This window comes from Halobacillus sp. 12SKB, from assembly GCF_052941655.1.
Genome location: NZ_JBRFWR010000001.1, coordinates 132,672 through 190,342 on the forward strand (window position 1 = coordinate 132,672; position 57,671 = coordinate 190,342).

Annotated in this window: 56 protein-coding genes, 1 tRNA gene and 1 pseudogene (2 of these 58 cut by a window edge); 23 read left to right on the forward strand and 35 right to left on the reverse strand. The window is 42.4% G+C overall.

What is annotated here, in order from left to right:
* A protein-coding gene (locus ACQ4XT_RS00685; protein ID WP_446852056.1) for an AMP-binding protein crosses the window boundary here: on the reverse strand, positions 1-586 show its start. The gene continues 1,298 nt to the left of window position 1, outside the view; the window shows 586 of its 1,884 coding nt (coding positions 1-586); its start codon is at positions 584-586; the stop codon falls past the left edge of the window.
* A gap of 15 nt (positions 587-601) precedes the next feature.
* Positions 602-1,375 carry an ABC transporter ATP-binding protein gene (locus ACQ4XT_RS00690; RefSeq protein ID WP_446852057.1) on the reverse strand — a complete coding sequence of 258 codons (774 nt, stop codon included), beginning with the start codon at positions 1,373-1,375 and terminating at the stop codon, positions 602-604.
* Positions 1,376-1,707: 332 nt separating this feature from the next.
* Here ACQ4XT_RS00690 and ACQ4XT_RS00695 point away from each other — a divergent pair.
* Together ACQ4XT_RS00695 and ACQ4XT_RS00700 are read left to right on the forward strand one after the other, a co-directional pair.
* Positions 1,708-1,780 (forward strand) — tRNA-Ala (locus ACQ4XT_RS00695).
* 191 nt (positions 1,781-1,971) lie between these two features.
* Positions 1,972-3,993, forward strand: a complete 2,022-nt coding sequence (locus ACQ4XT_RS00700) for a methyl-accepting chemotaxis protein (protein ID WP_446852058.1) — start codon at positions 1,972-1,974, stop codon at positions 3,991-3,993.
* A 38-nt stretch (positions 3,994-4,031) separates the two neighbouring features.
* On the opposite strand, the gene ACQ4XT_RS00705 is transcribed toward ACQ4XT_RS00700, so the two are convergent.
* From ACQ4XT_RS00705 to trpE, 8 genes are all read right to left on the reverse strand, one after another.
* Positions 4,032-5,444, reverse strand: coding sequence for a sodium:solute symporter family protein (locus ACQ4XT_RS00705; protein WP_446852059.1), 1,413 nt, complete (start codon positions 5,442-5,444; stop codon positions 4,032-4,034).
* A gap of 1,140 nt (positions 5,445-6,584) precedes the next feature.
* Positions 6,585-7,175 carry an anthranilate synthase component II gene (locus tag ACQ4XT_RS00710; protein WP_446852060.1) on the reverse strand — a complete coding sequence of 197 codons (591 nt, stop codon included), beginning with the start codon at positions 7,173-7,175 and terminating at the stop codon, positions 6,585-6,587.
* 31 nt (positions 7,176-7,206) lie between these two features.
* Positions 7,207-8,007: a tryptophan synthase subunit alpha gene (gene trpA, locus ACQ4XT_RS00715; protein WP_446852061.1), complete on the reverse strand. Its 801-nt coding sequence runs from the start codon at positions 8,005-8,007 to the stop codon at positions 7,207-7,209.
* Position 8,008: 1 nt separating this feature from the next.
* Positions 8,009-9,199, reverse strand: a complete 1,191-nt coding sequence (gene trpB, locus ACQ4XT_RS00720; protein WP_446855533.1) for a tryptophan synthase subunit beta — start codon at positions 9,197-9,199, stop codon at positions 8,009-8,011.
* Positions 9,183-9,839 (reverse strand): phosphoribosylanthranilate isomerase, encoded by a 657-nt coding sequence (locus ACQ4XT_RS00725; protein ID WP_446852062.1) that lies wholly within the window; start codon positions 9,837-9,839, stop codon positions 9,183-9,185. The genes trpB and ACQ4XT_RS00725 overlap by 17 nt, the downstream gene beginning before the upstream one ends.
* Positions 9,836-10,600 carry an indole-3-glycerol phosphate synthase TrpC gene (gene trpC, locus ACQ4XT_RS00730; RefSeq protein ID WP_446852063.1) on the reverse strand — a complete coding sequence of 255 codons (765 nt, stop codon included), beginning with the start codon at positions 10,598-10,600 and terminating at the stop codon, positions 9,836-9,838. The genes ACQ4XT_RS00725 and trpC overlap by 4 nt, the downstream gene beginning before the upstream one ends.
* Positions 10,593-11,615 carry an anthranilate phosphoribosyltransferase gene (gene trpD, locus ACQ4XT_RS00735; protein WP_446852064.1) on the reverse strand — a complete coding sequence of 341 codons (1,023 nt, stop codon included), beginning with the start codon at positions 11,613-11,615 and terminating at the stop codon, positions 10,593-10,595. Before trpD ends, trpC begins: the two co-directional genes overlap by 8 nt.
* The gene (gene trpE, locus ACQ4XT_RS00740) at positions 11,612-13,120 is read right to left on the reverse strand and encodes an anthranilate synthase component I (protein WP_446852065.1); all 1,509 of its coding nucleotides are present in this window, start codon (positions 13,118-13,120) and stop codon (positions 11,612-11,614) included. The genes trpD and trpE overlap by 4 nt, the downstream gene beginning before the upstream one ends.
* A gap of 813 nt (positions 13,121-13,933) precedes the next feature.
* Between trpE and sigY the strand changes: the two genes are divergently transcribed.
* The 8 genes from sigY (at position 13,934) to ACQ4XT_RS00780 (ending at position 18,436) form a co-directional block, all read left to right on the forward strand.
* Entirely contained in the window at positions 13,934-14,452 is a 519-nt protein-coding gene (gene sigY / locus ACQ4XT_RS00745; RefSeq protein ID WP_446852066.1) for an RNA polymerase sigma factor SigY, read from the forward strand.
* A complete protein-coding gene (locus tag ACQ4XT_RS00750; protein WP_446852067.1) occupies positions 14,442-14,762 on the forward strand; it encodes a YxlC family protein in 321 nt (106 codons plus the stop codon). The genes sigY and ACQ4XT_RS00750 overlap by 11 nt, the downstream gene beginning before the upstream one ends.
* The gene (locus ACQ4XT_RS00755; protein WP_446852068.1) at positions 14,759-14,983 is read left to right on the forward strand and encodes a sigma-Y antisigma factor component; all 225 of its coding nucleotides are present in this window, start codon (positions 14,759-14,761) and stop codon (positions 14,981-14,983) included. Before ACQ4XT_RS00750 ends, ACQ4XT_RS00755 begins: the two co-directional genes overlap by 4 nt.
* A gap of 44 nt (positions 14,984-15,027) precedes the next feature.
* Entirely contained in the window at positions 15,028-15,249 is a 222-nt protein-coding gene (locus ACQ4XT_RS00760) for a PLD nuclease N-terminal domain-containing protein (protein ID WP_446852069.1), read from the forward strand.
* A complete protein-coding gene (locus ACQ4XT_RS00765; RefSeq protein ID WP_446852070.1) occupies positions 15,246-16,166 on the forward strand; it encodes an ABC transporter ATP-binding protein in 921 nt (306 codons plus the stop codon). The genes ACQ4XT_RS00760 and ACQ4XT_RS00765 overlap by 4 nt, the downstream gene beginning before the upstream one ends.
* Entirely contained in the window at positions 16,144-16,917 is a 774-nt protein-coding gene (locus ACQ4XT_RS00770) for an ABC transporter permease (RefSeq protein ID WP_446852071.1), read from the forward strand. Before ACQ4XT_RS00765 ends, ACQ4XT_RS00770 begins: the two co-directional genes overlap by 23 nt.
* Positions 16,918-17,067: 150 nt before the next feature.
* Entirely contained in the window at positions 17,068-17,838 is a 771-nt protein-coding gene (locus ACQ4XT_RS00775; RefSeq protein ID WP_446852072.1) for an SDR family NAD(P)-dependent oxidoreductase, read from the forward strand.
* Positions 17,839-17,938: 100 nt separating this feature from the next.
* On the forward strand, positions 17,939-18,436 hold the full coding sequence (locus ACQ4XT_RS00780) for a DUF6241 domain-containing protein (protein WP_446852073.1): 498 nt from the start codon (positions 17,939-17,941) through the stop codon (positions 18,434-18,436).
* A 26-nt stretch (positions 18,437-18,462) separates the two neighbouring features.
* Here the strand turns inward: ACQ4XT_RS00780 and ACQ4XT_RS00785 are convergent, their stop codons facing one another.
* Positions 18,463-18,861 carry a GNAT family N-acetyltransferase gene (locus ACQ4XT_RS00785; RefSeq protein ID WP_446852074.1) on the reverse strand — a complete coding sequence of 133 codons (399 nt, stop codon included), beginning with the start codon at positions 18,859-18,861 and terminating at the stop codon, positions 18,463-18,465.
* Positions 18,862-19,154: 293 nt separating this feature from the next.
* On the opposite strand from ACQ4XT_RS00785, the gene ACQ4XT_RS00790 reads away from it, so the two are divergent.
* On the forward strand, positions 19,155-19,622 hold the full coding sequence (locus tag ACQ4XT_RS00790) for a hypothetical protein (protein WP_446852075.1): 468 nt from the start codon (positions 19,155-19,157) through the stop codon (positions 19,620-19,622).
* A gap of 75 nt (positions 19,623-19,697) precedes the next feature.
* Here the strand turns inward: ACQ4XT_RS00790 and ACQ4XT_RS00795 are convergent, their stop codons facing one another.
* From ACQ4XT_RS00795 to ACQ4XT_RS00805, 3 genes are all read right to left on the reverse strand, one after another.
* The gene (locus ACQ4XT_RS00795) at positions 19,698-21,851 is read right to left on the reverse strand and encodes an ATP-dependent helicase (protein WP_446852076.1); all 2,154 of its coding nucleotides are present in this window, start codon (positions 21,849-21,851) and stop codon (positions 19,698-19,700) included.
* A gap of 441 nt (positions 21,852-22,292) precedes the next feature.
* Positions 22,293-23,036, reverse strand: coding sequence for a PAS domain-containing protein (locus tag ACQ4XT_RS00800; RefSeq protein WP_446852077.1), 744 nt, complete (start codon positions 23,034-23,036; stop codon positions 22,293-22,295).
* Between the two features lie 338 nt (positions 23,037-23,374).
* Positions 23,375-23,578 carry a hypothetical protein gene (locus tag ACQ4XT_RS00805; RefSeq protein ID WP_089653914.1) on the reverse strand — a complete coding sequence of 68 codons (204 nt, stop codon included), beginning with the start codon at positions 23,576-23,578 and terminating at the stop codon, positions 23,375-23,377.
* 213 nt (positions 23,579-23,791) lie between these two features.
* On the opposite strand from ACQ4XT_RS00805, the gene ACQ4XT_RS00810 reads away from it, so the two are divergent.
* The 3 genes from ACQ4XT_RS00810 to ACQ4XT_RS00820 are packed head-to-tail and all read left to right on the forward strand — an operon-like array spanning position 23,792 to position 25,052.
* Positions 23,792-24,376 carry a TetR/AcrR family transcriptional regulator gene (locus tag ACQ4XT_RS00810; RefSeq protein ID WP_446852078.1) on the forward strand — a complete coding sequence of 195 codons (585 nt, stop codon included), beginning with the start codon at positions 23,792-23,794 and terminating at the stop codon, positions 24,374-24,376.
* Positions 24,377-24,390: 14 nt separating this feature from the next.
* Positions 24,391-24,735, forward strand: a complete 345-nt coding sequence (locus tag ACQ4XT_RS00815) for a DMT family transporter (RefSeq protein WP_446852079.1) — start codon at positions 24,391-24,393, stop codon at positions 24,733-24,735.
* 2 nt (positions 24,736-24,737) lie between these two features.
* A complete protein-coding gene (locus ACQ4XT_RS00820) occupies positions 24,738-25,052 on the forward strand; it encodes a DMT family transporter (protein WP_446852080.1) in 315 nt (104 codons plus the stop codon).
* Between the two features lie 316 nt (positions 25,053-25,368).
* On the opposite strand, the gene msrA is transcribed toward ACQ4XT_RS00820, so the two are convergent.
* From msrA to nadE, 4 genes and pseudogenes are all read right to left on the reverse strand, one after another.
* Complete coding sequence (gene msrA / locus ACQ4XT_RS00825) at positions 25,369-26,055, reverse strand: peptide-methionine (S)-S-oxide reductase MsrA (protein WP_446852081.1); 687 nt, start codon at positions 26,053-26,055, stop codon at positions 25,369-25,371.
* 86 nt (positions 26,056-26,141) lie between these two features.
* The gene (locus ACQ4XT_RS00830) at positions 26,142-28,049 is read right to left on the reverse strand and encodes an endonuclease MutS2 (RefSeq protein ID WP_446852082.1); all 1,908 of its coding nucleotides are present in this window, start codon (positions 28,047-28,049) and stop codon (positions 26,142-26,144) included.
* A gap of 382 nt (positions 28,050-28,431) precedes the next feature.
* Positions 28,432-28,989, reverse strand: a complete 558-nt coding sequence (locus tag ACQ4XT_RS00835; protein WP_446852083.1) for a cysteine hydrolase family protein — start codon at positions 28,987-28,989, stop codon at positions 28,432-28,434.
* Positions 28,990-28,998: 9 nt separating this feature from the next.
* Positions 28,999-29,747 (reverse strand): annotated as a pseudogene (nadE, locus tag ACQ4XT_RS00840) (NAD(+) synthase).
* Between the two features lie 950 nt (positions 29,748-30,697).
* Here nadE and bshB2 point away from each other — a divergent pair.
* Both bshB2 and ACQ4XT_RS00850 read left to right on the forward strand, forming a co-directional pair.
* Entirely contained in the window at positions 30,698-31,384 is a 687-nt protein-coding gene (bshB2, locus tag ACQ4XT_RS00845; RefSeq protein WP_446852084.1) for a bacillithiol biosynthesis deacetylase BshB2, read from the forward strand.
* A 158-nt stretch (positions 31,385-31,542) separates the two neighbouring features.
* Complete coding sequence (locus ACQ4XT_RS00850; protein WP_446852085.1) at positions 31,543-32,292, forward strand: FixH family protein; 750 nt, start codon at positions 31,543-31,545, stop codon at positions 32,290-32,292.
* A 51-nt stretch (positions 32,293-32,343) separates the two neighbouring features.
* Here ACQ4XT_RS00850 and typA read toward each other — a convergent pair whose 3' ends face one another.
* A complete protein-coding gene (gene typA, locus ACQ4XT_RS00855; RefSeq protein ID WP_146815258.1) occupies positions 32,344-34,185 on the reverse strand; it encodes a translational GTPase TypA in 1,842 nt (613 codons plus the stop codon).
* Positions 34,186-34,485: 300 nt separating this feature from the next.
* On the opposite strand from typA, the gene ACQ4XT_RS00860 reads away from it, so the two are divergent.
* Positions 34,486-35,427, forward strand: coding sequence for an RluA family pseudouridine synthase (locus tag ACQ4XT_RS00860; protein ID WP_446852086.1), 942 nt, complete (start codon positions 34,486-34,488; stop codon positions 35,425-35,427).
* A gap of 32 nt (positions 35,428-35,459) precedes the next feature.
* Here the strand turns inward: ACQ4XT_RS00860 and ACQ4XT_RS00865 are convergent, their stop codons facing one another.
* Together ACQ4XT_RS00865 and ACQ4XT_RS00870 are read right to left on the reverse strand one after the other, a co-directional pair.
* Positions 35,460-35,759 (reverse strand): 4a-hydroxytetrahydrobiopterin dehydratase, encoded by a 300-nt coding sequence (locus ACQ4XT_RS00865; protein ID WP_446852087.1) that lies wholly within the window; start codon positions 35,757-35,759, stop codon positions 35,460-35,462.
* Positions 35,760-35,784: 25 nt separating this feature from the next.
* Positions 35,785-37,542, reverse strand: coding sequence for a M3 family oligoendopeptidase (locus ACQ4XT_RS00870; RefSeq protein WP_446852088.1), 1,758 nt, complete (start codon positions 37,540-37,542; stop codon positions 35,785-35,787).
* A gap of 1,187 nt (positions 37,543-38,729) precedes the next feature.
* On the opposite strand from ACQ4XT_RS00870, the gene ACQ4XT_RS00875 reads away from it, so the two are divergent.
* Together ACQ4XT_RS00875 and ACQ4XT_RS00880 are read left to right on the forward strand one after the other, a co-directional pair.
* Positions 38,730-39,653 (forward strand): TIGR03571 family LLM class oxidoreductase, encoded by a 924-nt coding sequence (locus ACQ4XT_RS00875; RefSeq protein ID WP_446855535.1) that lies wholly within the window; start codon positions 38,730-38,732, stop codon positions 39,651-39,653.
* A gap of 22 nt (positions 39,654-39,675) precedes the next feature.
* The gene (locus tag ACQ4XT_RS00880) at positions 39,676-40,377 is read left to right on the forward strand and encodes a DUF5694 domain-containing protein (protein WP_446852089.1); all 702 of its coding nucleotides are present in this window, start codon (positions 39,676-39,678) and stop codon (positions 40,375-40,377) included.
* 69 nt (positions 40,378-40,446) lie between these two features.
* On the opposite strand, the gene ACQ4XT_RS00885 is transcribed toward ACQ4XT_RS00880, so the two are convergent.
* Positions 40,447-42,072, reverse strand: a complete 1,626-nt coding sequence (locus ACQ4XT_RS00885; protein WP_446852090.1) for a BCCT family transporter — start codon at positions 42,070-42,072, stop codon at positions 40,447-40,449.
* Positions 42,073-42,326: 254 nt separating this feature from the next.
* Here ACQ4XT_RS00885 and ACQ4XT_RS00890 point away from each other — a divergent pair, with 254 nt between their 5' ends.
* Positions 42,327-42,599, forward strand: coding sequence for a hypothetical protein (locus ACQ4XT_RS00890; RefSeq protein WP_446852091.1), 273 nt, complete (start codon positions 42,327-42,329; stop codon positions 42,597-42,599).
* Between the two features lie 3 nt (positions 42,600-42,602).
* On the opposite strand, the gene ACQ4XT_RS00895 is transcribed toward ACQ4XT_RS00890, so the two are convergent.
* The 3 genes from ACQ4XT_RS00895 to ACQ4XT_RS00905 all read right to left on the reverse strand — a co-directional run bounded on the left by ACQ4XT_RS00895 (position 42,603) and on the right by ACQ4XT_RS00905 (position 45,663).
* Positions 42,603-42,857 carry a hypothetical protein gene (locus ACQ4XT_RS00895; RefSeq protein WP_226587745.1) on the reverse strand — a complete coding sequence of 85 codons (255 nt, stop codon included), beginning with the start codon at positions 42,855-42,857 and terminating at the stop codon, positions 42,603-42,605.
* Positions 42,858-43,671: 814 nt separating this feature from the next.
* The gene (locus tag ACQ4XT_RS00900; protein WP_446852092.1) at positions 43,672-44,094 is read right to left on the reverse strand and encodes a hypothetical protein; all 423 of its coding nucleotides are present in this window, start codon (positions 44,092-44,094) and stop codon (positions 43,672-43,674) included.
* 141 nt (positions 44,095-44,235) lie between these two features.
* Positions 44,236-45,663: an aldehyde dehydrogenase family protein gene (locus tag ACQ4XT_RS00905; protein ID WP_446852093.1), complete on the reverse strand. Its 1,428-nt coding sequence runs from the start codon at positions 45,661-45,663 to the stop codon at positions 44,236-44,238.
* A gap of 152 nt (positions 45,664-45,815) precedes the next feature.
* Here ACQ4XT_RS00905 and purU point away from each other — a divergent pair, with 152 nt between their 5' ends.
* Together purU and ACQ4XT_RS00915 are read left to right on the forward strand one after the other, a co-directional pair.
* Positions 45,816-46,715 (forward strand): formyltetrahydrofolate deformylase, encoded by a 900-nt coding sequence (gene purU, locus ACQ4XT_RS00910; protein ID WP_446852094.1) that lies wholly within the window; start codon positions 45,816-45,818, stop codon positions 46,713-46,715.
* 110 nt (positions 46,716-46,825) lie between these two features.
* Positions 46,826-47,320: a L,D-transpeptidase family protein gene (locus ACQ4XT_RS00915; RefSeq protein WP_446852095.1), complete on the forward strand. Its 495-nt coding sequence runs from the start codon at positions 46,826-46,828 to the stop codon at positions 47,318-47,320.
* A 42-nt stretch (positions 47,321-47,362) separates the two neighbouring features.
* On the opposite strand, the gene ACQ4XT_RS00920 is transcribed toward ACQ4XT_RS00915, so the two are convergent.
* The 3 genes from ACQ4XT_RS00920 to mbcS all read right to left on the reverse strand — a co-directional run bounded on the left by ACQ4XT_RS00920 (position 47,363) and on the right by mbcS (position 50,174).
* Positions 47,363-48,019 (reverse strand): reverse transcriptase-like protein, encoded by a 657-nt coding sequence (locus ACQ4XT_RS00920; protein ID WP_446852096.1) that lies wholly within the window; start codon positions 48,017-48,019, stop codon positions 47,363-47,365.
* 65 nt (positions 48,020-48,084) lie between these two features.
* Complete coding sequence (locus ACQ4XT_RS00925) at positions 48,085-48,510, reverse strand: GNAT family N-acetyltransferase (protein ID WP_446852097.1); 426 nt, start codon at positions 48,508-48,510, stop codon at positions 48,085-48,087.
* Positions 48,511-48,599: 89 nt separating this feature from the next.
* Positions 48,600-50,174, reverse strand: a complete 1,575-nt coding sequence (gene mbcS, locus ACQ4XT_RS00930) for an acyl-CoA synthetase MbcS (protein ID WP_446852098.1) — start codon at positions 50,172-50,174, stop codon at positions 48,600-48,602.
* A 763-nt stretch (positions 50,175-50,937) separates the two neighbouring features.
* Here mbcS and ACQ4XT_RS00935 point away from each other — a divergent pair.
* Positions 50,938-51,156, forward strand: coding sequence for a hypothetical protein (locus ACQ4XT_RS00935; RefSeq protein WP_226587761.1), 219 nt, complete (start codon positions 50,938-50,940; stop codon positions 51,154-51,156).
* Between the two features lie 9 nt (positions 51,157-51,165).
* Here ACQ4XT_RS00935 and ACQ4XT_RS00940 read toward each other — a convergent pair whose 3' ends face one another.
* The 7 genes from ACQ4XT_RS00940 to ACQ4XT_RS00970 all read right to left on the reverse strand — a co-directional run.
* A complete protein-coding gene (locus tag ACQ4XT_RS00940) occupies positions 51,166-51,915 on the reverse strand; it encodes a GntR family transcriptional regulator (protein WP_446852099.1) in 750 nt (249 codons plus the stop codon).
* Positions 51,890-52,738: a YitT family protein gene (locus ACQ4XT_RS00945; protein WP_446852100.1), complete on the reverse strand. Its 849-nt coding sequence runs from the start codon at positions 52,736-52,738 to the stop codon at positions 51,890-51,892. Before ACQ4XT_RS00945 ends, ACQ4XT_RS00940 begins: the two co-directional genes overlap by 26 nt.
* Before the next feature lie 348 nt (positions 52,739-53,086).
* Positions 53,087-54,904 (reverse strand): ATP-binding protein, encoded by a 1,818-nt coding sequence (locus ACQ4XT_RS00950; RefSeq protein ID WP_446852101.1) that lies wholly within the window; start codon positions 54,902-54,904, stop codon positions 53,087-53,089.
* A gap of 216 nt (positions 54,905-55,120) precedes the next feature.
* Positions 55,121-55,990: a DNA-3-methyladenine glycosylase family protein gene (locus ACQ4XT_RS00955; protein WP_446852102.1), complete on the reverse strand. Its 870-nt coding sequence runs from the start codon at positions 55,988-55,990 to the stop codon at positions 55,121-55,123.
* A gap of 155 nt (positions 55,991-56,145) precedes the next feature.
* On the reverse strand, positions 56,146-56,304 hold the full coding sequence (locus ACQ4XT_RS00960; protein WP_446852103.1) for a hypothetical protein: 159 nt from the start codon (positions 56,302-56,304) through the stop codon (positions 56,146-56,148).
* A 55-nt stretch (positions 56,305-56,359) separates the two neighbouring features.
* Positions 56,360-57,139, reverse strand: coding sequence for a delta-lactam-biosynthetic de-N-acetylase (gene pdaA, locus ACQ4XT_RS00965; protein WP_446852104.1), 780 nt, complete (start codon positions 57,137-57,139; stop codon positions 56,360-56,362).
* 85 nt (positions 57,140-57,224) lie between these two features.
* Positions 57,225-57,671, reverse strand: partial view of a Na+/H+ antiporter family protein gene (locus tag ACQ4XT_RS00970; protein ID WP_446852105.1) — the final stretch only. Its footprint extends 861 nt past the window's final position; the window shows 447 of its 1,308 coding nt (coding positions 862-1,308); its start codon lies beyond the right edge, outside the window; it ends in the stop codon at positions 57,225-57,227.

A 57,671-nucleotide genomic window follows, 5' to 3' on the forward strand; every position in this document is an offset into this window, starting at 1 on the left:
GAAGACGTGTCACTCCGGAAGTAAACCCAATGAAAGCAATATCCATCGATTTCACTTTTTTTATTTGATGCTCAAAAATAGAAGGATCTTCACTGGCACGTGTTCTACCAACATCTTGTACACTTTTCAAATCCATAAGTTTGTCATGAGAATAAGATCGGAGACCTTTGTCATTATAGAAAAGGATGGCCTCAATGGTTGAAAAAGAATCGATGATTTCAAGAAGCTTGTCCACCTGTTCCTGATCCTCAACTACTAAAATTCTAGGTTCACATTCGTGTAAGTAATGGGCAAGGGCGTTAGACGAAGCATCCTGATATATTCCCACAGGGATGGCTCCAATCGACTGGGCTGCAAGTTCAGTAACAATCCAGTGTGGTCGATTGTCTCCGATAATTCCGATACGGTCGCCTGCTTGAATCGAAAGCTCTTCTTGAAATCCTAGAGCAAGTGATTCTACCTCTCTGCAATATTTACGCCAGGTCCATTCTTTCCAAATGCCCAAATTCTTCTGACGGAAGGCCACTTTCCTCCCTTCCTTCTCCGCTTTTTCAAATAAAAGCTGAGGCAGCGTTCGGTGAGTCATTTCACAATTCCCTCCTTATGTGATCACTTCTTGTTCACCCAAATATGCCTTGATAACATCCGGGTTCTTCTGTATTTCCTCTGGGGTTCCGAACCCGATTCTTTTTCCAAAGTCCAGGACAGCGATTTTGTCAGAAAGGTCCATGATGACCCCCATATCGTGTTCAATGAGGAAAACCGTAATTCCATTCAGTTCATGCATATCCAAAATGAATCGGGCCATGTCTTCTTTTTCCGCACTATTCATTCCGGCCATTGGCTCATCAAGCAAAATCAATTCAGGTTCCAGGGCAAGCGCCCGACCTACCTCCACTCTTTTTTTCAATCCATAAGGAAGTGTACCAACGGGCGTATGACGGATGTCCTGCATTTCGAGGAATTCAATCACTTCCTCGACCGAATGCCGATGCGCGACCTCTTCCTTCTCCGCACCACCCCAATAAAGTCCACCCGTGAAAATTCCCGCTTTCATTTTGACATGACGTCCCAGCTTCAAATTGTCCAGGACAGACATATGTTCAAATAGAGCGATATTTTGAAACGCACGGGCAATACCTAGCGAAGTTCTTTTGTACGGTTTCATCCCAAGAATTTCTTTTCCGTTAAAACGGATGGAGCCTGCTGTCGGTTTGTACAGTCCGCTTATACAGTTCAACATACTCGTCTTCCCTGCTCCATTCGGTCCGATTAAAGAAAAGATCTCACCCTTTTCAAGGTGATAAGACACGTCGTCCAAAGCTTTTACACCACCAAACTGCAACGATACATTTTCGATTTCTAAGATAGGCAAAAGTGAGGGTCCCCCTTTATGTAAGCGTTACCATCGTTATAAAAGTATTATATAACCTTAATAAGAGAAGTCAATATAGTTTTTGCAATTTTATGAATATTAAGTATTTTGTTAGAATATGTAAAAATTCTATACTTTTGATTTGCCAAGTGTGGAATCGGTTCCTCATTCACCTCCCCCCTCACTCAAATTATTTCAACTGATTCTACACCCCTGCTCCGTTTTATTCGATACTTCCCTCGTTTTACGAACTACCAATGGAAGAAGAATACAAAAAACTCTTGATTTTTCCCATTTGTCTATATAAAATAATAATTGTCGAAAAAATATATGGGGCATTAGCTCAGCTGGGAGAGCGCTTCGCTGGCAGCGAAGAGGTCAGCGGTTCGAGCCCGCTATGCTCCACTACTTTGAGCCACCATTTCTACTGTTGGAAATGGTGGCTTTTTCTATCTTCACTTTTCATAAACAAGAGAATGCTTCTCTTATAAAATATGTCACTGTCTATTGAAATTCACATTTACCGTCCGATAAATGTATAGGAACGATGCTGTTAAGGAACAGCATCGATTTTACATAAGAATCGGAGGTACACCATGCTAAGAAAAAGAAAAAAGAGTAAACAAGGTTCCTTTTGGAATCGAACCTTGCAGAGGCAGATTTTGATTCCATTCCTCGCTATAATTACCGCCGCTGGCATCATCATTGGTTATGCGAGCTATACATTCGGCGTTTCCATTACGACCGATGAACTGACCGACAATGTGGAGAAACAAATGAACTCCTTAAATGATTCGTTCGAATTGTTTTTCCAATCTCAAGAAGATATCGTCAATCATTACTCTCAGGAACAAGCATTCATCAATTATACTGCTGAAGAAGACCGCGTCATTCGACGTATGGATGACATCCGATCTTCCAACGAAATCATTAAAAATGCCTATATGGGCGTCGAAGAATCTGGAGAGACAATTACTGATTCTACATTGACTTTACCATCTGAGTTCGATCCTAGAGAGCGCCCTTGGTATAAAGATGCCGTCGAAAACGGAGACCTTATTTGGACAGCTCCCTATATGGATACCAATACCAACGAAACAATTATGAGTGTAGCCCGGGCTGTGGTGGATGACAATGAAGTGATGGGAGTTTTCTCCATAGACCTTAATATGAACTCACTTCTTAATCTTGTGGAAGGTGTGAAAATCGCCGATTCCGGTTACGCAGCGATTTTTGATGATAAGGGAACATTCCTTTCCCATCCAGATCCAGAACTTGTAGGTACAGATGTATCTGAGGAAAGTTATTATGTGAAGATTATGGAACAAGATCAACCTTCAGGTGTCATCACGTACGAATACGATGGAAAAGAAAAAGCCTTAGGTTACTCGATTAATGAAACGACTGGCTGGATCATCGTCGGAACAGTAGATAAAGCAGAACTCGAAGAAAAAGGAGCCGCAGTTCTATTACCGATTACCATCACCGTTTTAGTCATTTTGATCTTATCTGTAATCGTTTCAGTGATGATAGCGCGTCGGATTCGTCAGCCAATTACTGACTTACAAAAAAATATGAAACGTGTCGAAGAAGGGGACTTGACAGTTGACCTCATCCAACACAGAGACGATGAAATCGGACAATTGTCAGCTTCCACGCATGAAATGAAAGAAAGCATCAAAAGAATTATCGAACAATTGCAAGAAGCAACAGCAGCTGTATCTGAACAAAGCAGGGGATTGAAACAATCTGCTGATGAAGTTCGCGAAGGAAGTGAACAAATTGCTTCCACAATGGAAGAACTTTCGGCTGGTTCTGAATCACAAGCGCATAGTTCCTCTCGTTTGTCTGAAATGATGGATTCGTTCGCAAATGAAATCAAGCTGGCACGACATAATGGAGAGAACGTTGCGGACTCTTCTCAACAAGTTTTATCCATGACAAATGATGGAAGTGAGATGATGTTGCACTCGTTAAATCAGATGCAGAACATCGACCAGATTGTCAAAGATGCTGTTGAAAAAGTACTTGGTCTAGATCAACAATCCCAAGAAATCTCTAAACTTGTACAAGTGATCCAAGATATCGCAGAGCAAACCAATCTATTATCTTTGAACGCTGCTATTGAAGCTGCTCGCGCTGGAGAACACGGAAAAGGCTTTGCTGTTGTCGCGGATGAAGTACGTAAATTAGCCGAGCAGGTAACCAATTCGGTAGAAGATATCACTGGAATTGTCACAGGCATTCAAAATGAGTCTACGAATGTCGTCACAACCTTGCAACATGGATATGAAAAAGTCGAACAAGGCACAAAACAAATGAAGATAACTGGAGAAACATTTGATAGGATTGAAGAATCTGTGACAGATATGGTAGCCAAGAATCGGGAAATTTCCGACAAGCTTAAGAAGATTTCTGATGACAGCTATGAAATGAGCGCTTCTATTGAAGAGGTGGCCTCTGTTTCACAAGAATCTGCAGCAGGTGTTGAGCAAGTGACAGCAGCTGCCCAACAATCAAACAGCTCCGTGGAAGAGGTTTCTCATAGTGCAGACGAATTGTCTTCTCTTTCTAAACAATTAAATGAACAAATTCGCCAGTTTAAAGTAAAAGAGTAAACAAAAAATCCTCCCGTATAACGGGAGGATTTCTTAAATTATGAAGCTTTTGCAGCCTTTCCGGCCTGAGATCCAGATGTAGTCATTAGCGTTGCGACAATCAAGACGATAACCGCAACAGGCACAGCTACTACTACACTGTTCACTTCAAATGGCTGACCTAGCACAATTTCCCATGTTAATGTTGCCAGCACACCAGCAATCATGGAAGATACACCACCGATTGCATTGACGCGTTTCCAGAAGAATACGGCAAGTACAGCCGGAGTCAATCCTGCTCCATAAACCGTGTAAGCATACATTTGGACACTTAATACGGTTGGGAAATAACTGATGATTACAAAGGCGAAGACACCAAGGGCCACGATGAAGATTCTTGTCATAGCCAGAAGCTTCTTGTCAGAAGCATCTTTATTTACATATTTACCATAAAGGTCATACGTCAAGTTCGTAGCTGCAGACAGCAAGTATGAGTTTCCTGTCGTAATGATAAAGGAAGCCGCTGCAGCAAGCAAAATACCACCGATAGCAACAGGCATTGCTACTGTAGTAGCCATCAATGCCATTCCTGGGTCGATATCCGGGAATAAGGAACGGGAAGCGAAGGCGATCAATGAAATGGATGGTGAAATGACGATCATCGCAATCAGCCAACCCATTTGCGCACGCTTTGCAGATTTATCTCCTTTGGAAGATGCAAGACGCTGATACATGTTTTGGTCACCAAGTAATAAGAACAAAGAAGGCAGCAAATAACCAATCATTTGAATCGTTGTTAAACCACCCGTAGCACTCATGTGGGACTCGGGAACATTAGCCACAATTTCACTCCATCCACCTGCAACCATAATGATTGTAGGGACAGTAATGATCAAACCTCCGACCATCAAAAATCCACTGATGGCATCCGTTTGAGAGACAGAACGAAGTCCCCCGATCATTGCAAGGAAAATAATCATGGCAGCACCAATTATTGTACCTGTCTGCACAGTCATACCTGTAGTCAAGTTAAGAATGAATCCGAAACCTTTCATCTGATAAGAAACGATACCGACATAAGCAAGAATGATAATAACACTCGCAAGGTTACGGGATGTACGCCCATATTTTGACTCTAAAATCCCGGCAACGGTGAATTTCCCGTGTTCTCGGATTTTAGGTGCGACGACATAAAGAATGATAATACCGACTAACGTTGGGAGCATCATCATCAAAGAAGGAAGAATACCATAAGAGAAGGCCATTGACGTTTCTCCACCTGAAATACTTCCGCTTCCTGTCCATGTAGCCAGAAGCGTTCCCATCAATACAAAAGGTCCTAGACTTTTACCGGCTAATACGAAGTCCTCACTGCCGGCTACTTTTTTCGACATGAATACACCGATGCCGACCATTAATATTCCATAGATTGCTATAAACCATAACAAAGTTGGATCTTGTTGCAGTTCCATAACTACTGAATCATCTCCTGATGTTTTTAGTTGGCTGGTTCTAGTTGAGCTGTTCTATTAAAAACATCGGCCGATGTGATATCGCTCTTTGAACACAACGATAATAAAACTAACATAGATTTTAATTTTGTGAAAATGGCAAATACACAAGTGAAAAAGGGCTATTCTCCGCGTTTTTTTGTGATTCCATTTTTTCACATACTCTTATGAAAGCGATAACCACAACCTTTCCAAGAATTGCTTTATTCTTACGAAATTTCTGTTAAATTAGCAAATAACCGCCAGAATTTTGTAGTAAAATTAGTTCTAAATACCCATTAATATTAAGGATTTAAAGTTGCAAAAAAAGAAAAACCATCCCCTCTCCCCTCTTATTTAACTATATGGCAGGATTGTGGAGACTCAGTTTCGAGACTTTTATTAAGTGGGTGGGGCTGCGGGGAATAGCTCGCTTTCCGCGGAGCCCCACACGAAGTGGGGTCGTTCGATGTTGGCACAGGACGTGCCGAACTTAATCGAACTTCCTCTATTCTTTTTAGCCTCCTCGGACTGCGTCCTGTGGGGTCTCACCAAGGATGATTCTCGAAACCACTATTGGAAAAATAAACTTGTATGGTTGAGGAAAGTGAATGATATCAACTCTTCTCAGTAGGCATTTAGAACGTAAATGCTTGATACAGAGGCTTTATGCCTGCTTAGGCTGGACGAGTGGGAGCTCTGCTTCTGGGTACGGGGATTCGTTTTCCTTACATGAGATGGGGTGGTTGGGAAGCTGCGAGACTCCCGTGGGAGAAGGAGATAGGCGAGATCCCGCAGGAAGCAGTCCGAGGAAGCTCGGCGCTCCCTCCCAGGAAAGTGTTCAAATGCTCCATCGCCCTGGTAGACACGACTGGCATAAGCAGGACGGCAACGGAATGTGTTTTTCAATCCTTTGCTGTTCTGCTTATGACGCGAGTGTCTACCAGGGCGATGGAGCTAGACAAGTAGCTTCCCAGCCACCCCTGACTCCCATTATGGTATACGAAAACCGAAAGCATCTCGAAACTGATTCTTCAAGTAAAGGGAGCTTTATTGTTGGAGAGTATAAAAAAGCTGGCACCTTTTTTAGGGATACCAGCTTTATAATGTATTATATAGATACTAGACTCGAGGTATAAAGGCTTTCACACGGTTTTGAATGACATTTTTCAATAATTGCTTCCCTTCACCTGTACCAATAGATTCCGGGTGGAATTGAACCCCCTCAATAGGAAATGTGAGGTGACGTATCCCCATCAATTCCCCTTCGACGGTTGAAGCCGTTACTTCAAAACACTCCGGCAAATCAGAAAGCTCTACAATCAATGAATGATAGCGCATTGCCTCCATCGGGTTGCTTAATCCTTCATAAATCCCTTTTCCATCATGGAAAATACGAGAGCTTTTGCCGTGCATCAATTTCTCGGAGCGCACGACACTTCCTCCGAACACTTGAGCTATTGCCTGATGACCAAGACAAACACCAAAGATAGGAATGTCTCCTTTGAATCGGTCGATGACATCCAGGGTCATCGGAGTTTCACCAGGGGAACACGGACCTGGTGAAAGAAAAATTAAATCCGGGCTCAGCTCTTCTATTTCCTCTATTACTACCTCATCATTTCTCTTCACAATGACTTCTTCCCCAAGCTCTCCAAGATACTGGACGAGATTGTAGGTGAAAGAGTCATAGTGGTCGATCATATAGATCACTCTGCTCCACTCCTCTCAGCTCTATCAAAACTTACTGAACGAGTGCTCTGATTTCATTGGTGAAATGTTTGAGAGCTTCGTCCATTTTACCTTTTTCAATATTTTCAAGCTCTGCTTCGATCAATCGAATGATTTTACTTCCAATGATGACGCCATCTGCATGATCTCTCACAAGTCGAACATGATCATTCGTTGATATCCCGAATCCGACAGCTACTGGAACTTGGCTGTGCTGTCTTACTTTTTCAATGAAGGCCAAAGCTTCGGCAGACATTTCTTTTCTCTCTCCTGTTACTCCCAGAGAAGAAACACAATATAGAAACCCTTTCGCATGTTCCGCAATCTGCTTGATCCTTTGATCAGAGTTAGGGGCAACAAGGGAGATAAATTCAATGCCTTTTTCTTCTGACTGGTTACGAATTTCCTCACTTTCTTCAAATGGGAGATCAGGTATAAGAAGCCCTTCGACTCCATTATGTTCTAAAAGCTTAAAGAATTCCTCATGCCCGATTTGAAGGACAGGGTTGTAATAAGTGAAAATCACAACTGGAATTTCGAGTCCATGTTCTCGTAACTTCGGAACAAGCTCAATGGCTTTACGTAAAGACATTCCTGACTTCAATGCACGTTGAGCTGCTCTTTGTATCGTTGGTCCGTCTGCAAGTGGATCTGAATAAGGGACACCCAACTCTAAAACATCCGCCCCTTCTTCCTGCAAACGCAAAGCGTATTGAATCGTCAATTCCGGACTAGGATCCCCGGCTACAATAAACGGGATGAACAAATTTTCCGTTTTCGTTAGTTTACCCTGAAATGATGTCTTCGTCAGCATGTCAAACCTCCTCCTGGAAATGTTCCATCAATGTGGCCATATCTTTATCTCCACGGCCGGAAAGGTTGATCAAAATCGTTTCATTGTGACTCATTTGAGGTGCTTCTTTAAATGCCTGAGCAAGGGCGTGGGCACTCTCAATCGCAGGGATAATTCCCTCTGTTTGTGTCAGAAGCTTCAATGCTTCCAGCGCTTCTTTATCTGTTATCGCTTCATAACGTACTTGTTTGGTCTGGAATAAATGAGCATGCTCCGGACCAATTCCAGGGTAGTCGAGACCTGCAGAAATGGAATAAGGCTCGGTAATTTGTCCATTCTCATCTTGCATGAGATAGGTCATCGATCCGTGAATGACACCGGGGGTTCCTTTTGAAAGCGTCGCTGCATGTTCAGGTGTATCCGTTCCTTTCCCAGCAGCCTCTACCCCTATCAATTCACTTGTGTCTTCAAGGAATGGGTAAAACATTCCCATAGCGTTGCTTCCACCACCAACACAGGCAAAAATACGATCTGGAAGCTCTTTCTCTACCTCTAAAAACTGACGTTTAGATTCGTCTCCAATAATCCTCTGGAAATCCCGAACCATCCGAGGATAGGGGTGGGGGCCGACGACAGAGCCGATTAAATAGAAGTGGTCTTCACAGTTGGCAACCCAATAGCGAATGGCTTCATTAGTCGCATCCTTGAGGGTACCGTTCCCACTGGAAACCGAAACGACCTCCGCTCCGAGCAGCTTCATTCGGAAAACGTTCAGCTCCTGTCTACGGATATCTTCTTCTCCCATAAACACAATACACTGAAGTCCAAATTTAGCGGCGACCGTAGCTGATGCGACCCCATGCTGTCCTGCTCCTGTTTCTGCAATGATTTTCTCTTTCCCCATTCTTTTAGCCAGTAAAGCTTGACCAATGGCATTGTTAAGCTTGTGTGCGCCTGTATGGTTCAAGTCTTCACGTTTCAAGTATATTTTTGCTCCTCCAAGGTGGCCGGTCAACTTGTCTGCGTAAGACAAAGAAGTGGGGCGTCCTGCATACTCTTTTAACACATGATGGTACTCTTCTAAAAAGGCCGGATCCGCCATCGCTTGATCAAGTGCTTCTTCTAGCTCTTGCAACGGACCCATTAGGGTTTCCGGTACATATTTTCCGCCAAAATCACCGTAGCGTCCTTTTATATCAGGAAATACTTGCAACATTTTGCTCCACCTCTTTCATGATTGCTTGAATTTTACCTATGTCTTTGCCATCCCCAATTTCAATTCCACTGGAAAGGTCGATACCGTCCGGACGATAGTGCAACAGCTCTGTGACGTTCTCTGGTTTGATTCCTCCTGCAATCAAACATGCAACTCCCTGGTCATACGCTTCTTTCTGATAGGTGGGCACAGCATCCCAGTCAAAGCGTACTCCTGTCCCACCTGAAGCACCGTCGACTTTACTGTCCACAATGTATCCATCAGCAACACCACGGAAGACCTCCATTTGTTTAATCCCATTGGATTGATGATGAACCACTTTCCAAACCGGCAGCCCGAAGGCTTCTTTGATTCTCAACAACTGAGATACCGTCTCATTCCCATGCAGTTGAATGACATCTAATGGTACAAAATGAAGAATCTCTTCAATTTCCTCAATCGTAGGCTCGATGAAAACCCCGACGATTTTTTGTCTTGGTCGGATTTTTTTCACCCAGCGCCCGACATATTCAGGTCGGACATATCGTTTTGTTCTCCTGACAAAGATGAAACCCAGGTGAGATGCTTGGGAAGAAGAAGTTTTGGCTACGTCTGATAAGGATCTGTTCCCACATAATTTTACAATCGGTTCTTTCATCGAACATTCACTCCTTCCAACAACTGACGGACCGCTTCCTTGATGTCTTTCTTTCGCATGAGAGATTCTCCGACCAGCACACCTTCAGCCCCATATCCCGCTACTTTCTGTAAATCATCATGGGAGGTGATACCACTTTCTGAAACCAACAAACACTCCTTCGGTGCAAGCTTTGCCATACGCTCAGTTTGAGAAAGTTTCGTTTCAAACGTATGAAGGTTTCGATTGTTGATCCCGAGGATTTTCGGTGTAAACTCATTCAGTACTTTAGTTAATGTTTCTTCACTGTGGACTTCCACAAGCACTTCCAATCCAAGCTCGTAGGCTTGAAGATACAGTTCATGCAACTTATCGGCTTCCAATGCTTCCCCAATCAACAGAATTGCATCAGCTCCGATATACGCACTCTCAGCTACTTGCAGAGAATCAATAATAAAGTCTTTACGTAATACAGGAACATCCACTACTTTCTTTATGTTCGTCAAGTAATCCCGGTGGCCTTGGAAAAAATGTTGATCAGTAAGAACCGAAATAGCCTGCACACCTGCCGCAGCATAGTCATGGGCGATACGGACAGGATTGAAGTCCTCCCGTATAATCCCCTTTGATGGAGAAGCTTTTTTCACCTCTGCAATTAATCCTGCTGCAAATGGTGCGCTCTTCAGAGATTCATAGAGAGAATGATGAGCGAATGATTGCTCTTCTGGTAAATATAGTCTTTCGATTTCCTGTTGTTTTACGGCTAGGATGGTTTCAAGCATATTGACGATTCTCCTTTTCATTCACAATCATTTCATAGTACTTACTTGTAATGCCTTCACTGAGCGCTTTTTGAACAAGATGAACACCTTCTTGAAGATCTGCTGCTTTCCCTGCCACATAAAGCCCCGCCGCTGCGTTCAATGTCACAATGGAAGTTGCACTTTCATTTGAACGGCCATACAAGACATCTTTAATGATCTGAGCACTTTCTTCCGTTTCAGAAATACGAATGTCTTTCAAATTACCTAATGGAAGACCAAAATCTTCAGGTGAAACCGTGAAGCGAGTGATTTCCCCATTCTTCAGTTCAACGAGATCACTTTTCCCTGTGACTGTGATTTCATCCAAACCATCTCTGCCTGTTGCTAAGAGCACATGAGTTGAGCCCAGGTTTTTTAGTGTCTTCGCCATTTTCTCTGCATAATTCGTATCATAAATGCCAATCAGCTGTCTTTTAGCATTTGCAGGGTTGGACATGGGCCCGAGCAAGTTGAAAATGGTACGAAAACCCAACTCTTTCCGTGCGGGTCCTGCATGCTTCATTGCTTTATGGTAAAGAGGTGCGTACATGAACGTCATCCCTTTTTGAGAAAGCGCCTTTGCCCCCTGCTCTGGACTCGTATCAATTGGAACGCCCAACTTTTCCAAAACATCGGCACTTCCACTTTTGGAAGAAACTTTCCGATTCCCGTGCTTAGCAACTTTCACGCCCATGCTCGCAAGGACAATGGAAACAGCTGTGGAAATATTAAATGTCGAAGCGCCATCGCCGCCGGTTCCACATGTATCTACTATGGCAGGATCATTGGTACCCATCTTTGTCATGTTCTCACGCATGGCCCGGACGAAACCGGTCATTTCTTCAACTGTTTCCCCCCGGTAACGCATTACGCTTAGCATACTCATCAACTGTCCGGTCGTAGCTTCTCCATTCATGATGCGATCCATCGTCTCAAAGGCTTCCTGTTCTGTCATTACCTCACCTGCGACAACTTTACTCAATGTATCTCTCATCTCGTCTCCACTCCTTCTCCACTCTTCTCAAATACCTTCTCTGCTAGTTGAATCGTCTTCTTCAATGCACTCGCTTTGCTCAAGGTTTCCTGATACTCTGCTTCAGGGTCAGAATCAGCAACAATTCCAGCCCCTGCCTGTATATAGAGGTCTTTTCCTGTTCTTGTCATCGTTCGGATAGTGATGCAGGAATCAATGTTTCCATCAAAGCCTAAATAAAGAATGCCACCCCCGTAAAGGTTACGAGGCGTAGGTTCAAGCTCTCTCAAAATCTGCATAGCCCGTACTTTTGGTGCTCCTGATAATGTTCCAGCCGGAAAGGAGGAAATCAGGGCGTCGATTGGAGAAACACTCTCCTTCAATCGACCGGTCACTTTACTGATGATATGCATGACTTTCGAAAAGCGTCCGATTGTCATATATTCACTTACCTGTACCGTTCCATATTCAGCTACGCGGCCGATATCGTTCCGTGCTAAATCTACGAGCATCCGATGTTCCGCTAACTCTTTCTCGTCCTGAAGAAGTTCTTCGGCAAGTGCGTCATCTTCTTCTTTGGTTCGTCCCCTTTTTCTCGTTCCAGCTATGGGATGGATTTCAAGGTTTCGATCACGGACCTCAAGGAGTCGTTCAGGTGAACTTCCGATGACTTCCACCTCATCCATTTTCAAATAAAACATATACGGGGAAGGGTTCACTCTCCGTAACACCCGGTAAAGTTCAAATCCACTTCGGTCCGTTACTGTATGAAAACGTTGAGATAAAACCGCTTGAAAGATATCTCCCGCGCGGATATACTCTTTGATTTTTTCCACATCAGCTTTGAATTTTTCTGGTTGATAATTGCTGTCTAACTGGAAGGATTCGTCATCTGTTTCATTTCCAATAAGCATTAAATCAGGAAGTGTGTCTGCCTTCTGCAGCTTATTAATAATGGATTCAATACGCTTTTTCGTTTCAGAATAAACTTCTTCTAATGGTCGATCCATTTCCTTTCTGGCGAAGGATAAGATCGTCGTTTCTTTTGTCTTATGATCGTAAGCAATTAATGTTTTGCAAAAAAGCAGATGATAATTAGCCAGATTCAACTCATCCACCATGGCTCTCTCTACAGGTTCATAATCCGAAATTGCATCATAGCTTATATAACCGACTCCTCCCCCTTTAAAGGGAAGATCGATTGGTGGCTGTTTCACATCAAGCTTTGCCAGTACTTTCTCATAAGCAGACTTGAAGTCTTCAGAATGCGTGACATCGTTCTGGTCAAAGTCTTTGATTTGGAACTGCTGCTTCTCCTCTTTGATTTGCACCATTGGGTCAAGGCCAAGGAAGGAATAATTCGACCATGGCGATTCAGGATCCTGGCTCTCAAGCATATACACGGCTTCATGATTCAGTGCATGAAACATATGAATCGGTGTTAACGTATCCGTATAAAACGATTGTGTAATCGGGATGGTCTGATGCTCTTCAGCATCGCTTTGAAATGTGTTAAAAGTGGTCATAAAGGCTCACCTCTCCATTAAAATCATGGAGAATGAGACGTTGAGGGATGAAAACGAGTGGATAGAAAAGGGGTGAAAATCGGCCAGGCAATCCGTCGGCTCCTTACGTCCGAAGATTCCTCGCTCACTCAGCTCAGCTCATCCTATACCTCAACTCAACTCATTCTCTACTCAACTTGCTTATTTCGACTTTGTAACAAAGCCACTTTTTAAAAATATCTTTCCAATAGTCTATAAAATTCAGATAATAAAGTCAACCAGTCTGTTCCAATAATTCTTAAGCATAAACATCAATGGTCATTCCATATAAGCTCTCGTTTGTTGAAGACTCTCGAGATTTTTTCGTGTTTCGTTTGCCATAATGGGAGTCAGGGGTGGCTGGGAAGCTGCTCGTCTAGCTCCGTCGCCCAACCACCCCATTCGATGTATGTAAAAAACGAACCCCTTAACCGAGTTGGATTGTCTTCCGCTAACCGGATTGTTAAAAGCATAAAACGCTCTGTATCAAGCTTTCAGAATTAAAATACCTGGGTATGGGAGTATTATCCTTATAACCCCATCAAACTGAATAGATGGTTATTCGGGAAGTGGTTTCGAGACACTGTTGCAGCCCCCATCCACTCAACAAAAGTATTGAAAACAAGTCTTCCACAATCCTGCCAGGTTGTCCAATAATTTTTTTCTGCTCATTTTCAGGGACTTTTATTAACAATTATGATGGGAGAAAGGAAAATAGAAATTTTTTATCTTGCGTTTGAACGAATCAACAAAAGCTAACGTCTTATAGTCAGGGAACGAAATGAGGGATGTTTTATGGATTCTGATCTCATCAGGAGAGCACAGGATGGAGATGAACAAGCGCTTGCTGAACTATTGAAAAAATACTATAGCTTCATCGTTAAATATGTATGGAAAATGAGCGGGGATGAGCAGTTAGCTTATGATGTGACACAGGACACTTTAATCAAGACCATCCAGAAGATCAACCAGTTTAATCATCGCTCCAAGTTCTCTACATGGCTGATCCAGATTGCTACACACACATATTTGGATTACAAACGAAAGCAAAAAAGAAAATATGAACTGGATGAGAAGCTGAGAAAAGAATTCACTTCCTCCCCTGTTTCTCTTCCGAGTGACTGGCATGAAGTTCAGGAGGCTTTATGGAAACTCGAGGACGACCATCGGATCCCGCTCGTTCTAAGGCATTATTACGGATATGATTATAAAGATATTGCGAAAATGACCAAGGCAAAAGTAGGGACAGTGAAATCCAGGGTTCATTATGGACTTGAGTATTTGCGAAAGGAGCTGAAAACGGATGACAGATAAAAAGACATTGAAAAGTTTAGAAGAACGGCTGATGGAATCGGCTCGTCAAACGGATGAACAAATGGAAGTAACAGAACCCTCCCTCTCCTACTTTGAGAATCTCGTCAAAGAACAGACTGCCCGTTGGTACCAACGGCTATGGTTTGAATTGACATGTTTATGGGGAATGGCGTTCGTTTTCATTTCTTTCCTCATTTTCAGCTTATTCTATGTCCCTCTTTTGTTTGTGTTCGCACAAATCATTTCCATTATTGTTTTAATCCGATACTTTTATAAAGAACGCTATGAAATGGTGGAGATGCGGCAATGAAACATTACGGTCCTGAAGAAATGCCTTTATGGGGATGGATTCTCGTCGCCCTCATCCTGATGACACAAAGTTCAATTCTTTTTATTAAAGCTAGAAGAATTGGAAAAGCTCCCTGGTTGTGGGGAATCGTAGGGCTCATTCAATTCCCTGTCCCAAGCATCATCTTTTTCATCTTATGGAAGACGGTTTGGCAAAGGAAAGATACAAAAATAAAACCATAATATTTTAAAGGGATGAACTAAAAAACGTATAAGGAGGTGATCACATGTTATTCACTCAAAACGTCATTGAATTCATGAACGAAAATCTAGCGATCATTGCTCCCCTGATTATCATCCAGATGGTCTTGATGATTACAGCTCTTGTAAGCTTAATACGGGCGGAGTCTACCAAAGGACCGAAATGGATGTGGGCGCTCATTATATTTTTCATCAACACAATCGGTCCCATCGCTTACTTTATCTTTGGAAGGAGTCATGAGTCGTGATCCACTTAAAAAACCTGACAAAAAAATTTGATAAAGAATATGCTGTAAAAAACATCACATTCGATTTGTCACAAGGGAAATGTGTCGCTTTGCTTGGCCCAAATGGTGCAGGAAAGACGACAACCTTAAAAATGATTGCAGGGCTCATGCACCCCACCTCAGGTCAAGTGGAGCTTTCAAACGGAGTAAGAGGTGATATTCGCAATTACATCGGCTATTTACCCCAACATCCGCAGTTTCACAATTGGATGACAGGTAAGGAATTTCTTCAATTCGTCGCCCGTCTCTCCCATATCCCTAAGCAGGAATCTCAAAAACGAGCGGAACAGTTGCTGGACCGTGTTGGTATTGCTGATGCCAAAAATCGAAGAATATCCAATTACTCAGGTGGTATGAAACAAAGACTCGGAATTGCCCAAGCCATGATCCACAAGCCAAACGTTCTCCTGCTTGATGAACCGGTATCCGCTTTGGACCCAATCGGGCGGCGTGATGTATTAAATTTGATGGAAGAGTTAAAACAAGAAGCTACGCTGCTCTACTCCACACATATCCTGAATGATGCGGAGGAGGCAAGTGATGAAATACTTCTCATGCATAAAGGATCTATTGTAGAATCCGGCTCTCTCCAAGATGTCAAAGAACGACATCAGGTAGATAAGATCACGCTTCGTTTTGAAGGAAACACGGAATTATACAAAGAAAAAGTGGAGGCGTTCCCGTTCGTCACCCATACAGATATTCAAAAGCAAAAGATGCATGTATATGTACAAAATGTCGCTGAGGCTCGTGATGTTCTCTTAGACCTTGTAAACAAGGAACAATGGCCGCTTCTTTTCTTTGAAGTAGGACAGACGACACTTGAGGACCTATTCATGAAGGTGGTGAATGAGCATGCAATGGCTGATCATTTATAATAAGGAATGCCTGGAGTCCGCCAGAAATTACAGGTGGATTTGGGTTCCTCTTGTCTTCATTCTTTTCTGTATCATTGATCCTTTAACAACTTATTACCTCCCTCAAATCCTGGAATCTACTGGAGGACTTCCTGAAGGTGCGACCTTTGATATTCCGACTCCACCGCCAGCGAATGTATTCATGATGAGTATCTCACAAATAAATACGCTTGGAGTGCTCGTCATCACTTTGATTACAATGGGAACGATTGCTGGAGAACGGAAATCAGGGGTCGCGGAGTTGATTCTTGTAAAGCCGGTGTCCTATACCGCCTATGTGACTGCTAAATGGGCAGCCCATGTTACAATCATTCTTCTTTCTATTTTTATCGGCTTGCTTGCAAGCTGGTATTATGTGCAACTTCTCTTCGGTGATATCTCTTTCATTCACGTAATGAGCACCGCTGCCTTTTATGCCCTGTATATAATCTTTGTCATCAGCCTAAGCCTCTTCATGAACACATGGACGAAAATTCCCGGCCTTGTCTTGTTTTTAACGATTAGTATGATCATTGTCTTAAATTTGATTACCAGTGTTTTTTCTCACCTTTTGGAATGGAGTCCAACACAAATAACCGCCCACCTCCCTTTCTTACTAAGAAGCGGGGAAGTTGAGCAAGACCTCTGGATGGCTGGTTTGATCACAATATTGTTGATCATTTTCCTGCTTTTCGGAGCGATACAGACACTGAAGCGAAGAGAGATTGTATAACCAAAGTGTACTAGACCAGGTCATCCAACTACCAGATGACCTGGTCTAGTTTTTCATGGTGAACAGACAGTGTGATTTGTTCTTATTGGTAATTGGGTATAGACTATTATCATCAAACGCATACGAAGTTGTTAAAAGGAGAGATTTTTCATGAAGCCAACTGCATTGATTACAGGAGCCTCGAGTGGTATTGGATACGAGCTTGCCCGTCTATTCGCAAAGTCAGGATATAACTTGATTGTCGTTGCACGATCTGAAGACAAGCTTCATCAGTTGAAAGAGGAACTTGATGGTCACCCAATCACTATCATTCCCCAGGATTTATCAGAACCGGGCGCAGCTGAAGTTGTGTATAGCAAGGTAAAAGAACTTGGCTTAAATGTTACTGTTCTTGTGAATAATGCTGGTTTTGGTTTAAATGGGCTTTTCGAAGACCTTCCTCTGCTGGACCAACAGAAAATGCTGCAGGTGAACATCAATGCACTTACTGAACTGACCCACCTGTTCTTACCTGAAATCAAAGCGGCCCGCTTTCGCTCCATTCCTAAAGGGGTGTTGAATGTAGCGAGCACCGCTGCCTTCCAGCCTGGTCCAAAAATGGCCGTATATTATGCTTCTAAAGCCTACGTCCTTTCCCTTTCAGAAGCTCTTGTAGAGGAACTGAAAGATACGAGTGTGACGGTTACCACCTTATGCCCGGGCGCAACAGATACCAACTTCTTCAAAACGGCAAAAGCCGAACATACGAAACTTGTAAACAGTACGATGTCCCCTGAATCGGTAGCCAAATCCGGGTTTCTCGGCTTTGTGAAAGGCAAACGTGTGGTTGTTCCCGGTGTAATGAACCAAGGAATGGCCTTTGCATCCAAGTTCATCCCACGCTCATTTGCAGCAAAATTAGCTCATTATGTCGATAGCTAAGGAGAGGTCATACAAGTTTATTTGTATCCATTCTCTTTTTCTCCCCCTCCCCTTCCTATATAATAGAAATTACTGGTAAACACTTTTAAGGGGGCTGCACATGAAGAGATTAATCCTATGGTTTTCGTTCTGTCTATGTATCGGTGCCGTCACAGGAGCCTATGTGTATGTACAAACCGAGGGGTCATCCATCGCTCATGGTGTCACAGGAACAGTCAATGCGGAAGAACTGAGAGCCTATGAGAGAGATGGGAAAAATCCTTTTGGAGGAGAAATTTCAGGACCGGAATTGACAGACAGGGAATACCAGGAATACATTCATGGCATGGCACATCAGAAAGTGAAAGCAGATGAAAAATGGACGTTTTTCGAAATCCACCCCCTTCGCATTTCTTGGCTGCTCGAACACTTGGAAACGAATGATTTGACTCATAAACATGTCTATAAACAAATTTTAATGAGATGGGCCGATGAGGATTTTTCAAATGCTGTAGCTGACCATAATACGATTTGGGAAATGCAGCGTGGTACAATCGGGAAGGCTAAGCGCCTCCTTAGTCCTGAGGAAGAAGCCGAATATATAAAAGAAAACAACTGACCCGATGTCATAGGGTCAGTTGTTTTTTACATCTCTTCAGCTGATTTCCTGAATCCATAAAAGGATCGATATCCTTGATTTGCATAGTACCCCTCAGACTTTGTTGAAGCCAACATTTCCACACGTGTACTTGGATAGCATTCATGAGCGGTTTGAATCAATTTCTCCGCAATCCCCTGATTTCTAAAACTTTCTTTCACAAGCAAATCACACACGTACAATGTGATGGACCCATCTGTGAGCCCTCGGAGGAAGCCGGCGAGTTCACCATTTACAATGGCAACTAGAGCTGGTTCTGAATTCAACCAGGAGCATAACGTTTCCTCTCCACGTTCTACAAGGCCGCTCCATCCTTCTTTTTCATTTAATTGCTGGACAGCGTCAAAATCTTTTTCAAGAAACGTACGAATTTGAATAGATTCCATGTCATCCTACCTTTCGCTGTGATTAAGATTTTCCCCTTTGAGCCGTCACCCAGTCTGTTCATTCTATTTATCTACTCTTTATTACGTTTGATTCCCTTAAACGTTTCAAGTTATATAAGAAAATCCTACTATTTTTATATAACTTTAAAATTATTATACACCCGTTCTGATGTTTCCTACACTAGAAAAAGCGATCGACTGGGAACAGATCAGAATTCTTAAGAATCCGATAGAGGAAAGTATGATAAAATGTGAACGGAAGTTTTTCTTTTACTGTTCAAGGAGTGGAAAACATGTGGAAAAGAATACTACTGTTCGCGACATTGATTTTTCTCGCCGCCTGTTCTTCTCAAAATTTATCACTGGAGGATTTGAAAACGGCTTATCCTGAGACGTTCGCTCAGCCTGTAGAGGATCTATCAGATGAGAAAAAGGAAAAGCTCGGTCTTCCTGAAGAAGTGCCATTCGAAGTCACCCAGGTTGAGTCAAAGATGGAAGACAAGAAAGTCGAGATTCTTTACCAATCGGATGGTTCAGAGAAAGTCAGGGTGAGCACCTTGTATGAGCCAGGAAATATTCTCCAAGAATCAGAACTACAGGTCCCTTTGAACTCTGGCGCTGTAGCTGGTGTCCAGGAAAAGGAGGATCATATCTTTGTAGAATGGTATGATGGAGATCTCGATGTCATCTATCAGCTGGAATACTATGGTCCTGAAGAGGAACGGGCAGAAAAAGCAATGAATATTGCGAACGCTATATAAAATGCTCTGTCCCTATATGATGGGATTCCTAAAGAAGACCCGTCACATATGAATGTGACGGGTCTTCTGATTTCTTTATAGTTTTTCTAGTTTTTTAAAGTTCCGACTGATTGGCCTAGGAGCTTTAAGCCGGTCAAAAAAGACCATGTAATTATTCTTCTTCTCATCAACTTCTTCGATGGAACCTTCACCGAAAACAGGATGCTTGACCCGGGTCCCTTTTTCAAAGAAATCACCAGAAGACTCTCTCTCAAGACGATGGGAGGCCCGAATATATTCTTTCGCTTCTTCCATGAGTGATTCATCCAACTCTCCGATACGGTCATAAAAACGATCTTCGACTTCAAATATAAAACGGGAAGGGTATTTTTTTTGCCCTCCATTTTGAAAACCTTCAGATTCGGTCAAATAGAGTTCCTTTTCCGCTCTCGTCACGGCTACATAGGCAAGCCTGCGCTCCTCTTCCAATCCCCTCTCTTTCCGCTGCCTGATGGCCCGGACATTGGGGAGAACACTTTCCGACATACCAATAACGAATACATAAGGATACTCCAACCCTTTGGCTGTATGAATGGTCATGAGTTTAATGGAATCGATCTGGTCTGCCCTTTCGTTATCTGTATAGAGAGAAACCATTTGCAAGTATTCATCCAAATCAATATCTTCACCAAGGGTCTGCTCATACTGGACAATCGAATGAAGGAGCTCAGTCATATTATCCAGTCTTTCTTGATCCCCGTCCTCCCTCCGGTAAGCTTCGTACCCCGTCACTTGCATCGCTTCTTGAAGCAGTTCCGAAACTTTTCTTTTGCTTCTGATTTGCTTTAAATATTCGATGGCGTCAATAAAAGATTGAGCACCTGTTCTCCTCAGCCGATCATGGTCCGCATATTTTTTCAGGGTTTCATAGAGAGACCGCCCCTCCTCTTCTGCTTTTTCCCTGAGGAAACTCATCCGCTTCTTCCCAATTTGGCGCTTCGGTACATTAATGATTCGACTGAAAGACAAATCATCCTGAAAAGCAATCATCCTTAAGTGGGCCAGGGCATCCTTAATTTCCAGGCGGTCAAAAAATTTAAATCCACCGAAAATCGTATATTCGATATTTTCAGCTATAAGTTCCTGTTCTACGAAACGAGATAAATAATTCGCTCGATACAAAATGGCGATCTCACTCAAATTCGCTTTCTTTTTTTCCACGAGTTGTTTAATCCTATTCACGATCCATTTCGCTTCCTGTATCTCGTCTTTCCCATGATAATGAACCACTTTCACTCCTGAAGGATTGACAGGAAGCATGTCCTTATCCACCCTGAAATAGTTATTGCGGATCAAGGCATTTCCCAAAGAGAGAATTTCCGGTGTGGAACGGTAATTCTCCTTTAAAAAGATGGTCTGAGCATCAGGAAAGTACTTTTCAAAGTCAACCATGTATTTAGGGTCAGCTCCCCGCCATTCATAAATGGTTTGATCGGGATCACCGACGACAAATAGATTCCCCTGTTTCTCAGCAAGCATTTTCACAAGTTCGAATTGTTTTAAGCTGCTGTCCTGAAATTCATCGACTTGTATGTAGAAAAGTCGATCCTGCCACTTTTCCAGCACTTCTTGATTCTGCTCGAAAAGAGTAAAGACAAAATTAAGCAAATCATCAAAATCCAGCCCGTACACACGCTTTTGCTTCTTCAGATACTGTTGAATAATCTGACTGTCCAAATCGCCAGAGTTCTCTACGGAGGGCATGGCTCCACGTAGAATCATTTGTTGTACATAATGTGTGTTTCCTTTCAGAATTCCAATCTTATCGAGAATTCTTTTGAATGTCTTATCATTCAGTTTTAACCCCATATCTTCAAAGATTTCTCTTAGTAAAATTTTCTGATCTTCCACGTCCAGGATGACAAAATTCTTCGGGTAAAAGAGCCGGTGGATATCTTCCCTTAGGACACGGACACAAAATCCATGATACGTGGTTATAAAACCTGTGTCCTGCTCTCCCCCGATTAATTTTTTCACCCGTCGTCTCATTTCATGGGCCGCTTTATTTGTAAAAGTTACAGATAGCATATTAGCAGGGTCGATCCCGAGCTCATTAACGATAAAGGCATACCGATGAGTGAGGGCCCGTGTCTTTCCAGATCCAGCACCTGCAATGACGCGGACATATCCTTCTGTAGATACAACCGCTTCTTGTTGTGATGGGTTAAGTCCGTCCAGTAGTTCTTCCATATTGATCACCTTTCAAGAACATTTGTTTGTATTATAGCACATTAGACAGCATAGAGTCTGTGTTCTTATGTTGAAATGGAAGGACTTACTGAAACAATTTAAGAGTAGATAGATATAGAGGCAGCAATAAAAACGTCATGGTTTTATGCAGAAGTTATGAAGGAGTAAGAAAAGGAGTTGAGAAAGATCATCTTCTCTAAATTCAAATTCCTCAAGGATCAGCAACAAGTGGGAATGATGGCTGGGTGTATAAAGATCAGGTGCATGACCATCTTTAGAAAAACCAGGTTGCTCCCTTAATCTATTCGTGTCATAAATGCAGACAGACCACGTGCTTGATTTGAGAAGACTCTTTTAAAATTTCCTACTTCATCTCCTTCATGCTTATGATTGTTCCATGAAACCTTGTCGCCCTCATGGTAGGTGATACTATTTTCAATGCTATTCGAATCTCGGCTTTAACCCCGTCTCCAGAAAATACTTGGTTGCTTGCTGCACGTTCATAAATGTCCGTACTCCATCCAATTGGATATGATTCTCTGTAAACTGCATCACTACCTGGGGCCGCATGCCGGCAAGAACAACTTCAATGCCCAACATCTTAAGACTCATCATAAGATTTTTCAAAAGGATTGCCCATTCTTCATCAATCGAAGTAATACCCGAGAACTGAATCGCCAGTCGACTCACATTCTGTTCCTGACATAAAACAGGTACTCTTTCCAATAAGATATGGCGTTGTTCCTCTCTTAAAATTGGCTGTAATGGTAAAAGGGCATAACCTTTAGCTATCGTTACAATGTTAGCAGTCATTTCTCCAATCATATGAATTAACTCTTTCTCTCTTTTTGATTGTTCCGTCCTATTGAAGATACGGATGAGAATAAAATTCTCTCCTTCATGGGTAAAGCGTTTAGTGTAAATGTGCAGCACCATGTCCACACCCTGCCATTGAAACTCCAATCCTTCAAAATCTATGTCTTTTTTTTCTTCAATGGACTTGGATAAGACTCTTTTTTCTGGTGCTAAGTCCGGATACAAATGATTGAGATTTTCTCCAACAATGCGCTCTTCCTCTAATTGGAACATCCTTACATAGGCAGGGTTGACGTATGTGATGGTGTATTCTTCATCACTAATCAATACACCCTCATCCAAAAGGTCCATCGCATTACGTAATAGCATGAGTATCCCCCCAGTACAAATCTCTTACTTTTATTATGATGATATACAATAGAAATGCAAGGTAATTCGACATTGTTGTCAAAATATTTTGAATAAATAACAATACCCTTCCATATCTTCAACTTAATGGAAGGATTCTTTAAGAATCCGTTTTGAGATGTTTTTTTAGTGGATGGGGCTAAGGGCAACCGTTCGCTTTCCGGGGTCTGACACTTAAAATAATCAATAAACCCCTGGAAACATCTTGAAACTGAGTTCTCCACAACCGGGAGCTTTTGCGGCATAAAAAAAAGAAGTGCGTCAACGGGTCAAGAACTGAGCCGCTGACGCACTTCTTCTTAAGCTTTTTCCATTTTGTCGCATTTAGACAAAATCGCTACATGTTTTAAATTACCAATGGAATCGAATTCTATTTCAACATAATCTCCTGGTTTTACAAAGCTAAGCCTCTCTCTGAGTACAGAAAGTTCATTCTTAAATTCGGATTCTTCGACCAAAATCGCATATGCCCCTTCGTATCGATCCAGTTTATATTGGTTCACCGATTCAATCCCCTTCTGTTTTAGTATCAGGCACTTGCCATTATTATGTGCCTCATTCTTCCTATTTCCTTTTATGATATAAGTCCTCTTATTACAAAGCATTCCCTACATTATTCGTGACTAAACATGTCGAAAATAGAGATCTGGACAACATACAACTGTCGTGATAAAATGAAACTAACAAACGTTAGTTAGCTGAAAGGAGAGAGCTGAATGACAAAAGAAACGATTATTGAAGAGAGTCTTAAGCTCTTTGCCAATCATGGATACGAAAATACGACTCTTGCCAATATTGCCAAAGCAGTTGGAATAAAAAAACCTTCTCTTTATAACCATTTCGATAATAAGGAAGATATTTTTCTTCATGTTCTTTATGACGTTGGAGAAAGAGAGAAGAGTCATCTGATGAATCAAGCAGGATCCATTCACCGGGACTCCGTAGCTGATCATCTTCATGAGATCTATCGCGTTTACCTGGAACATATGGCTCATTCAACAGAAGGCATGTTTTTCAAACGTGTAACCTTTTTTCCACCCGAAGAATTCGCAGATGAAATTAAGAAAGTTTTCTTGATGGTGGAAGACTGTATGACAGAGATTATCCGTCCAGTATTTGAGCGTGGGATAGAGAAGGAAATCATCCGCCCTCTTTCTACAAATACGCTAACTTCTGCTTTTTATACGTTGATTGACGGTTTGTTTCTGGAAGAAAACTTTTATGACCGGGATGTTTTTGAAGAAAGACAGGAAGCAAGTTGGCAAATTTTCTGGCTTGGCATTAAAAACCCGGAACATTAGGGAGGTATGAAACGATGGCATGGATTTATTTATTTTTTGGTGCTTTTTTTGAGATCGGTTGGGCTGTTGGGTTGAAATTGTCAGAGGGATTCACGGACCCCCTCATTTCAACTGTAACCGTCATATGTATCATTATCAGCTTCACTTTTTTCACAAAAGCATTAAAAGTTATTGATATCGGCACAGGTTATGCGATATTTACAGGGATTGGCGCAGCAGGCACAGCTTTAATCGGGATGATCTTTCTTGGCGACGGAGGCGGAGCTGGGAAAGTCTTTTTTATTGCACTTTTAATTACAGGGATTATTGGCTTAAAAATGTCTGAGACAAACGCAGAACAAGTACAACAGGAGGGATAAGCATGGCGTGGGTATTTCTAATGATGGCAGGAGTAGGAGAGATGACAGCCATGTTCTTCTTGAAGCTGTCTGATGGGTTCCAAAAACGGAAACCGGCATTCATGGCTATATTTGCAGGTGCAGCAAGTTTCTATTTTCTATCTTTATCTTTGAAAGATCTTCCAATCGGAACAGCCTATGGAATATGGACGGGAATCGGGTCGGCAGGTACTGTATTGCTTGGAATCTTTTTCTTTAAAGAAAAAGCGAACCGAAAACGTCTGTTGTTCATTACTTGTATCGTTGCCGGAGTCATCGGTTTAAAAATGGTTTCTTAGACGAATGATAGGCTTGTAATCTTATTTCTGAACACTTACAATAGAATAAGCAACAATCTACAATATTCGACAAAGTCTGCTTTTTTCTGTCGTATTGTAGTGATGGAGGAAACATAATGAGAAGAATTTTGCTGGCCATTCTTATGATCATTGTCATCGGTTTTAGTTATGTAGGCTATACAAGTATGGATACGGATGCGAATCCTTCCATTCCTAAAGAAACAGAAAGTTATTGAATTCCATTGATTTAAACCCCTTCGCTTCCGCGAAGGGGTTTTTTTGTTTTATTATAAAAGATGGCGTTCAGTCAAAAAGGTTATTTCTTAGGAAGATCCACTTCTAAGTCCTCGCCCCACTTTTCTTCCAAATATTGATCACGACCTGAATTGCCACGGTAAAAATCGTATCTCACCTTATTTTTCTTGTAGTAATCCTGATGGTATTCCTCCGCTTTGTAAAACTCTTCCGCTTTTCGAATCGGAGTGACTATTTCATTCTTAAAGCGACTGGAGTTTTGGAGACTTTGTTTGGATCGCTCAGCCGTTTTCCGCTGTTCGGGGGTATGATAGAAAATGGCGGTCGTATATTGGTATCCTCGATCCACAAACTGACCTTCGTCATCGGTGGGATTGACTTGGCGCCAGAAGACATCGAGAATCTGCTCATAGGAAATGACGTCTGGATCATAATAGACTTGAACAGACTCAATATGGCCCGTTCCTCCGGAAGATACTTCATCATAAGAAGGATTTTCTGTTTTCCCTCCCGTATAACCGGATATGACACTATGGACGCCCTTCAATTCCTCAAAGGGAGGCTCCATACACCAAAAGCATCCCCCCGCCAGAGTAGCCACCTCATATCCTTCAGGTATTTCATTGGCTGTCACAGCTTCACTATCATAATTCCGCTTCGTTAAATAAGCATAAGCTTCCGGGATGGCAAGAACAGCTACTAATGAAAGTACGGCTATAATCATGATCCATTTCGTCCGCTTCTTCACATGCTTCACCCCTCTTGGCTGTTTACTTCAGAATAACACGTGGATCAATGCCAATTGAAATTTCAGCACTCTCCCAATGTGTACATTTAGTCTTCGTCATCCAAAGTTAATCCATCGACATGTTTCCGATCCATCACTTTTTTTATCTTCCTATATTCTTTCGATTTGAAAATAATATCAAAATCATAATCCTCAGGATATAGTTCATCAGCTGAGATATGGAGTTTCAAGCGCTTGTGATTGTATTCTTTCTTTTCCCCTTTAACTTGGACCACATAATTCCCTAAAGCATTCGGGCCTTTATAAACAATGCCCATTTCTTCTTCTGCAGGAATCCAAACATTATCCCCCATTTGAAAACCTGGCTCCTCTTTCTTTTGAGCTTTTCGTTTTTGCCTGTACCTATTGATCGCCACTTGCTTGGCATAGGATGGATTCTTCAAGAGTTCATCTTCTTTCGTGAAACCCCCTTCCTTCTTATATGTGATGGTATAAGCATGATTGAGAATTTCCGGATGCAGCCCTAATTTATAAGCGATATCAAACGCCTGACTTTTCCCGGTTGTCCCTATTTGCAACTGGTACGTAGGCTTGAGGGTTTCCAAGTCGAAAGCCATCGCACCATTAATGAACCCTTCTTTCTCCAGGGCATAGGTTTTCATTTCACTATAGTGAGTGGTCGCTAAAATCGTCGAACCTTTCTGAGCAAGTTGATCCAGAATCGCAGTGGCTAATCCCATCCCTTCACCTGGGTCTGTACCAGAACCGATTTCATCCAGTAGTAGCAAAGAATGATCATTGGCTTGCTGCAAAACATGAATCAAGTTGGTCAGCCTTGAACTGAAGGTGCTTAGATTCTCTTCAATGCTTTGACCGTCACCAATATCTACAAATACATGCTGAAAAAGAGGTAACTTACTCCCGGGTTGTGCGGAAATCGGCAGTCCACATTGCGCCATTAAACAAAACAATCCGACCGTTTTTAACGTGACCGTCTTCCCTCCTGTATTTGGACCAGTAATAAGCAGAGCTTGATCATCTTCACCCATATGGAGATTCAGCGGAACGGCTTTTTCCCCTAATAGTGGATGACGACCTTCTTTGATCTCCATTTCCCCTTGTGAAAAGACCGGGGCATTCCCATCAATCAATTTACTGTATTTCGCTTTTGCAAAAAGAACATCATACTGGTGCATCGTTTCCATAGCGATATTCAATTCATATTCCTTTTCCAGAACAGAGGCAGTCAACGCATAGAGAATCCGTTCCATCTCCTGCTCTTCCTGCATTTTCAAAAGTCCGTATTCCTCTTGAAGGGACGTCACTTCTTTAGGTTCTATGAATAACGTCGCACCAGAAGAAGATTGGTCAAGGATGACACCTTTCACTTTGGACCGGTTCTCTCGTTTGACAGGAAGGGTCAATCGGCCTCCTTTATCCACCGGCCTATTCTCTTGAAGGAAAGAGCTATATTTTTTAGCTGAACTTTCCATCCTCGTTTTCATATCGCTGAGAGTTTTATCCATTTTTCTTCGCAGCTTCCCTAACTCTTTCGATGCAGACTCATCGATTTGTCCATGGCGTATTTTCCCGTAAATCTCCTCTTCCAATTGGGTTAGATCCGCAATGGAATCAACATAAAGAGAGATGGTCGGGGCCAGGATGTGCTTATCTTTCATAAAACGTTTCAATTTTGTACAATGCTCCAGAAAAGAGACGAGGGAACCAAATTGCTGTGGACGGATATAGAGACCTTTGTTCCCTTGATCAATCATGACCTGAATGTCACCCAGGGTATGAATGGGTACATGACTGTGACTATCAATAATGGCTCTTGCCTCTTTAACTTCCTCGTGCATCCTCTCCAATCTCTTTTGATCATTGGATGGTTGCAGTTGTAGTATCGTTTCTTTGCCACGATCGGTATGAGCGAAACCACTGACTCTTGTCAATATATTGTTCAAACCTAAACTTTCAAATGTTTGTTGATTCAATGTTCTTCCTCCTCATTTTCACAGGTGATCATGAAAATAAAAAAGTCCGCAACAAGCTGAAGATAGCTCGCTGCGGACTCCGTAGGACACATATAGAATGTAGGCTCCACGAATGTACGAAAAAAGCTATGACTGAATAAGCCAGTCATAGCTTCTAGGATCGTTTTATCCGGCTATGCTTATGCTTGTTCTTAACTGTTCCTGAAAAAGGGTATAACAAACCAAGCATGCTTCCGCACACTTTTTTTCAGGACATATCCAGTTCATGGATTAGTTAAGAACAACCACACTCATAAATCATTTCTCCTTCACGGGTTAAAAGTTACATTCGTGAAACCATCACCTGTGTTCCCTTATAATATATGACAGGTACTCCATACTGTCAACTACTGAAAATGTTCTCCAGAAGAGAGCTATCCAAAGAATCAGTCCGTGCAGCCAACGATCGTTTAATGATTCTCAAGGCATTTTCATTATCTTCTTTATACTCAGAAGCTGTGCCGTCTTCCGGCACCCATAGATTGTACTCCCTCATATAAGCGTCGTTCGCTGTAAAAATAACGCAGATATCACCTGCTACTCCGGTCAAAATAAGGTTTTCCACCTCTAAATGGTCCAAGAGGATACTTAACTGTGTACCAAAAAAGCCAGAATGCTTCGGTTTAATAATAAAATAATCATCCTCATCAGGCTCCATTTGTTCAACTACAGGTTCTCCAGTCCCCTTTTTGCATTCTTCCAACAACTCAGATGCGTTGTCCTGCCAAAGCCCAAAGTTGTCATTCACATAAATGACCGGGACCCCTTGCTGTTTGACCTCTTTTTTGAAATCTTTTAAACGTTTGGCAACAGGAAGACTGTTTTCAAGCAGGTTTTCTCCACCATCGAAGTCCATTTTATTAATCATATCAATGATGATGAGTGCGGTATTCTGCTTCATAAAACATACTCACGCTCCTTCGAACCGGTCGGGCCCAGCCGGAATCTGACGCTTATGTTCGGTTTTCATGTGACGCTCCTTCAAATCCTTTTCGTGGTCAGGATCAATTTTCTCCCCTCTTAGAAAAGCATCGATTGTATCATAAGACATTCCGAGTTCTTCTTCATCTGTCTGTCCTTCCCACAGCTCAGCACTCGGTTTTTTATGAATGATGGAATCCGGCACATTCAGTGCTTTAGCCATTTCCTTCACTTCTTCTTTTCTGAGGTTGATCAGAGGAACAGATCCACGCCACCATCTCCGTATTTCGTAAAATAGCCGGTATAATCTTCTGCTGCATTATCTGTACCCACAACAAGGTAATTGTAGTTGTTCCCTACAGCATAAAGCGTACTCATGCGGAGTCTTGCCTGGAGATTCGCTCCTCCAAGCTGTGATTTATCATCATTCCAGTCGCCTTTTTCATTCAACTGTGTTTTTACGGTGTCGTAAGTCGTTTGATATGCATCCGTCAATTCAATGCCCACATAATCAAGGTCCGCCCCTTCCACGACAGCCAGAGCATCGCTTTGGTCTTCCACGCCTTGATTAATCGGCAGAATTACCCCTAAAGAATTTTCAGGGAAGGCACGTTTGATCAAATATGATACTACAGCAGAATCAATCCCTCCGCTGATTCCGACTAAAAGCCCGTCAGCTCCTGCTTCTTCTGTCTTCGTGCGCAGCCAATTAGTCAAATACTCAATTCTCTCTTCCATGATTAGAAACTCCCTTCATTTTACAATCTAGAGATTGCTTTCCTTTAAAAGGGAGAACATAAACCTAAAGCTCACGTATAGAATAATTCTTCTACAAAGGAGTTATTAAAGCATATGGCAGGTTTCTTGAAGACTCGATTTTTCGAGATGTTTTCGGGGTTCGTTGCCCTGGTTGAGCGTCAGGGGTGGCTGGGAAGCTACTCGCTTTTCTGTGGGGGAGTGCCGAGCTTCCTCAGGCTACCGTCCTGCGGGATCTCGCCTACCTCCTTTCTCCCACGGGAGTCTCGCAGCTTCCCAACCACCCCATTCGATGTAGGAGAGAAACGAACCCCTTTACTTTGAGATTGCGCCTTCCCACTATCCTGGTTTTATAAGCATAGAGCGCTCTACAACAAGCTTTCCAATGCAAATTATTCCGAAAGTGGTTTCGAGAAACTTATATGGCAAAGGGGCGGAGGGGAATGGCGAGACTCCTATCTTAAGTGTGCAGGCGCCTTGATCAGCGGCGTATGGACTGGACTAAGCTGGAGGAGATAAAGGAAACACGAAGAACGGAGTGATTCGATGTTGACTTATCGTACAGAAGCCAGGGAAGTCTCACTAGCCGCTAGGCGCCGGAACCGGATATCGAAGAGGAAAAAAGGGCATGGTGAGACCCCACAGGACGCAGTCCGAGGAGGCTAAAAAGAATAGAGGAAGTTCGATTAAGTTCGGCACGTCCTGTGCCAACATCGAACGACCCCACTTCGTGTGGTGCCCCACGGAAAGCGAGCTATTCCCCTCCGCCCCATCCACTCAACAAAAGTCTCGAAACTGAGTCTTCAAGTATAGGAAGCGATAGTGAAATATTAAGTGATGGATAGAGGTAAGCTTATAAACAAATGACTTTTCATTTTTTCTGATTTAAGCAATAATGTAGGATAGTGATCCTCTTGAAGGAGTGAAAGAAAATGATCGAACAAGAAAAACATGTACTTGTTATTTTCCCGCATCCCGATGACGAAGCTTTTGGAGTTTCCGGGACAATTACATCTTATATAAAACAAGGAACCCCTCTTACCTATGCATGCCTTACGCTAGGAGAAATGGGTCGTAATCTCGGTAAGCCAACCTTTGCAACGAGAGAGTCCCTGCCTGAAATCAGAAGAAAAGAATTGATGAAAGCGGCGGAAGCCATGGGCATTGAAGACCTTCGCATGATGGGTTTGAGAGATAAGACGCTTGAATTTGAAGATGATCGTGAAATGAAGGATATGGTCCACCAATTGGTTGATGAACTCCAACCATCTTTGGTAATCAGTTTCTATCCTGGCTTTGCCGTCCACCCCGATCATGAAGCGACTGCACGCGCGGTCGTGCGGGCTTTGAGAGAAATAGATGAAAAAGATCGACCAAAGTTTCACGCGGTGGCTTTTGCGAATGATACCGAAGAGAAGTTGGGACAGCCTGATATCATCAATGACATCCGATCTGTTCAAAAAGAAAAATTATCAGCGATGCGCGCCCATATCTCACAAACCGCTCGAATGCTCGAAATGCTCGAAGAAGGCATCAAGGTCAATGACCCAGAAGCATTGAAATGGGTGACAGACGAACGCTTTTACACCTATGATTGGAATAACGACAACGTCGAGTAGAGGGCAGCTTTAAAAAGCTCCCCTCTTTTTTTTTGAAATTATCAAGGATTGTCACAAGATAGTCTAAAATCATTCAAGAATGTCAAAGCTTTAGATGATATCCTGATTGTAGGTGTTATCTACCTACGACTCCAATACACAGATAAAGGAGATGCCTCATGAAAAAAGTATTCTTATTTATTATTTTATTACTTGTGGTGAGTGCTTGTTCTGCAAACAATAACGAGCAGGATTCCTCATCAGAGGAGGAAAGTAACGATGCTGCTGAAGTTCCTGAAGTACAAGTGGAATTTGAGCATGAACCTCTGCCTGTAAACAAAAAAACGACCATTCAAGCATCTGTCACCCAAGGTGGAGAACCTGTGCCGGATGCAGAATATGTGAAATTTGAAATTTGGCAAAGTGAAGATGGACAGGATTCATCTGAAACGATTAAAGCAAAGCATAAAGAAGGCGGCATTTATACCATCACCTATAGCTTTGCAAAAGAAGGTACGTATCAGGTGATTGCGCATACCCAGGTCGATGACCTTCATACGATGCCTCAAAACGAGGTGGCCGTTGGGCAGCAAGCAGAGGCCAGTGGACACGAGCATGGTGATAGCAGTGGAAAGTTCATGGTCCACTTGATGACAGAACAAACCTTTCAAGCTGGAGAAGCATCGACACTGACTACCCATATCAACCACATGGAAGAACCTTTTTCTGAAGCACTTGTGCGCTACGAAATCAGTTCGGATCAAATGGAGAAACACATGTATATCGATGCTGAAGAAAAGGAACCTGGGGAGTACACAGCGAATTATACATTCCCACAATCTGGTTCGTACACCATCAACGTTCATTATGAGAAACCAGCAGAGGAAATTCACGGACACCAAAAAGAAAACATCAAAGTTGTCCAATAAAACAAAAAGCCCGGAGCATAGCGATATGCCCCGGGCTTTATTATTGTGTCATTATACTTCTGTGTTTTGAAGTTTTTTCTTCTTCGCCATTTTCTCACGTTCGTTCTTGTTCAAGTATTTCTTACGAAGACGAACATTTTCAGGTGTTACCTCGCAATATTCATCATCATCAAGATACTCGATCGCTTCTTCAAGCGTCATTTGGCGAGTTTTCTTAATTGTATTTGTCGTATCTTTGTTCGCCGAACGGATGTTGGTCAAGTGTTTCTCTTTCGTAATGTTGACGGTAAGATCGTTTTCACGGTTGTGCTCACCTACGATCATCCCTTCATACACTTCTGTACCAGGTTCAACGAAGATAGTTCCACGATCTTCAAGGTTCATGATTCCATAAGTGGATGCTTTCCCTTTATCAAGAGAAACCAGAACACCTTCTCGACGGCCGCCGACTTGACCTTTTACAAGTGGAGCATAGCCATCAAAGGTATGGTTAAGAATTCCATATCCGCGAGTTTGTGTCATGAACTCTGTAGAATAGCCAATCAGACCACGAGATGGCACTAGGAACTCAAGACGTACTTGACCATTTCCATCGTTGACCATGTCCTGCATTTCACCTTTACGGTAACCAATGGATTCCATAACCGCACCTTGGTATTCTGCAGGTGTATCAATTTGAACACGTTCTACCGGTTCACACGTTTGTCCATCGATTTCTTTCAGAATTACCTTCGGCTTGGAAAGTTGAAGCTCATACCCTTCACGACGCATATTTTCTACTAGGATAGAAAGGTGTAGTTCACCACGTCCTGAAACCGTAAAGGCATCCGGAGAATCTGTTGGGTCGACACGCAGGCTGACATCAGTCTCAAGCTGTGTCATCAAACGTTCTTCAATCTGACGGGACGTTACATATTTTCCTTCTCGACCAGCAAACGGACTGTTATTGACAAGGAACGTCATTTGTAGTGTCGGTTCGTCAATACGAGGGATTTCCATCGCATTCTGGTGTTCAGGCAGACAGACCGTTTCTCCGACGTTAATATCTTCCAAGCCAGCCAGGGCGATAATATCTCCAGCTTTTGCTTCTTCAATTTCAACACGTTTCAAACCGATGAAACCGAACAATTTGGAAACACGGAAGTTCTTCACTGATCCATCTTTCTTCATCAAGGATACCTGCTGACCTACTTTGATCGAGCCATTGAAGACACGTCCAACTCCAATACGTCCAAGATAGTCATTGTAATCAAGCAACGTGACTTGGAATTGTAGTGGTTCTTCTTTTGTATCCACAGGAGCTGGAATGTTGTTCATGATCAACTTAAAAATTGGATCCATCGTTTCCTGCTGGTCTTCTGGTTCATCTCCAGAAGTTCCGTTTAGTGCAGAAGCATAGACGACAGGGAATTCCAACTGCTCATCATCAGCACCAAGTTCGATGAACAGATCCAGAACTTCATCGACTACCTCATCCGGGCGAGCATTCGGGCGGTCGATTTTGTTCAATACGACAACCGGTGTCAATTTTTGTTCCAATGCTTTTTTCAACACAAAACGTGTTTGGGGCATACAGCCTTCGTAAGCATCGACAACAAGAAGTACACCGTCAACCATTTTAAGGATACGTTCTACTTCCCCACCGAAGTCAGCGTGACCAGGGGTATCTAAAATATTTATACGCGCATCATTATAATTGATGGCGGTATTTTTGGCTAAAATCGTGATGCCGCGTTCTTTCTCCAAATCATTAGAGTCCATAGCGCGCTCATCGACATGCTCGTTATCACGGAAAGTTCCGGAATAGTGAAGCATTTGGTCGACCAATGTTGTTTTTCCGTGGTCAACGTGTGCGATGATCGCGATATTACGAATATCATCTCTGTGTTGCATGAAGCACACACCTCTTTCGTATCACAAATTATTCAACCCTTCTATTATAACATAGTTCTATTACCATAGATACCAGCTTTACATATCGTTAATATCAGGATCCACAGATCACCTTTTTCTGTTTCACTCCTTGACTCCGTACTCACCCATCATTTATTCCCAGGTGTACCTGGTACACAACATAGAGAGGATTGCGTAAATGGTACAGGAAAGAGTACAATATAGGGCAGTTCGTACCTGGTACCAATATGTACGATTAACGCACCGGGTATTCAGTAATTTAGGAAATTAGGTGTAGAAATGAAAACGAAACGTATGGGGGATTGGCTTGAGGTCATCATCCCTGATCAATGGGACGGGTTGACAATCGAAAAAATTCTGAAGAAAAAATGGAATGTACCACGAAAATTGATGCATAGTTTTCGTTCCAACAAAGAAGTGACTTTAAACAATGAGAATCCTCATTGGAAGACAGCGACAGTCAAAAGTGGCGATATTTTACGTGTTCGGCTTTTCCGTCCGCAACCACTTGAAGTGACGCCGACTTATATGGGTATTGACGTCATTTACGAGGATGATCATATACTGGTTGTCAATAAGCCGGCCGGCGTGTTCACACATCCGAATACCCCGCACGAGCATGACACCCTGGTCAATGGAGTCGCTTTTTATTTTCAAATGAATGGCATTGAGGCCACCCCGAAATACGTACATCGCCTCGACCGCGATACTTCAGGGGCCATCCTTTTTGCCAAGCATGATCTTGCTATTGCCATGTTGGGAAAAGAACTGCAGGAGCGGAAAATCAAAAGGACGTATTTGGCCTGGGCTCATGGGAAGCTGAAGCCACGTCGTGGAAAGATTGAAAAACCGATCGGAAAAGACCGCCATCACCCTGTGAGAAGACGAGTCTCACAAGGTGGCCAGCATGCAGAAACACATTACGAAGTTCTTTCGTACGATACATCCCATGATGCCTCTCTTGTGAAATTACAGTTACAAACCGGCAGGACCCATCAAATTCGCGTACACCTCAGTCATATCGGTCACCCGCTCCTCGGGGACGAAATGTACGGTGGAAAAGGAAGCATCGATTATAAACAGGCGCTCCATGCTGCAAGGCTTACATTGATCCACCCGTTCACAGAAAAGGAAATTCAGTGTCTGGCCATGCCCGCCAGTGATTCGCCATTATTTACAAATGAACAGGTGAAATCTTTAGACCCATCATCCTCAACATAAAAGAAACCGCTCCCCTTAGGAGCGGTTTCTTTTCATTTGATAGAATCATAAAGTTCGTCATATTTCACAGCACAGGAAAGGTCAAGTTCTGTAAGTCCCTTCGCATTCCAAGAAGTCAGTTTCAAGGTAACCATTTTATAGTCGATGCTGATGAACGGATGGTGTTGGATATCCTCTGAATACTCAGCGATATGATTAACGAACTGGACGCCTGTCAGGAATTCACCAAACCGGTACCGCTTAACAATGAATTTATCATCCGTCAGCTTCCAACCGTCTAACTGGGAAACTCGCGCTTCCTTTTCTTCTTGTGGGATTAACTTTTCCTCCATCTTTCACTCCTCCTCCTTCTTCTGATTAAACCAATTCCATGAATGACTCAAGGTCAGAAAGGCACAAATCTAATGCATGCACCCAGAAATCCTGCTTTTCTAGATCTACATCCAGATGTTTCTTCGCAAGGTCCTCCACGGTCATTCTCCCTGTATCCTGAAGCAGAGCAATATATCGCTCTTCAAATGCCGGCCCTACTTCAATGGCTTTCGCGTATATTCCCATGCTGAACAGATAACCAAAAGTGTAAGGGAAGTTATAAAAAGGTACATCCGTGATATGGAAATGTAACTTGGAAGCCCAGAATGTCGGATCGTACTCGTCTAACGTTTGAACGTAAGCTTCCTGCTGAGCCTCTGTCATCAACTCGTTCAATCTCTCCGTTGAAACGACCCCTTGCTTGCGTTCGTCATAAAAACGCGTTTCAAACAAGAACCTTGCATGGATATTCATAAAAAAGGCGACACTACGCTGAACTTTATCTTCCAAAAGCACAAGTTTTTCAGCTTCCGTAGCTGCCTCTTTAACGGCCGCATCCGCAACAATCATCTCTGCAAATGTCGATGCCGTTTCAGCAACGTTCATCGCATACCCTTGATTCAACTCAGGTAATTCATCCATTACGTGCTGGTGATAAGCATGGCCAAGTTCATGAGCAAGGGTCGCTACACTGGACGGACTACCTGAATAAGTCATGAAAATTCTCGTTTCACCGCTGTCAGGGAAGCTCGTACAAAATCCACCCGGTTGTTTTCCAGGGCGGTCCTCTGCTTCAATCCACCTTTTTTCAAAAGCCATTTCAGCAAAATCCGCCATTTTGGGGCTGAACTTCCTAAACTGCTGGATAATGAACGCTGCCCCTTCTTGAAAACTCATTTTCTGATTGGCTTCTCCGAGCGGTGCTTCTACGTCATAAAAACTTAACCTTTCAATCCCTAATTTTTCAGCTTTCTTTTTCATATAGGGGACGTAATGTTTTTTATATTTCGTAATCGTCTCCCACATGGCATCTAACGTCCTTTGGCTCATCCGATTGTATTCGAGCGGCTCTTTCAGGACATTTTCCCAACGGCGGTGTTTATAGGTCTGGAGCCTGAAACCTGACAAATGATTCAGCGTTTCTGTAAACAGATCGGAAGCCTCCCCCCATGTCTCCTGAAGTTTATCAAAAGCTTCTTTCCTAACCGAACGATCGGGGTCATCCAATTGATTAGATGCTTGACCTACAGATAACTTTTCCCCATTCATCTCAATGGATAACTTCGCAACAAGAGCATCGTACATTTGCCCCCACGCATGATATCCATCAACCCCCAAATCATTGATGAGAGATTCTTTGCCTACTTCTAATTTGTCCTTAGCAAGAGAACGTCTCTCATTCAATACAAAGGATATGGCTTGAAAAGGGGCCTGGTTCAATAAGGATTTCCATACATCATCATCGACCTGAACAAATACCTGGTCCATTTCAGTTAATGCATTCCCTAAACGGGCACCCAGTTCACTTCTTTTCGATTGCCACATACTCGCTTTTCTATCATGAACATTTTGTGCACTTAGACAACTTACAAAAGCGCCAAATTCACTTAATTGCTTTGACACCACTTGCATAATCTCTACAATTTGGTTGAGTTCCCCTGTTTGGTCTGTATTTTTTGGAGGTGTAAACGTACGAATGGATGCTTCCAGATCATCCATCAGGCGTTCAGTCTTCCTCACATACTCTTTCAACTCATTGGAATCACTACCTCCATTAAAAATGGAGTCTAAATCCCATGTCATCTCATAAGTTCCCATTACAACTTCCCCTCTCTTTATGTAGATTCTTCCATCAAGAAAACCTCTTTCATTATATCAGAATCTTCTAACGATCTCTTAGATCCTCCTTCTTCTACTTCCCTCGCATTTTGTCACATTTGGTTGAAATGTTTTTGATATGTTATTGTAATATAAATGAAACCTTTCTGACTATTCAATCGTATTATTAAGTAGAATGTTTTAAGCTAGTCCGCTCCGATTTTTAATACCAGTCATTCGAAAGGGGATATCAAAATATGAAAAAAAGAATTCAATACGATGCCACTGAAATCGCAAGTGTTGCAGGAGGTTCGGCTATTCTCACCACCCTTCTCTATCTAACCATCTATATATTATAATGACCCAAAAAGCTCCCATTCCTATGGGAGCTTTTTTCATGTACACTTTTTTCATATAAGCTCCAGAGTGTTGAAGGCTTAGTTTCGAGATATTTTCAGGGTTCGTTGCCCAGGTTGAGCGTCAGGGGTGGCTGAGAAGCTACTCGCTTTCCTGTGGGGGGGGGGTGGCGAGCTTCCTCGGGCTAAAGCCCTGCGGGATCTCGCCTATCTCCTTTCTCCCACGGGAGTCTCGCAGCTTCCCAACCACCCCATCTCATGTAAGAAAAAACGAACCCCTTTACCAAATTGGATTGTCTTCCACTATCTCGATTGAAGCATAAAACGCTCTGTATCAAGCTTTCAGGATTTTAATACCTGAGCATAGGAGTTTTATCCTTATACTCGCACCAAACTAAATAGCAGATTATACGAGAAGTGGTTTCGAGACACTGATATAGAAAAGGGGCGGAGGGGAATGGCGAGACTCCTGCGGGAAAAAAGTGCAGGGTGAGACCCCACAGGACGTAGTCCGAGGAGGCTCAAAGAATAGTTGCAGTTCGATTAAGTTCGGCACGTCCTGTGCCAACATCGAACGACCCCACCTCGTGTGGGGCCCCGCGGAAAGCGAGCTATTCCCTGCAGCACCCATCCACTCAACAAAAGTCTCGAAACTGAGTCTTCAACAATCCTGCCATATAGTTGAATAACTATGCTTCTGCTTAATGTGCAACCTTTATGGTTAGTTTTCTGGGGTGTTTCTCATTATAATAGAAAATAGTTGATTAAAATGAAGGAGGATTCCTTTTGTTTCAGGACCATGGCGGTTATCAGAAAATGCTGCAACCAGACCAAATCACATTCGGCTTGACTATCCCAATTGAGAACTATGACCAGTCCCCTCCAGTGATGAACAACCAAATACAAATGGCACAACTAGCTGAAGAATTAAACTTTCATTCTCTTTGGTTTCAGGACGTTCTATTAGAAGACCCTACTTTTGAAGACCCAGCGACAGGACAGATTTTTGATAGTTTGATTTATTTAACCTACATGGCGGCCCATACGAAGAGAATCAATCTAGGAACAGCTGCCCTTGTCATGCCGCTCCGCCATCCTTTAAGAACGGCAAAAGAAGTGGCGAGTATTGAGAAACTTTTCCCAGAGCGGCTGATGTTCGGGATTTCATCTGGAGATCGAAGAAAGGACTTTGAAGGATTAAATATTCCCATTATGGAGCGGAGTGAATGGTTCAGGGAAGCGTTCCATTTATTCAACCAAGCCATCTACAATGAATTTCCTGAGGTTCAATCTTCTTTTGGAACGATGAATCGGTCAAACATCGTACCAAAGCCAGAAAAACGCATCCCAACCTTTATGACAGGCTATTGCCAACAGACACTGGATTGGGTTGCTGAACATGGAGACGGATGGATGTTTTATCCACAACGACCAGCTCAGCAGAAAGAAACCATCTCTCAGTACAGAGAGAAAGTGAAGCAATTCCATGGCGAATCCGCATTCCGTCCTTTCTTCATGCCACTTCCTTTACAGCTTGAAGAAAACCCAGATGCTCCTATTGAAAAAATACCTGCTGGATATAAAGTTGGGAGAAAGGGGCTGATGGATCTTATTGAGCAGTATCGTTCCATCGGCGTTAACCATTTAATGTTCGGTCTTTCCAAAAACCAAAGACCAGTAAAGGAAGTGGTGCAGGAACTTGGAGAAGAAGTCCTCCCTCCATTCGAAATAAAGGAGTAACAAAAGGAAGGAGAGATTGATTTTGACTAAACCGGAAATTTTGCTCGTAGGAACGTTTCACATGTCTTTGAACCCTGAAATGGTCAATGATCAACAAGAGGAAATTCGCGAAATCGTTGATTCACTAAAAAAATTCAAGCCGACGAAAATCACTGTTGAAAAACCTTTCTTAATAGAGGAAGAAATGGAGCGTAAATATTCAGCCTTTAAAAATAACACCCTCACGCCCACTTACGATGAAGTGGAACAATTTGCTTTCCGTATTGCCAATGAAATGAACTTGCCATCTGTTCATCCGGTAGACGAAATAGTAGATATGTCCACACCGTCACTCAACCAGGTCTTTGAGTGGGCCAAAGAACATCAACCTTCCTTGTTCAAAGAAATCATGGATGTTCAAAATAGGCTTAAGTCGATGGAAAAAAATGAAACGATCAAAAGCATTTTACATTACGTCAATGATCCAGACTATAGCAAAGAACTTCAAAGGATTTATATGAAGTTGGCACGAGTCGGAGACAGACAACATCAAGTCGGGGTCCAGTGGCTGAAGCAGTGGCATCACCGTGATCTTGCGATAGCTGCAAATATCTCAAGACTCGCGGAGAAGGGGGACCGCATCCTCGTTCTCATTGGCGGGGACCACCTGCACCTGCTGCAGCAATTCTTAACCGATAGCGGTGACTTTAAGCTTCTCACTGCCAAACCTTACCTTCCTCAATAAGGTTCATCGCTGAGTCTAATTCCAAATAAAAAAGAGGTTTTCCTAAGTTTAGGAAAACCTCTTTTTGTATTAATCCTGATCGTGTTTATCTTCCAGGGCTTCAAGAGCCGAACGTTTTTTCTTCTTCTTGCGGTTTTTCCAACGTCTAATATGAATCGTACTTGGTTCATAATCATCAGATTCACGTATATCTGTATTGGATGCTTTCATAAATGACCACGCAAGTAAGAACATAATTATAATCAGCGGGAAACCACCGACGATACTTGCTGTCTGCAAGGTATCCAGTCCACCGAGGAACATAAGCGCAAGCGGCATCAAGCACAATGCGAATGCCCAGAAGAGACGGTTCCAACGTAAAGGTTCCCCTTCAACATTTTTCTGAACGACTGAAGCAAGAATGTAAGATGATGAATCGAAAGTCGTTGCAAGGAAAATGATCGCTAGAATGGTAAAGATTAATACCATGAATTTCGCTAACGGAAGTTGGTTGATGATTTCAACAATGGTCGCAGGCGCACCATTCGCATCCATAAATGCGATAGCATCGAACTGTCCTGTCAACTGCATGTACAAACCGAAGTTCCCCATGATTCCGAAGAAAAGGACACAACCAAGCGTTCCGTACACCATTGTTCCAAGTACCATCTGACGTATCGTACGTCCTCTGGAAATACGTGCAACAAACAACCCGACAAACGGAGCGTATACAAGCCACCAAGCCCAATAGAAAATGGTCCAATACTCAGGGAAGCTTGTACTTTCAAACTGACCTAAATTTCCGAAAGGCTCCATCCAAGTCGCCATCTTGAAGAAATTGTCCGCCAATATTCCCAGCGCGTTGAACGTTGTCTCACTGATGAATCGCGTCGGTCCAAAGATGAAGATAAAGGCCAGCAGGAAGATTGACAGCCACAAGTTCACATCACTGAGGACTTTAATTCCTCGTTTAAGGCCTGAATATGAACTGATCGCAAAGATCAATGTACACAATAACATAATGACTGTTTTAAGACCTAAGTTGGCTGGTATACCAGTCAAACTATTGATTCCCTGTGCAATCATTGGTGTACCGAGGGCAAGGGTCGTCCCAGCTCCTCCCAATAGTCCGAACATGAATAACACATCGATGACGTTTCCAAGTGGGCCGTCAACAGAATCACCTAACACCGGGCGGACAGCCTCACTAACTTTAAGTACAGGTTTTTTTCGAACGTAGTAAAAATAAGCAATCGGCAGAGCCGGCAATGTATAGATCGCCCAAGCGATTGGTCCCCAGTGGAACATTCCATAGGCCGATGCCCATTGAATCGCCTCTTTGGATCCCGGTTCTACACCAAACGGGGGTCCCTGGTAATAATACGCCCATTCAATAACTGCCCAGTATAGGATACTTGAGCCGATTCCGGCAGCAAATAGCATAGCCGCCCAGGAGAATGTATTGAACTCAGGCTTCTCTCCTTCGTCCCCTAGTTTAATCGAACCATTTTTACTAAAAGCAACATATACCAGAAAAGCGAAAATAACAAAGCCCATAATCATATAAAGGACACCAAAGTTTTCCGTCATGAACGTATTTGCTTGTGATACAACCTCTTTACCGGCTTCCGGGAAGATGATCAGTGGTAGCGTAACACCGAGCAACAACACAAGAGCGCCGATAAACGTTGGCCAATCAATTAATTTTGTTTTCAAATGACATACATCCTTTCTACATCTTCTTTCATTAGTTTGTTCTGCATGAGGTAAAACATTCAACTTTGCGGGGGTATGTACGGAGAAAAACACGAGCTTCATTCTAACAAGTGTAAAGACAGAAGGCAAATGAGTATGTATGTTTTATACCCTATCTAGGAAAAAAGTAACGTAATCTTTGTCGTAAATTGACAAAAAGAAAATAAAAGTGGAAAGTTAAAAGAAAGAAATCGTGGAGATGAGGTGGGAAAATGGTGTCCGAACAGAAGAAAAAGTGGGATGATCGTCTTAATCCTTTATATTTCCCACTCTTTACAGCCATTCCAGTGGAAAGTTGGCTTACCCTCAAGCCCTCTCCCTTTTCCGGCGTTGAAGTAACCTTATATATCATTGGTGTGCTTTTTTTAATTTTTGCAGGAGCCGTTGAAACTAACAGCGAGGAAGGAAAACACAGAGCCATTGGTTACATTTACTTGTTATCCGCGTTGTTATTCGGAAGTATTGGGCTGTTCAAATGGCTCACCTAATTATTAAATAAAAAACAACCAGGGAAGAATCATAGGGATCAAAATGATAATGGTGACAATTAGCCAAGCACTTGAATTTTCGCTTGTCAGTTGTTTACGATAAGACATCCCCCAAGCTAAAAATAACAGAACCGTCATCATAATGCTTCGCAAATGGAATTCCCCATCTTTATTGTTCATGAAAATATATACAGCACCTTCGGCTAAAATCAGGATTCCGACGATGATATTAAAAATATGCGTAAACCATTTATTCATGGATCACAGACCTCCTTACATCCTCTTTTATCTTTATCCTTTCCAAGTATATTACAACCTCATCCATAAGGAAAAGAACAAAACCATCATGTAGAATGGCCCTCCAATCTCTTCTAGCTAACTTTATTCAACAATAGGGCAGGATTCTAGAATACCCAGTTTCGAGACTTTTGTTGAGTGGATGGGGGCTACAGGGAATAGCTCGCTTTCCGCGGGGCCCCACACGAGGTGGGATCGTTCGATGTTGGCACAGGACGTCCCGAACTTAATCGAACTTCAACTATTCTTTGAGCCTCCTCGGACTGCGTCCTGTCGGGTCTCACCCTGCACTTTTTTCCCTCTTAAATATCCGGTTCCGGCGCCTAGCGGCTAGCGAGACTTCCCTCGCTTCTGTACGATAAGTCAACATCGAATCACTCCGTTCTTCGTGTTTCCTTTATCTCCGCCAGCTCCGTCCAGTCCATACGCCGCATCAATGCGCCTGCACACTTAAGATAGGAGTCTCGCCATTCCCCTTCGCCCTTTACCAAGGAAGATTCTCGAAACCACTACTGGAAAAATCAGCTTGTATGAGTGTTGGAAGTGGATGATAATAACTCTCCCCAGCGGGCATTTAGAACGTAAATGCTTGATTCAGAGCGCTTATGACGCGAGTGTTTGGGCGATGGAGCTAGACGAGTAGCTTCCCAGCCATCCCTCACGCTCAATCCAGGTAACGAACCCAGAAACATCTCGAAACTGAGTCTTAAAGTATAGGGAGCTATTTTGGAGGATGGTGAAATGAAAGAACCGGTTGGAATGGGGTTCCAACCGGCTAGAGTGTTTCGATTAATCCTTTAAGATCCTGCGTCATTTCATACATGGTGCCACTTTCGCGAAGAATCTTCCAATAACCTTCGTAGAAATACACTTCCAATAAGGTATTTCCCTCGCACGAAAGCTTAAGCGCCCCTTCCACTTCTGATAGTGGAGACGATCCCTGCCTAGGCGGGCTGTTCTTCATTGCTTCCAGAAACCTGCGCACTTCCTTTTCCTTCTCTAGTTTGTATGCTCTTCTTTCAGTTTCTAAGTCGTAGTATGTGATTGTGACAGGCCTTTCATATTCAGTCCAATGATAGGGAGTAATATCATCCTGGTTGAACGCTACAGGATTGAAAAAATACCTTTGATCGATGTATATGTAGGCACTAAACGCGACAATGATAAGCCCACCAAAAATGAATAATTTTTTTCCCATTCTTCCACCTCTTCACAAAATCCATCCTCATGCCTCTACATTTTATACGAATAAAAAGAGGTGGCGGTTTCATTTTTTTCAAAATACTTCCTGTTTTTTAAAAAAGAAAAAGACGGAGTCAGTTCTCCGCCTTTTGCTATCTTATAATTTAGGATAACCCAAAACTGTTTTCACTTCTAAATATTCCTCAATACCATAATCGCCCCATTCTCTTCCTATGCCAGACTGTTTATATCCACCAAATGGTGCGGCGAAATCTGCTTCTGCATCATTGATTTTCACACGCCCCGCTCGGATACTGGAGGCAACCTTCGCGAGTGTCTGTTCATCTTCCCCGAACACATACCCTGCAAGACCATATTTAACATCATTGGAAATTTCGATGGCTTCTTCTATCGTGTCATAGGTAATCAAACATGTGACCGGGCCGAAAATTTCCTCTTGGGCGATGACCATATCATTATTCACATTTGTGAACACTGTAGGTTTAGCATAATAGCCTTTGTCTAATCCTTCAGGCTTCCCTGTTCCTCCTACAAGAAGTGTAGCCCCTTCTTCTTGTCCTTTTTCAATATATGATTGAACGGTGTCCCACTGTTTTTTTGAAACCAATGGACCGATATGGTTATCTCCTTGAGGATCGCCGACAGGGAATTCTGGTAGCACTTTTTTAATAGCCTCTTCAAATGAGTCTTTCATAGAGGCAGGCACTAGTACTCTTGTGGCAGCTGAACAAACCTGACCACTATTTGTAGCGATGTGACTGACAGCAGCACGAGCCGCTTTTTCAACATCCGCATCTTCAAGCACGACTAATGGAGATTTCCCTCCCAGTTCAAGTGCGACGTTAGCGATGCGTTCAGATGCGTTCTCCATGATTTTTTGACCTACAGCACCAGAGCCCGTAAATGATACAAAATCAATATCTGGATGTGAGCTGATGCCATCACCAATAACTGAACCCGATCCATTCACTAAGTTGAAAGCTCCTTTAGGTACACCGACCTTGTCAAAGATTTCAGTCAATATGATGGCCGCAAAAGGTGTCAACTCTGCCGGCTTCGCAACCACGGGACTTCCCGCAGCAAACGCACTGGCGATTTTAGTTGAAATTTGGTTTGTTGGGAAATTCCATGGGGTGATCAAGCCGCTGACGCCCACCGAATCCTTCATGACCGTATGGCCTCCGCGATCTTCAATAAATGAAAAATTTCTTAACGATTCTGCCGCTTGTGAAAAATGATTATATCCCATCATGTAATGGACGTTTTCAGAAATGGATTTTGGTGAACCCAATTCTTCCGTAATGGTCTCAATAATTTCTTCTTTACGGTTCTCGTATTCAGCAGCTATGTTTTCGAGCATTTTAATTCTTTCTTCCTTAGAGGTTTGGGAGAAGGATGGAAAAGCATCCCGTGCCGCCTGCACTGCCTTATCCAAATCCTCTTTCGTACCAAGACTAATGGTACCGATGACTTCTTCTGTTGCAGGGTTGATGACATCCTCTGTTTCGTTTCCTGTAGATTCTACCCATTCACCGTTTATATAATGCTTTAAATAGTTACGCATTTTCATTTCTCCTTTATTGAAAGAAAATTTTATTTACCATTTACTTGCTACATGGAGAATGTATCCGAATTTTCCCATTTCGAAACATTCCCCTGCTTTCCAAACGGCTTTCACTCGACTATAATGGGGAGAACAAAAAGGAAGGATGAGTGTTGATGACTTCGACCAACCAACAAATTCAACATTACTTAACCAAGAATGAGGATAAAGCGCGCTTGCTCGTCAGTTGTCCAGACAAACCAGGAATCGTTTCCAGTATCTCAACATTCCTCTATGAACATGGAGCAAACATTGTGGAATCGAATCAATTTACGACAGATCATGAAGAAGGAACTTTCTTCCTGCGTATCGTATTCGCTTCAGAAGATATGAAGTCGAAGGAAGAAACAATAAGAGCAGACTTCCATGCCCTTGCCGACCAATTTGAGATGACCTGGCGAATGACTTTCCTGCATGAACTGAAACGCACAGCTATTTTTGTATCCAAGGAACTTCATTGCTTGCGTGAACTTTTATATGAATGGGAAAGCGGTGACCTCGTGACGGACATTCCACTCGTGATCAGTAACCATGAATCAGCGAGGGAAATTGTCGAGTCGTTTGGTATCCCTTTTTATTACATTCCTGCAAATAAAGAGATCCGTGAAGAGGTAGAAGAGCAGCAGTTGGATTTGCTGGAAGAGTACAATATCGATTTAATTATCTTAGCCAGATACATGCAAATCCTCACCCCTAAGTTTGTAGACAGTCATCCATCTAAGATTATTAACATTCACCACTCCTTCTTACCCGCATTCATCGGTGCTAACCCTCACAAACGCGCTTACAAACGTGGGGTCAAGTTGATTGGAGCCACTTCCCATTATGTTACAGACGATCTCGATGAAGGACCGATCATTGAACAAGACGTAATCAGAGTCGACCATAGGAACAGTGTAAATGATCTTAAGAAAAAAGGACGCCTAATCGAACGCAGTGTACTGAACAAAGCCGTTAAATGGGCCCTGGAGGATCGGGTGATCGTTCATAAAAATAAAACCATTGTCTTATAAAGGCTTACCCAAAAAGAAGGACCTGACTGGTTACGTCAGGTCCTTCTTTTTAGCAAGTCATCTCTTTTCCCACATAAAATACTATAAGCATTTTATGTGGGGGGATAGGAATGAATCACATCGTAAAAGCAGGTGAAACCTTAGCACAAATTTCAAAAGATTATCGTACACCCTTGAGAGATATCCTGGCGGCAAACCAAATAGCAAACCCGAATATGATTTTCCCTGGTCAAAAGATCAATATCCCAGGTTTTCCAAACCCAGCTACCATTCCATATCGGATTGATGTATCTACATCCAAACGTCGATTGCGTTTATACAAAAATGGTACATTGCAGAAAGAATACCCGATTGCTGTAGGACGCATGCTATCAGCAACTCCTGTAGGAAACTTCTTTATTATTAACAAAGCTCCAAATCCAGGAGGACCTTATGGAACGATGTGGATGAGCTTATCCAAACAGCATTATGGCATTCATGGAACTAACAATCCTTCCTCTATCGGAAAAGCCGTATCTAAAGGATGTATCCGGATGTTTAATAAAGATGTAGAAGAGTTAGCAAGAACCATCCCTCTGGGAACTCCTGTTACCATCTCACCTTAAGTGGATCAAAAAAGTCGATGGACATCCATCGACTTTTCACATTCATTCCAACTCTGAACGACTCGTTACCTCTACTCCCTTCAGAGCTTGTGTAGCAAGTCTGTCCGCTTCTCCATTATCTTTCCTTGAAATAACCTCAAAGGAAGGCACAATTCCCATCTGCTTTAGTTTTTCATCAATACGGTCCGCCCAATCATTCAAAGCCTCTTCCATCGTCGGCCACTCATCATTCAGTTGTTTAATCACAACTTGAGAGTCGCCTAAAAACCGGACAGGTATATGATGTACTCCCATAAAGTCCAATTCTTGAATGGCTAAATGTAAGGCTGCGTACTCCGCCTCGTTATTTGTATCTAACTCATCAACAAGAGCATTCATTCGAAAACGCCTGGCTTTCCCACTTTGAGTATAATAGATGACACAACCCAAACCTGCCTTACGCTCCTTTATTTCGTATCCACCATCAAAATAGACGGTAATATCATGAGGTTCCGTTTCAAGATCTTCCAAATATTTTTGTAAATCCTTCCGCTTCCATGTCGTATCATAATCGTCAATAAAGGTAATCGATTTGGCCCGGCCCGTCTTTTCCAGATCCTCTGTTATTAACAACGCCTGCCCAATCGTCATCTCTTCAGATTTAAAGAAAGCCTCTGTTTTCTTTGGAGTTTTATATGTAACTTCCAGTCTGATTTTCATCCATACCCCACCCGCCTAAAAGTTTTCTATGTACTTATTATGGTCTAATCATTTAAGAATATTTTTTATAATCGTTTATAAAAGCCGGTGGCTCTTCCCTCAAATCCAATGGAGTGATAAATCTCATGCGCCTTCTTTCTTTCCGATCTGTTTCCACTATTCAACATAATGGTTTTAGCACCATTGGTGACCGCCCATTCCCCGGCTTTTTCCATGAGCAACCTCCCTATTCCTTTTCCCTGTTCCGTTTCAAGCACAACAAAAGCAATGACCCGCACGTGAGATTCATCTGTATGGTACGCTTCACTGAATATCATCCCGATCATGCCAAGCAGTTCGCCATTCTCTTCATAAACGTAGGTTTGGTATTGTTTTTGTGATATTATCCTTTGCAGCCTGTTTTTCATCTGCTTTTCACTTGATGGATAGCCAAGGGCATCCATCAAAGGAACCATCCCGTATGCATCTTCAAGCTTAGCACTCCGAATCATATGCCCCTCCTTCTTTCCTTACTGAAATTTCCTTTTCAGCATAACAAACCTGAAGGCCTTCCTCGACCTTCAGGTTTGTTATCTTTCACTTATTTCATAACATTCTCTTTTTGACGAAGCTCAACTCTTCGTATTTTTCCAGATGTGGTCTTAGGCAATTCTCGAATGAATTCCACTTTTCTAGGGTATTTGTAAGGCGCTGTCAATTCTTTCACGTGATTTTGAAGATCGGAAACCAACTCTTCGTTTCCTTCAAACCCTTTTTGCAGGACAATATAAGCCTTTACAACGTTTCCACGAACCTCATCCGGGCTTGCAACGACGGCACATTCTTGGACCGCCTCATGTTTGACAAGAGCATCTTCCACCTCAAACGGTCCGATGGTATAACCGGAACTAATGATGATATCATCACTCCTGCCTTCGAACCAAAAATAACCTTCTTCATCCTTTTTAGCCTGATCACCTGTCACGTAATAATTACCTCGGCGAGACATCTTTGTACGCTCAGGATCTTTATAATACTCTTTAAACAAGGCGGGGGTATCAAGATGGACGGCAATGTCTCCTACCTCACCAGCTTCTACAGGAGTTCCCATTTCATCAATGATTTCGACCTGATTTCCTGGCGTCGGACGTCCCATAGACCCAGGGCGCACTTCCATATCTTTCATAATTCCAACAAGAAGCGTATTTTCTGTCTGGCCGTAACCATCCCGTACCGTTACATCATAATGTTTTTGGAATGTGTCGATGACTTCGCGATTTAATGGCTCTCCTGCAGATACGGCACTGTGCAGACCCTCCAATTTATATTCAGATAAATTGTCTACCTTAGCCATCAAACGATATTCAGTCGGGGTACAACAAAGAACATTCACCTCATGCTCATCCATCAAGCTTAAATATTTTTTAGGATCGAATTTACCTTGATAGATCAGACCTTGTGCACCTGTCCCGAGCACAGAGAGGAAAGGACTCCATATCCACTTCTGCCATCCCGGTCCTGCTGTCGCCCAAACCGTGTCTCCATCTTGAATCGCCAACCATTGATCAGCCGCCGTCTTCAAATGGGCATATCCCCACCCATGTGTATGGACCACACCTTTCGGATTTCCCGTCGTACCAGAGGTATAGGAAAGGAATGCCATGTCGTCTCTTGAAGTGTCCGCAAGCGACAACTCCTCACTATGGTCATCCATAAGAGAATCAAGGTCACGCCATCTTTCTTTCGCCCCACCTACAGAAAAAGTAATCAAATCATCAAATTCATTAACTCCATGGAATTGGTCTGTATAGGGGAAATAGCTGATGACACCACTCACTTCTCCGTGTGAAATTCTATACTGTAAATCCTTTGTTCTCAGCATTTCCGAACTTGGAATAACGACAAGTCCTACTTTAAGAGCCGCGATATACACCTGATAAGCTTCAATTAAGCGAGGAATCATCACGAGGACTTTGTCCCCTTGCTTCAATCCTTGTTCAAGGAAAGCGTTTCCAATTTTGTTCGCATTTTTCATTAACTCTTCATATGTAACTTCTTTTTGATCACCTTGCTCATTCAACCATAGCAGAGCTTTTCTTCCCGTTTCTTTTGCGTACTTCTCCATCTCAGAAACGACATTGTACCTTTCAGGAGCAATCAGTTCTTCTCTTTTCATATAGCGGCCTCCTTTATAATGAGCGACTGTTCAGTTTGTCCATATCTATTATAGCAATTTTTCTTAATATTTCAAATAATGAATTATAAATTAATCCTACCACTATCGCGGCCTATTCTTGAAGACTCAGTTTCGAGACTTTTGTTGAGTGGGTGGAGGCTGCGGGGAATAGCTCGCTTTCCGCGGGAGCGAGGTGAGCCTCCTCGGACTGAGTCCTGCGGGCTCTCACCATGCACTTTTTTCCCGCAGGAGTCTCGCCATTCCCCTCCGCCCCTTTACCATATAATTTTCTCGAAACCACTTCTGGAATAAGCAGCAATTTAGCTTGATGAGAGTATATGTATAAAATTCTCATACACAGGTGTTTGAACCATGAAAGCTTGATACAGAGCAATTTATTCTTCTGATAATGGGATAATGAAAGACAATCCAACTTAATAAAGGAAAGCGTTTCTCACATACATCGAATGGGGTGGTTGGGAAGCTGCGAGACTCCCGTGGGAGAAGGAGATAGGCGAGATCCCGCAGGGCTTTAGCCCGAGGACGCTCGGCGCTCCCCCACAGGAAAGCGAGTAGCTTCTCGACCACCCTAACGACAAACAAGGCAACGAACCCGATAACACCTTGAAGCTGAGTCTTACACCATACTGCCAATTTGTTGAATAAAGAGGAGTATTTGAGGGTATGGTACATATACTTGAATTGACAAATTATTTTAACTTTTCATATAATACGTGTAAGCATAAACAGGGAGTGATCATCAGTGGAAGCTCGCCCCGTTCGCAAACAGCTGGGACTGACCAAGTATCAATTATTTCTCATATCTGCCATCATGGTCGCCGCATTCTTATCTGTATCCATGATTACGAAGAATTTCAATTATACGCTGGCTTCTTTGATCACAGTCGTTGTTATTAACCTCAGCATCTTACTTAAAACTGTTCGCCTTCAAAGAAAAAGAGCCTTTAAATCCGGACTGTAACCGTCTGATTTAAAGGCTCTTTTTCTTTTCTTCTATTCTGCTTTTACTTTGGCTTATAGACATGTAGTTCAAGCTTTCTTCCATATGCTGATCAATAAGCACGAGCAAGCGTGGCAAATCTTTATTTCTTAATGCCTCGAGCAAGCGTTCATGTTCTTTGAATCGCTGCTTTTCGTACAGGTCTTCATCGACGAACACATCATACAACATAAGATATACATTGATTTGATTAAGGATTCTCTCTGTAAAATTAACCAAAAACGTATTTTTTGTTTTTAACGCAAGGGTCATATGAAATTGCTTGTTCACATCGAGGTACTCCAGAATATTGCGGTTTTTATAGGCTCTTCTTTCCTGTTCAATCCATTCTTCCAGATGAACGAAATCTTCTTCATTCATCTGGTCATAGATTTGTTCAAGGGTCATTTTCTCTAAATGACGCCTCATGTCAAAGGCTTGCTTCATTTCATCAAGCGTAGGTTCAACAACAAAGGCACCACGATTTGAGTAGATTTTGACTAACCCTTCATCTTCCAGCTTTTTCATTGCATTCCGGATGGGGGTTCGTGAAACCTGTAATTCTTTACCGATCATGTTTTCAACAAGCTGGGTACCTGGAGACAAATGACGAAACAAGATATGGTTCTTCAAATATTCATATACGTCATCCGTTCTGGATTGACGCTCATTGAGCGTACCTGTAAACGTGCGGTTCTGGATGTTATCCCACCTTTTAAGCCAAGCGTTTAAAGTTTTCACCGAGAATTTCATTCATTGAGTGAACTGTAATGAAAGCTTGTTCGTCTATCGCTGTCATATATTTTTTCAAACGCGTGTAGTCTTTGCGGCTTAGTATCGTTGTAATGACTTCTTTGTTTTCTTGATTAAATGCTCCTTTTGCCTGGTGGATGGTAGCCCCTCGTCCAAGCTGATTAACGATAAAATATCGGACTTGTTCACTTTCACGACTAATAATAACGATTTCTTTATTGTCTTCAAACTGTTGCAGCATATAGTCAATAACCAGGCCATTCAGAATGACCCCGAAAAACGCATACATTCCTACAGTTGGCCCGAATAGGAAAATGGATGATGTTGCAATCGCAATATCAGAGAACAAGACACCTTTTCCGACTTCAATAGAAAAGAATTTATTCAAAATCATAGCAAGGATATCTGTACCGCCGGTAGAGGCTCCCTGATGAAATACAAGCGCCATTCCTGATGCGGCGATAATTTGGCCGATGATCAATTGAATGAGAAGGTCATTACTTAAAGGTTCCTGCATCGGAAAAAATGCTTCCAGTCCCCATACCATAAAGGACAGAGCAAAACTTGCATAAATGGTCTTCAAACCAAATTGAAAGCCCAAGAATATAAAACCGACAATAAAGAGTATGATGTTTAAGAAGATCATGATCATTCCTAATGAAAGATCAGGAATGACTTTATTCAGTACGATTGATGCACCACTAACTCCTCCTGTGGCAAGATCGTTTGGTGATAGGAAAAAATGGACGTTTATGGCTACCCCGAGCGCACCTAAGTTCATCAATAGAAAAGACCATACTTTTTTCAGCATCAGAAAGCCTCCTTTTTTATGTGGAAATAAGGTAGAATTTGTCGAACAAAATTGTAGTACAATCGGGATTATAGAGCCCATAAATACGTTTGTAAACAGCTTTGTCTGTAAAAATATATTTTATTTTTTGTAAGCGATTGAACGTAGAATTTTCTAATAACTACAGGGTTTAAAAAGCTGAAATTTCAAAATTTGATGATCTCTTACACCAAAAAAGTTAAGGGATCATTCACAGGTAAAGTTTCCGTTAGGTCTATTTTGTCGAAAACTTTATCTAATTCTTCTCACTTATTAATAAAGCAAATAAAAAAATCATCATCCATTTTGGATGATGATTTTTAATGAGTTCTATTTTGGTAACGTAACGGTAACCTTTGTACCGCTGCCTTTCTGACTTTCGTATGATATTTCTCCATTCAGGTCTGAGACGATCTTCTTGGTGACCATCACTCCTAAACCAGTTCCTTTTTCTTTGGTTGTAAAGAAAGGTTCACCAATTTTGGCAAGCTCTTGTGGTGTTAATCCAGGTCCATTGTCTCTAACGGAAAGCGTTAGGTTAGAACTGGACATTTGTATGCTTACACGAACCTCTCCTCCTAGATCTACAGCATCGATGGCATTTTTGACAAGGTTGATAAGAATTTGATTCAACCGCTTCGGTTCTGTTTCGAACTTGTCTTGTATAGGAGCACAATCAAAGAGAAGATAGATTTGCTTTTCGTTCGCTTCTGGTTCCAACAGCCTTAACACATAGGAAACCAGTTGTTCAGGGTCGATCTGCTCAAGTTGGATGGATGATTTCGGCTTGGATAACATCATGAAGTCCTGGACAATGGCTTCGATACGATTAACTTCGTCAAGAATGATTTCCTGATAGTTATCCCTTAACTCAGGATTAGCTGCTCCAATTTGTAGAAACCCTTTGATCGCTGTCAACGGGTTTTTAATTTCATGTGCAATACCCGCAGACATTTGTGTGATCGTTGACAGCTGCTGCGATTTCTCTTTAAGTTCTAACATCTCTCTGTATTCCGTGACATCCTCATGAATACCAAGAACATAAGAATTCCCGTAATATTCAACTGGAAACCCTTTTGTCCGAATCCATTTCGTTTCTCCTTTAGAACCTAAAAGACGGTATTCAATTTCACTTTCTTTCTTTGCCATTTCGTCTAGAGCTGTTCTTAAAGAAGCACGATCTGCTTCATGAACATGCTCCATCAGCAAATTCGGATCGAGGAAAGCTTCCCGACGAGAGATTCCGAACATTTCCTGAAAAGCTGGACTGACATAATGCAGTTCCTTAAAGTCCGGCTGACTGATCCAAAAGACGTCCTTAATATTATTTGCAAGTAATGCAAATCTTTCTTCTGACGCTCTCAATGCTTTTAATTGATTTTTATATTCTGTTATGTCCTGAAGGAAGACAGTAATCCCCATCTCAGTAGGATGAACTGTGACCTGGACATCTGTATTCGTTCGATTAAGGTAACCTTCAAACTCCACAGTCTCCTGCGTTTCCATCGCTCTTAAATACTGTTGAAAGAAATAATAGTGTTCACGAATCGGAAAGATATCCCATAACTTCTTGAAGTAGTTTTGTAAGAACGGAACCTCTGTCATTTCTTCCATTTTTGGATTGGCATAAGTGACTTCCCAATTGTGATTGATTAATGCCAGGCCGTGTGGGAATTTATCGACCAGATGCATCATTCTTTTTTTCATAGGGGAAGACTCCGCCCCAAACATTTGTATCATATTCCGGTGGTTTTGATATCCAACAGATTGATTCAATGATAAAGTGGCTTCTTTCTGCTTATTCGAAGAGAGAGTCATAGAAGCAGGACCATCGACCGGATCCTTTATACTTTTCAAGGAAAAAGCAATTTGACCATTCGTCAGGTGAACCATTTTGCATTGATATTTATGTTTGTTCGTATCTGTCAACTGGACAGACGATTCTCTGAGACCATCCGTGAGGAGATTATGCAAAACCTTTTGAAGGCGCTGCTGTCCAGTATGACCAAAACTGTGGATCCATTGAGAGAACGACATGTCCGGCTCTTGCAGTTGAAGTGTTCCTTGCATTTGCTGATTTAGCGTAACTGTTTGTAAACGCAAATCCAGTAAACATGCAGGTGTACCATTCAAACTTAAAACATCCAAAATTTCGCCGCTATGCACTTGGTCAGAATACCTCTCTCTAATTACCAATATTAAGACCTCTTTCCTTTTAGCCGTTCAATATTTTCCAGTACGGTTATCATTATAACGTAAGCCTTGACAATTTTGAATATTTTCAAAAAAATTAACCTATTATTTTTCTATTTACTACAAATTATGAGATAGAAGACAAGTTTATGACCATTTTCTTTCTTGATTTCATCCTTCGATACTTCTCCAAAGCGTTAAGGAAGCATAACTTAAATAAGGCTCCCATTCCTTACTCCAGTGATCCATTTGCTCGTATGTCGGTTTAGTTTCCAAGTCGAAATAAAACTTTAACGCATTTTGAATACCAATATCGGCTTTTGGGAAAAGGTTCGGTCGACCAACACCGAACATCATCCAGTTTTCTGCTGTCCAAGGCCCAATCCCTCTAACCTTAACCAGTTGTTTCATAATCTCCTCATCTGATTCATTCGCTAATGTTTCCAAATTCAGCTTCCCGTCCACAATTAAACGCGATGTATCAATAACATATTCTGCTTTTCGCTGACTGAATTGCAATTCTCTTAACGTTTCATAAGGCGTTTCGGCTACAGTTTCAGGGTCGGGATAAAACCATACCCCTTCCTTTTTTGTTCCCAGCGTTTCCACAAACCGGGTACTCAACGTATAAGCGAATTTCATATTCAACTGCTGGTGGATGATGACTTTCATCAAACAGTCATAGAGGTGAAAGTCTTTCACAATGGGTGTCCCCGGGTGTGCTTGAAACATGGTTTTCAAACTTGTATCCAAGAAGTGGTGATGCACTTTTTCTATATCTATATCCCATTGAAATAAATCAGATATGTGAGAGAGCAGCGCTTCTTTATCTTCCTCACTGTCACTCGACACTTCAAATGAAGGATCAGCGGTTGTGCCGAGTCCCTGGACACGGACAATGTGGTGGTTTCCACCTAGCTTCACTGGAACATCAACCCAGCGCTCTTCCCGGTTTAGATTGGTTAAAGGGTCAAACGCCCATCGAAGCAATGTGTAATCAAAATCATAAAAAGTGTTTGCTTTAAACTTTTCTTTCCACAAACTGTTTTTCCTCCCTTTTGTCGGACGATTTGTTTATAAATTGTTAAGAATGGGAACTATGCCCTAATATCCTCTTTTACTCATTTCCATCTTCAATCCATTTCAAACATTCTTCTACATCCTCTTACATATGTCCACCTACGAAAGTTGTTATTTCAGGGCTGCTCTTTCGATTTTAACATGTCCTTTTTCTTGAAAATCCCCGTTTCGGGACTGTTGTGTGAGTGGGTTGAAAAAATGTCTCGCTTATCGGGGTCGAGGCTCCAAAGAATAGAGGCGGTTTGATTACGTTGGACACGTTTTTCAATGATCATGCGTACCTCCTGTAAAATAGAAAAACCACTACACGGAATGTGCAGTGGTCTGGACTCAGAGTCCCCAAACAGGAGCAGGAACCATTTGTTTGATCATAAGGTCATTCAAACTTCCAAAACTATACCCTCTTTTTCGTAGTTCATCAATAAGTTGAGACAAGGCTTCAGCATTATCTTGAGAAACGGTGTGTAGAAGGATAACAGCACCTGGATGAATTTGGTCGATGACACTTCTATACGCATACTCCCAGCCGCGTTGTTTATCTGTCTCCCAGTCCACAAAAGCAAGAGACCAAAAGGCATGGGTATATCCGAATTCTTTTGCCCACTCTAACGTTTTCTCATTAAAAGTTCCGCGTGGCGGACGGACGAAAGTCATTACTTCCTGATCGGTCAACTCTTTAACAGCCTGATCCACTCTTTCTAACTCCTGCTTCATTTTCTCTTTTGATACTTTTGTAAAGTCAGGATGGCTCCAGGAATGATTCCCGATCAAGTGCCCTTCTTTCGCCATTCGCTTTAGAAGTTCCGGTGCGCTTTCAATATAATGACCGGTAACAAAAAAAGTGGCGGGCACATCTTTTTCCTTCAATACGTCCAGTACTTGACCGGTGTACCCCTGTTCATAGCCATTATCAAAGGTCAAATACACAATCGGGTCACCGGAAGGGTCAGCATAAAAACCATCATACTTCTCAATCATCGGACCGTACCGACCAACGTCAGGGACGGAACCATCCTTTTTCTTACTGAAACCCCAGCCCTCAGCCAATGTCTGGTTTGGCAAAATCAAGAGAATTAACGCCAGAAACAAGGCGAATGTTCTTTTCCACATAACGTACCACTCACTTTTTTCTTAGTATGTGTGGACATCCCGTGAATATAAAAAAAGGCAAGTGGGAAAATTACCCACAAGCCTTTTATAAAAATAAGGAAGCTGCCCAACCGAAGATGAACAGTGGAATATTGAAGTGTAAGAATGTCGGAACACATGTATCCCAAATGTGATTGTGCTTTCCATCTGCGTTCAGTCCGGATGTTGGCCCAAGTGTACTATCAGACGCAGGAGAACCAGCATCACCCAATGCTCCAGCCGTTCCAATTAGTGCAGCTGTAGCCATTGGTGAGAATCCGGCTGACAAACAAATGGGTACGAAAAGTGCCGCCAAAATCGGAATGGTGGCAAAAGAAGAACCTATTCCCATCGTGACAATCAACCCGACGAGTAATAGTAAGAATGCTATGAAGGCTTTGTTGTTGCCGAGATAATCAGAACTGACTTCGACAAGAGCTGATACAGACTCTGTTTCTGTCAGTACGTTCGCATAACCTGCTGCTACTAACATAACAAAAGCGATGAAGCCCAT

Coding starts and splice junctions, on each gene's coding strand:
- ACQ4XT_RS00945 (WP_446852100.1), bottom strand. CDS start 52,738: ATGCTGAAAAAAGTATGGTCTTTTCTATTGATGAACTTAGGTGCGCTC.
- ACQ4XT_RS00960 (WP_446852103.1), bottom strand. CDS start 56,304: ATGATCATTGAAAAACGTGTCCAACGTAATCAAACCGCCTCTATTCTT.
- trpD (WP_446852064.1), bottom strand. CDS start 11,615: ATGAGAGATACATTGAGTAAAGTTGTCGCAGGTGAGGTAATGACAGAA.
- mbcS (WP_446852098.1), bottom strand. CDS start 50,174: ATGAAAAGAGAAGAACTGATTGCTCCTGAAAGGTACAATGTCGTTTCT.
- ACQ4XT_RS00815 (WP_446852079.1), top strand. CDS start 24,391: ATGGCATGGATTTATTTATTTTTTGGTGCTTTTTTTGAGATCGGTTGG.
- ACQ4XT_RS00705 (WP_446852059.1), bottom strand. CDS start 5,444: ATGGAACTGCAACAAGATCCAACTTTGTTATGGTTTATAGCAATCTAT.
- ACQ4XT_RS00835 (WP_446852083.1), bottom strand. CDS start 28,989: ATGAAGCAGAATACCGCACTCATCATCATTGATATGATTAATAAAATG.
- ACQ4XT_RS00865 (WP_446852087.1), bottom strand. CDS start 35,759: ATGGAGGAAAAGTTAATCCCACAAGAAGAAAAGGAAGCGCGAGTTTCC.
- ACQ4XT_RS00795 (WP_446852076.1), bottom strand. CDS start 21,851: ATGGAAGAACTACTGGACGGACTTAACCCATCACAACAAGAAGCGGTT.
- sigY (WP_446852066.1), top strand. CDS start 13,934: ATGGATTCTGATCTCATCAGGAGAGCACAGGATGGAGATGAACAAGCG.
- ACQ4XT_RS00870 (WP_446852088.1), bottom strand. CDS start 37,542: ATGACATGGGATTTAGACTCCATTTTTAATGGAGGTAGTGATTCCAAT.
- ACQ4XT_RS00900 (WP_446852092.1), bottom strand. CDS start 44,094: ATGGGAAAAAAATTATTCATTTTTGGTGGGCTTATCATTGTCGCGTTT.
- ACQ4XT_RS00905 (WP_446852093.1), bottom strand. CDS start 45,663: ATGCGTAACTATTTAAAGCATTATATAAACGGTGAATGGGTAGAATCT.
- ACQ4XT_RS00850 (WP_446852085.1), top strand. CDS start 31,543: ATGAAAAAAGTATTCTTATTTATTATTTTATTACTTGTGGTGAGTGCT.
- ACQ4XT_RS00925 (WP_446852097.1), bottom strand. CDS start 48,510: ATGATTCGGAGTGCTAAGCTTGAAGATGCATACGGGATGGTTCCTTTG.
- trpC (WP_446852063.1), bottom strand. CDS start 10,600: ATGCTTGAAACCATCCTAGCCGTAAAACAACAGGAAATCGAAAGACTA.
- ACQ4XT_RS00875 (WP_446855535.1), top strand. CDS start 38,730: ATGCTGCAACCAGACCAAATCACATTCGGCTTGACTATCCCAATTGAG.
- ACQ4XT_RS00915 (WP_446852095.1), top strand. CDS start 46,826: ATGAATCACATCGTAAAAGCAGGTGAAACCTTAGCACAAATTTCAAAA.
- pdaA (WP_446852104.1), bottom strand. CDS start 57,139: ATGTGGAAAAGAACATTCGCCTTGTTTCTGGCGTTAATTCTCTTGATT.
- trpA (WP_446852061.1), bottom strand. CDS start 8,007: ATGCTGACGAAGACATCATTTCAGGGTAAACTAACGAAAACGGAAAAT.
- ACQ4XT_RS00820 (WP_446852080.1), top strand. CDS start 24,738: ATGGCGTGGGTATTTCTAATGATGGCAGGAGTAGGAGAGATGACAGCC.
- typA (WP_146815258.1), bottom strand. CDS start 34,185: ATGCAACACAGAGATGATATTCGTAATATCGCGATCATCGCACACGTT.
- bshB2 (WP_446852084.1), top strand. CDS start 30,698: ATGATCGAACAAGAAAAACATGTACTTGTTATTTTCCCGCATCCCGAT.
- ACQ4XT_RS00725 (WP_446852062.1), bottom strand. CDS start 9,839: ATGAAAGAACCGATTGTAAAATTATGTGGGAACAGATCCTTATCAGAC.
- ACQ4XT_RS00895 (WP_226587745.1), bottom strand. CDS start 42,857: ATGAATAAATGGTTTACGCATATTTTTAATATCATCGTCGGAATCCTG.
- ACQ4XT_RS00810 (WP_446852078.1), top strand. CDS start 23,792: ATGACAAAAGAAACGATTATTGAAGAGAGTCTTAAGCTCTTTGCCAAT.
- ACQ4XT_RS00800 (WP_446852077.1), bottom strand. CDS start 23,036: ATGCTATTACGTAATGCGATGGACCTTTTGGATGAGGGTGTATTGATT.
- ACQ4XT_RS00780 (WP_446852073.1), top strand. CDS start 17,939: ATGAAGAGATTAATCCTATGGTTTTCGTTCTGTCTATGTATCGGTGCC.
- ACQ4XT_RS00860 (WP_446852086.1), top strand. CDS start 34,486: ATGAAAACGAAACGTATGGGGGATTGGCTTGAGGTCATCATCCCTGAT.
- ACQ4XT_RS00920 (WP_446852096.1), bottom strand. CDS start 48,019: ATGAAAATCAGACTGGAAGTTACATATAAAACTCCAAAGAAAACAGAG.
- ACQ4XT_RS00775 (WP_446852072.1), top strand. CDS start 17,068: ATGAAGCCAACTGCATTGATTACAGGAGCCTCGAGTGGTATTGGATAC.
- ACQ4XT_RS00790 (WP_446852075.1), top strand. CDS start 19,155: ATGTGGAAAAGAATACTACTGTTCGCGACATTGATTTTTCTCGCCGCC.
- ACQ4XT_RS00760 (WP_446852069.1), top strand. CDS start 15,028: ATGTTATTCACTCAAAACGTCATTGAATTCATGAACGAAAATCTAGCG.
- ACQ4XT_RS00785 (WP_446852074.1), bottom strand. CDS start 18,861: ATGGAATCTATTCAAATTCGTACGTTTCTTGAAAAAGATTTTGACGCT.
- ACQ4XT_RS00770 (WP_446852071.1), top strand. CDS start 16,144: ATGCAATGGCTGATCATTTATAATAAGGAATGCCTGGAGTCCGCCAGA.
- ACQ4XT_RS00755 (WP_446852068.1), top strand. CDS start 14,759: ATGAAACATTACGGTCCTGAAGAAATGCCTTTATGGGGATGGATTCTC.
- trpE (WP_446852065.1), bottom strand. CDS start 13,120: ATGACCACTTTTAACACATTTCAAAGCGATGCTGAAGAGCATCAGACC.
- ACQ4XT_RS00750 (WP_446852067.1), top strand. CDS start 14,442: ATGACAGATAAAAAGACATTGAAAAGTTTAGAAGAACGGCTGATGGAA.
- ACQ4XT_RS00700 (WP_446852058.1), top strand. CDS start 1,972: ATGCTAAGAAAAAGAAAAAAGAGTAAACAAGGTTCCTTTTGGAATCGA.